Annotated in this window: 45 protein-coding genes (1 of these 45 cut by a window edge); 13 read left to right on the top strand and 32 right to left on the bottom strand. The window is 58.7% G+C overall.

All coding sequences use genetic code 11. The annotated features are described in order from the left end of the window. The 6 genes from nuoL to OKC42_RS15285 all read left to right on the top strand — a co-directional run. A protein-coding gene (gene nuoL / locus OKC42_RS15260; protein ID WP_270803734.1) for an NADH-quinone oxidoreductase subunit L crosses the window boundary here: on the top strand, nt 1-420 show its final stretch. 1,428 nt of this gene lie to the left of the window's left edge; 420 of the gene's 1,848 nt are visible here — the last part of the coding sequence; its start codon lies beyond the left edge, outside the window; it ends in the stop codon at nt 418-420. A gap of 99 nt (nt 421-519) precedes the next feature. Continuing rightward, a complete protein-coding gene (nuoM, locus tag OKC42_RS15265; RefSeq protein WP_270803735.1) occupies nt 520-2,064 on the top strand; it encodes an NADH-quinone oxidoreductase subunit M in 1,545 nt (514 codons plus the stop codon). Continuing rightward, a complete protein-coding gene (nuoN, locus tag OKC42_RS15270) occupies nt 2,061-3,524 on the top strand; it encodes an NADH-quinone oxidoreductase subunit NuoN (protein WP_040067262.1) in 1,464 nt (487 codons plus the stop codon). Before nuoM ends, nuoN begins: the two co-directional genes overlap by 4 nt. A 232-nt stretch (nt 3,525-3,756) precedes the next feature. Continuing rightward, nucleotides 3,757-4,893 carry an FIST C-terminal domain-containing protein gene (locus tag OKC42_RS15275; protein WP_270803736.1) on the top strand — a complete coding sequence of 379 codons (1,137 nt, stop codon included), beginning with the start codon at nt 3,757-3,759 and terminating at the stop codon, nt 4,891-4,893. Beyond that, nucleotides 4,890-6,347 (top strand): HD-GYP domain-containing protein, encoded by a 1,458-nt coding sequence (locus tag OKC42_RS15280; protein ID WP_270803737.1) that lies wholly within the window; start codon nt 4,890-4,892, stop codon nt 6,345-6,347. The genes OKC42_RS15275 and OKC42_RS15280 overlap by 4 nt, the downstream gene beginning before the upstream one ends. Nucleotide 6,348: 1 nt before the next feature. Continuing rightward, entirely contained in the window at nt 6,349-7,893 is a 1,545-nt protein-coding gene (locus OKC42_RS15285; protein WP_270803738.1) for an HD domain-containing phosphohydrolase, read from the top strand. A 64-nt stretch (nt 7,894-7,957) separates the two neighbouring features. Here OKC42_RS15285 and purL read toward each other — a convergent pair whose 3' ends face one another. Further along, nucleotides 7,958-11,881: a phosphoribosylformylglycinamidine synthase gene (gene purL, locus OKC42_RS15290; protein ID WP_270803739.1), complete on the bottom strand. Its 3,924-nt coding sequence runs from the start codon at nt 11,879-11,881 to the stop codon at nt 7,958-7,960. Between the two features lie 149 nt (nt 11,882-12,030). Between purL and mltF the strand changes: the two genes are divergently transcribed. Beyond that, a complete protein-coding gene (mltF, locus tag OKC42_RS15295) occupies nt 12,031-13,515 on the top strand; it encodes a membrane-bound lytic murein transglycosylase MltF (protein WP_005344877.1) in 1,485 nt (494 codons plus the stop codon). 373 nt (nt 13,516-13,888) lie between these two features. Here the strand turns inward: mltF and OKC42_RS15300 are convergent, their stop codons facing one another. The 20 genes from OKC42_RS15300 to trmJ all read right to left on the bottom strand — a co-directional run bounded on the left by OKC42_RS15300 (nt 13,889) and on the right by trmJ (nt 32,867). Continuing rightward, nucleotides 13,889-14,113, bottom strand: coding sequence for a zinc ribbon domain-containing protein (locus tag OKC42_RS15300; protein WP_005333789.1), 225 nt, complete (start codon nt 14,111-14,113; stop codon nt 13,889-13,891). Between the two features lie 124 nt (nt 14,114-14,237). Next, on the bottom strand, nt 14,238-15,734 hold the full coding sequence (gene der / locus OKC42_RS15305; RefSeq protein WP_005333794.1) for a ribosome biogenesis GTPase Der: 1,497 nt from the start codon (nt 15,732-15,734) through the stop codon (nt 14,238-14,240). Between the two features lie 74 nt (nt 15,735-15,808). Beyond that, nucleotides 15,809-16,993, bottom strand: coding sequence for an outer membrane protein assembly factor BamB (gene bamB, locus OKC42_RS15310; RefSeq protein WP_005333796.1), 1,185 nt, complete (start codon nt 16,991-16,993; stop codon nt 15,809-15,811). Beyond that, entirely contained in the window at nt 16,986-17,636 is a 651-nt protein-coding gene (locus OKC42_RS15315) for a YfgM family protein (protein WP_270820195.1), read from the bottom strand. Before OKC42_RS15315 ends, bamB begins: the two co-directional genes overlap by 8 nt. Nucleotides 17,637-17,639: 3 nt before the next feature. After that, entirely contained in the window at nt 17,640-18,917 is a 1,278-nt protein-coding gene (gene hisS, locus OKC42_RS15320; protein WP_005351051.1) for a histidine--tRNA ligase, read from the bottom strand. Between the two features lie 138 nt (nt 18,918-19,055). Further along, on the bottom strand, nt 19,056-20,171 hold the full coding sequence (gene ispG, locus OKC42_RS15325) for a flavodoxin-dependent (E)-4-hydroxy-3-methylbut-2-enyl-diphosphate synthase (protein ID WP_005333801.1): 1,116 nt from the start codon (nt 20,169-20,171) through the stop codon (nt 19,056-19,058). 10 nt (nt 20,172-20,181) lie between these two features. Then, the gene (gene rodZ, locus OKC42_RS15330) at nt 20,182-21,150 is read right to left on the bottom strand and encodes a cytoskeleton protein RodZ (RefSeq protein WP_128815429.1); all 969 of its coding nucleotides are present in this window, start codon (nt 21,148-21,150) and stop codon (nt 20,182-20,184) included. Next, the gene (gene tapF, locus OKC42_RS15335) at nt 21,140-21,931 is read right to left on the bottom strand and encodes a PilW family type IVa pilus biogenesis/stability lipoprotein TapF (RefSeq protein WP_085943024.1); all 792 of its coding nucleotides are present in this window, start codon (nt 21,929-21,931) and stop codon (nt 21,140-21,142) included. The genes rodZ and tapF overlap by 11 nt, the downstream gene beginning before the upstream one ends. Before the next feature lie 11 nt (nt 21,932-21,942). Beyond that, nucleotides 21,943-23,046, bottom strand: a complete 1,104-nt coding sequence (locus tag OKC42_RS15340; RefSeq protein ID WP_005344856.1) for a bifunctional tRNA (adenosine(37)-C2)-methyltransferase TrmG/ribosomal RNA large subunit methyltransferase RlmN — start codon at nt 23,044-23,046, stop codon at nt 21,943-21,945. A gap of 167 nt (nt 23,047-23,213) precedes the next feature. Beyond that, a complete protein-coding gene (ndk, locus tag OKC42_RS15345; RefSeq protein ID WP_005333805.1) occupies nt 23,214-23,642 on the bottom strand; it encodes a nucleoside-diphosphate kinase in 429 nt (142 codons plus the stop codon). A gap of 267 nt (nt 23,643-23,909) precedes the next feature. Beyond that, nucleotides 23,910-25,193 (bottom strand): aminopeptidase PepB, encoded by a 1,284-nt coding sequence (pepB, locus tag OKC42_RS15350; RefSeq protein ID WP_270803741.1) that lies wholly within the window; start codon nt 25,191-25,193, stop codon nt 23,910-23,912. Then, nucleotides 25,190-26,494, bottom strand: coding sequence for an aminopeptidase PepB (pepB, locus tag OKC42_RS15355; protein ID WP_129504226.1), 1,305 nt, complete (start codon nt 26,492-26,494; stop codon nt 25,190-25,192). The genes pepB (OKC42_RS15350) and pepB (OKC42_RS15355) overlap by 4 nt, the downstream gene beginning before the upstream one ends. 173 nt (nt 26,495-26,667) lie before the next feature. Beyond that, nucleotides 26,668-27,006, bottom strand: coding sequence for an ISC system 2Fe-2S type ferredoxin (gene fdx, locus OKC42_RS15360; RefSeq protein ID WP_005333808.1), 339 nt, complete (start codon nt 27,004-27,006; stop codon nt 26,668-26,670). A 1-nt stretch (nt 27,007) separates the two neighbouring features. After that, on the bottom strand, nt 27,008-28,855 hold the full coding sequence (hscA, locus tag OKC42_RS15365; RefSeq protein ID WP_005351033.1) for a Fe-S protein assembly chaperone HscA: 1,848 nt from the start codon (nt 28,853-28,855) through the stop codon (nt 27,008-27,010). A 28-nt stretch (nt 28,856-28,883) separates the two neighbouring features. Continuing rightward, complete coding sequence (hscB, locus tag OKC42_RS15370; protein WP_042013204.1) at nt 28,884-29,402, bottom strand: co-chaperone HscB; 519 nt, start codon at nt 29,400-29,402, stop codon at nt 28,884-28,886. A gap of 118 nt (nt 29,403-29,520) precedes the next feature. Continuing rightward, complete coding sequence (iscA, locus tag OKC42_RS15375; RefSeq protein WP_005333812.1) at nt 29,521-29,844, bottom strand: iron-sulfur cluster assembly protein IscA; 324 nt, start codon at nt 29,842-29,844, stop codon at nt 29,521-29,523. Between the two features lie 15 nt (nt 29,845-29,859). Continuing rightward, nucleotides 29,860-30,243, bottom strand: coding sequence for a Fe-S cluster assembly scaffold IscU (iscU, locus tag OKC42_RS15380; protein ID WP_005333813.1), 384 nt, complete (start codon nt 30,241-30,243; stop codon nt 29,860-29,862). Between the two features lie 37 nt (nt 30,244-30,280). After that, nucleotides 30,281-31,495 (bottom strand): IscS subfamily cysteine desulfurase, encoded by a 1,215-nt coding sequence (locus OKC42_RS15385; protein WP_270803742.1) that lies wholly within the window; start codon nt 31,493-31,495, stop codon nt 30,281-30,283. A gap of 53 nt (nt 31,496-31,548) precedes the next feature. Then, complete coding sequence (gene iscR, locus OKC42_RS15390; RefSeq protein WP_026035025.1) at nt 31,549-32,052, bottom strand: Fe-S cluster assembly transcriptional regulator IscR; 504 nt, start codon at nt 32,050-32,052, stop codon at nt 31,549-31,551. A gap of 92 nt (nt 32,053-32,144) precedes the next feature. After that, nucleotides 32,145-32,867 (bottom strand): tRNA (cytosine(32)/uridine(32)-2'-O)-methyltransferase TrmJ, encoded by a 723-nt coding sequence (trmJ, locus tag OKC42_RS15395; RefSeq protein ID WP_270803743.1) that lies wholly within the window; start codon nt 32,865-32,867, stop codon nt 32,145-32,147. A 186-nt stretch (nt 32,868-33,053) separates the two neighbouring features. Here trmJ and OKC42_RS15400 point away from each other — a divergent pair, with 186 nt between their 5' ends. Then, nucleotides 33,054-33,470 (top strand): hypothetical protein, encoded by a 417-nt coding sequence (locus tag OKC42_RS15400; protein WP_270803744.1) that lies wholly within the window; start codon nt 33,054-33,056, stop codon nt 33,468-33,470. On the opposite strand, the gene ubiT is transcribed toward OKC42_RS15400, so the two are convergent. Then, complete coding sequence (ubiT, locus tag OKC42_RS15405; RefSeq protein ID WP_005344837.1) at nt 33,423-33,956, bottom strand: ubiquinone anaerobic biosynthesis accessory factor UbiT; 534 nt, start codon at nt 33,954-33,956, stop codon at nt 33,423-33,425. The two genes, OKC42_RS15400 and ubiT, sit on opposite strands and share 48 nt — an antisense overlap. 189 nt (nt 33,957-34,145) lie before the next feature. Between ubiT and ubiU the strand changes: the two genes are divergently transcribed. Next, on the top strand, nt 34,146-35,141 hold the full coding sequence (gene ubiU, locus OKC42_RS15410; protein ID WP_042080116.1) for a ubiquinone anaerobic biosynthesis protein UbiU: 996 nt from the start codon (nt 34,146-34,148) through the stop codon (nt 35,139-35,141). 11 nt (nt 35,142-35,152) lie between these two features. Continuing rightward, entirely contained in the window at nt 35,153-36,025 is an 873-nt protein-coding gene (locus tag OKC42_RS15415) for a U32 family peptidase (RefSeq protein ID WP_216948815.1), read from the top strand. 65 nt (nt 36,026-36,090) lie between these two features. Here OKC42_RS15415 and nlpI read toward each other — a convergent pair whose 3' ends face one another. From nlpI to queA, 7 genes are all read right to left on the bottom strand, one after another. Then, on the bottom strand, nt 36,091-37,035 hold the full coding sequence (gene nlpI, locus OKC42_RS15420; protein ID WP_280638861.1) for a lipoprotein NlpI: 945 nt from the start codon (nt 37,033-37,035) through the stop codon (nt 36,091-36,093). A gap of 90 nt (nt 37,036-37,125) precedes the next feature. Further along, on the bottom strand, nt 37,126-37,494 hold the full coding sequence (locus OKC42_RS15425; protein WP_019446086.1) for a rhodanese-like domain-containing protein: 369 nt from the start codon (nt 37,492-37,494) through the stop codon (nt 37,126-37,128). 84 nt (nt 37,495-37,578) lie between these two features. Then, nucleotides 37,579-38,526, bottom strand: coding sequence for a protein translocase subunit SecF (gene secF / locus OKC42_RS15430; protein WP_005337322.1), 948 nt, complete (start codon nt 38,524-38,526; stop codon nt 37,579-37,581). 10 nt (nt 38,527-38,536) lie between these two features. Next, nucleotides 38,537-40,390, bottom strand: coding sequence for a protein translocase subunit SecD (gene secD, locus OKC42_RS15435; protein WP_005337324.1), 1,854 nt, complete (start codon nt 40,388-40,390; stop codon nt 38,537-38,539). Between the two features lie 18 nt (nt 40,391-40,408). Continuing rightward, entirely contained in the window at nt 40,409-40,744 is a 336-nt protein-coding gene (gene yajC / locus OKC42_RS15440; RefSeq protein WP_005337327.1) for a preprotein translocase subunit YajC, read from the bottom strand. Between the two features lie 52 nt (nt 40,745-40,796). Continuing rightward, on the bottom strand, nt 40,797-41,933 hold the full coding sequence (gene tgt, locus OKC42_RS15445; protein WP_005337329.1) for a tRNA guanosine(34) transglycosylase Tgt: 1,137 nt from the start codon (nt 41,931-41,933) through the stop codon (nt 40,797-40,799). 74 nt (nt 41,934-42,007) lie between these two features. Further along, a complete protein-coding gene (queA, locus tag OKC42_RS15450; protein WP_021229691.1) occupies nt 42,008-43,060 on the bottom strand; it encodes a tRNA preQ1(34) S-adenosylmethionine ribosyltransferase-isomerase QueA in 1,053 nt (350 codons plus the stop codon). Between the two features lie 212 nt (nt 43,061-43,272). Between queA and OKC42_RS15455 the strand changes: the two genes are divergently transcribed. The 3 genes from OKC42_RS15455 (at nt 43,273) to ahpF (ending at nt 46,679) form a co-directional block, all read left to right on the top strand. Then, the gene (locus OKC42_RS15455; protein WP_013723842.1) at nt 43,273-43,719 is read left to right on the top strand and encodes a CBS domain-containing protein; all 447 of its coding nucleotides are present in this window, start codon (nt 43,273-43,275) and stop codon (nt 43,717-43,719) included. Nucleotides 43,720-44,408: 689 nt separating this feature from the next. Then, complete coding sequence (ahpC, locus tag OKC42_RS15460; RefSeq protein ID WP_005337335.1) at nt 44,409-44,975, top strand: alkyl hydroperoxide reductase subunit C; 567 nt, start codon at nt 44,409-44,411, stop codon at nt 44,973-44,975. 123 nt (nt 44,976-45,098) lie between these two features. Next, a complete protein-coding gene (gene ahpF / locus OKC42_RS15465) occupies nt 45,099-46,679 on the top strand; it encodes an alkyl hydroperoxide reductase subunit F (protein WP_270820196.1) in 1,581 nt (526 codons plus the stop codon). Between the two features lie 135 nt (nt 46,680-46,814). On the opposite strand, the gene OKC42_RS15470 is transcribed toward ahpF, so the two are convergent. The 3 genes from OKC42_RS15470 to OKC42_RS15480 form a co-directional block, all read right to left on the bottom strand. Continuing rightward, entirely contained in the window at nt 46,815-47,531 is a 717-nt protein-coding gene (locus OKC42_RS15470) for an SIMPL domain-containing protein (RefSeq protein ID WP_181281650.1), read from the bottom strand. A gap of 56 nt (nt 47,532-47,587) precedes the next feature. Continuing rightward, nucleotides 47,588-48,148 carry a hypothetical protein gene (locus OKC42_RS15475; RefSeq protein ID WP_005337339.1) on the bottom strand — a complete coding sequence of 187 codons (561 nt, stop codon included), beginning with the start codon at nt 48,146-48,148 and terminating at the stop codon, nt 47,588-47,590. Between the two features lie 86 nt (nt 48,149-48,234). Continuing rightward, nucleotides 48,235-52,710, bottom strand: coding sequence for a DUF5801 repeats-in-toxin domain-containing protein (locus OKC42_RS15480; protein ID WP_270820197.1), 4,476 nt, complete (start codon nt 52,708-52,710; stop codon nt 48,235-48,237). Between the last annotated feature and the right edge of the window lie 12 nt (nt 52,711-52,722).

Here is a 52,722-nt window from a genome sequence, read left to right on the forward strand (position 1 = left end):
CTGGCAGGTGTACTACCCGCAGGCCCGGGGGACCATATCGAAGAGGGTCGCCATGCGCTGGAGGTAGCCTCTGGCATCATCGCCATCGCTGGCATTGTGCTGGCTGCGTTTCTGTTCCTTGGTGAGCGCCGTCTGGCCACCGCCATTGCCAACAGCGCGCCAGGCCGGCTGCTCAGCACCCTCTGGTTCAACGCCTGGGGCTTTGACTGGCTCTACGACCAGCTGTGGGTCAAACCCTATCTGCTGGCGACCCGTCTGCTGGCCCGAGACCCGCTGGACTGGATGATGGGCCTGCCCGCCTGGTTTGCCCTGCGGGGCAACCAGCTGCTGGCCTGGACAGTCACCGGCAAGTTGCGCTGGTATGCCGCCTCCATGGGGATCGGCGCCGTGCTGGTGCTGGCGCTGTTGCTGTTGGGGTAACGCGATGAACAACACGAAGACCGAAACAGCCGGGCTGTTTGCTCTCCCTGATGGAACAGGGAGCGCAATCTCATATGAACTTGAACGAGAGCTGATACCGTGACCTTACTCTGGATCTTGCTAATTCCTTTTATCGGCGGCTTGCTCTGCTGGCAGATGGAGCGTCTCGGCGGGCAGTTTGTCCGCTGGGTTGCCCTGCTCTCCATGAGCGCCAGCCTGCTGCTCTCCTGTGCCATCTGGCTAAGTGGTGATTTCTCCCTTGCCACCACGGGTCTCGACAGCGCGGGCGTCACCGGTGCTGCCTCCGCCTGGGCCGCCGAGTGGCACCTGCCGTGGATCCCCCGCTTTGGCATCTCTTTGCATCTGGCGGTGGATGGCCTGTCGCTCTTGATGGTGATCCTCACCTGCTTTATCGGGGTACTGGCCATCCTCTGTTCGTGGAAAGAGATCGTGCAACGCATCGGCTTCTTCCATCTGAACCTGCTCTGGATCCTGGGTGGCGTGCTCGGCGTCTTTATGGCGCTGGATCTGTTCCTCTTCTTCTTCTTCTGGGAGATGATGCTGGTTCCCATGTACTTCCTGATTGCACTCTGGGGCCATTCGGTCACTGACGGCAAATCACGGATCAACGCCGCGACCAAGTTCTTCATCTACACCCAGGTGAGCGGCCTTATCATGCTGGTGGCCATCATCGGGCTGGTGCTGACCCACCAGCATGCCACCGGAGTCTTCACCTTCAACTATCTGGAGCTGCTCAATACCCCGATGAGCAAGGGAGTTCAGTGGCTGCTGATGCTGGGCTTCTTTATCGCCTTCGCGGTCAAGATGCCGCTGGTACCGCTGCACGGCTGGCTGCCGGATGCCCACAGTCAGGCGCCGACCGCAGGCTCGGTGGATTTGGCAGGTATTTTGCTCAAAACCGCCGCCTACGGTCTGCTGCGCTTTGCCTTGCCGCTCTTCCCCGAAGCATCCGCCGAGTTTGCTCCCTACGCCATGGTGCTTGGCCTGATCGGTATCGTCTACGGTGCCATCGTGGCCTTTGCCCAGACCGACATCAAACGGCTGGTAGCCTACACCAGCATCTCCCACATGGGTTTTGTGATGATCGCCATCTACTCGGGTAGCGAGCTGGCCCTGCAGGGCGCCGTGGTGCAGATGATCGCCCACGGTCTCTCGGCTGCCGGCCTCTTTATCCTCTGCGGTCAGCTCTACGAGCGGTTGCACACCCGGGATCTGCGCCAGATGGGCGGCCTGTGGGGACGCCTGCGCTATCTGCCCGGCGTGATGCTCTTCTTCTCGGTCGCCTCTCTGGGCATGCCGGGCACCGGCAACTTTGTCGGCGAGTTCCTGATCCTGGTCGGCAGCTTCCAGGTTGCCCCTGTCATCACGGCGGTCGCCACCTTCGGTCTGGTACTGGCCTCGGTCTACTCTCTCATCATGTTGCAGCGTGCCTGCTTTGGCCCCGCCAAGGATGAGAGCATGCTCAAGGGGCTGGATCGCCGCGAGCTGACCATGATGATGGTGATCGCGGGCCTGCTGGTTCTGCTTGGCCTCTATCCCCAACCCGTGATTGACACCGCCAGCAGCAGCCTTATCAACGTGCTGCACTGGTATCTGCTGCCGACTGCTGGAGCCCTGCAATGACTTTCTCTGCTTCCCAACTGCTGGCACTGCTTCCCCTGCTGTTGACCACCGGGGCCATGGCAGCCCTGATGCTGGCCATCGCCTGGCGCCGCTGTGTCACCACCGCCTTTACCGTGACCATTGTTGGCCTCAACCTTGCTCTGTTCTCGCTGCCCATCGTGATGGCGCAAGGGGATCAGGGGGTCACCCCGCTGCTGCAAGTGGACAGTTACGCCGTCTTTTACATGGGACTGGTGCTCATCGGCGCCCTGGCCACCTGCACCTTCGGTCAATCGTGGCTGAAAGCCTACCCGGACAACCGGGAGGAGTTCTTCCTGCTGCTGCTGATCGCCACCGCTGGTGGTCTGGTGCTGGCCTGCTCCCGTCACCTCGCCTCCCTCTTTATCGGGATTGAGATGCTGACCCTGCCGATGTTCGGTCTGGTGGGTTACGCCTACCGCGAGCGCCACTCGCTGGAAGCCGCGGTGAAATACATGGTGCTCTCTGCCGCCGCCACCGCCTTCCTGCTGTTTGGCATGGCGCTGCTCTATGCACAGGCTGGCAGCCTGAGCTTTGCAGCCCTGGGGCAGACCCTGGCCGAGAGCCCGGCTCACCATCCGCTGCTGATGGGCGGTTTGGGGTTAATGCTGGTCGGCTTTGCCTTTAAACTCTCCTTGGCCCCCTTCCACCTCTGGACCCCGGATGTCTACGAAGGTGCCCCGGCACCGGTCGCCACCTTCCTCGCCACCGTAAGTAAGGTGGCGGTCTTTGCCGTGCTGCTGCGCTTCTATCTGGCGGTACCGGCGGCGAGCGATCCCATGATCCACTGGCTGCTGGCAGCCATGGCGGTCATCTCCATCCTGGTCGGCAACCTGCTGGCCCTGGTGCAGACCAACGTCAAACGGATGCTGGGTTACTCCTCCATCTCCCACTTCGGTTACCTGCTGGCGGTGATCGTGGCGAGCCGATTCGGCCAGATGCCGGTGGAAGCAGCCGGGGTCTACCTGCTGATGTATCTGTTCACCAGCCTGGGAGCCTTTGGCGTGGTGAGCATGATGTCGAGCCCCTATCGTGGCAAGGATGCAGACTCCCTGCACAGCTATCGCGGTCTGTTCTGGAAGCGTCCTTACCTCACAGCCGTGCTGACGGTGATGATGCTCTCTCTGGCGGGCATCCCGATGACCCTCGGCTTTATCGGCAAGTTCTACCTCATCGGCGTCACCGTCGAGGCGCAGCTCTGGTGGCTATCCGGTGCCATCGTGCTCGGCAGCGCACTGGGTCTCTACTACTACCTCAAGGTGATGGTGACCCTCTATCTGCGCGAACCGGGTATGCAGCAGCGCGATGCCAGCGCAGACTGGGCGCTCTCCTCCGGTGGAGTGGTAGTGCTGCTCTCTGCAGCGCTGGTGGTGTTGCTGGGGCTCTATCCCCAGCCGGTCATCAGCCTGGTACAAGGGTTCCAGCACGCGGTCTTGCAGTAACCTTTACCGTCGCTACCCCTCATTACCCGCAAAACCGGCAGCCTTGGCTGCCGGTTTTCTATTTGCGTAACAACAGCATCGCGCACTCCACAGGCCAGCAAATGACAGATCAGTCAGCGAGGGTGATACCCATCATGGTTTTTGCCATACAACCAGAACCGGGCGAGATCCTCATACCCTCTTGAATTCCTTATTGATATATTGGTTATATTCTGGAATGGAGTTCAGATTGATGAAGCAACACTACGTTTGCCAATTTAACCCGACAGAACTGGCCGCCACGCTGGCACCCTTGCAAGGAGGCAAGCTGACCATACTGCTGGCCGAACAGGATTGCGCACAGGTTCCCCTGTTGCAGCAGTTGTGCCGCGACTTCAACATCGCCCTGGATGGCGCCATTTTCCCCCAGCTGATCGGTGCGCAAGGATTGTTGCCGCAAGGGGCCTGGCTACTGCCCAGAGCCAACCCCTATCACGCCACACTGCTGCCCCTGACACCGCAGGCCAGCGCAGTATCCCTTGCCCACCGGATTGCGGAACAGGTGGAGAACATGCTGGCCACCTGGCCAACCCCTTCGCCGCCACCAACCCTGTTTCTGACCTTCGACAACCTCATTCCCAATATCGCCTCCATTCTGGATGCGCTTTATCTGCAACTGGCCAATCGCGTCAACTATGCCGGCGCCAACGCAGGCAGCGGCAGCTTCACCCCCCTTGCCTGCCTGTTCGACAATCAACGGCAACTTGCCTACGGGGTCAACTGCACACTGCTGCCCAGCAACAGCTTTCCCTTTCTGGAACATGGTTACCAACTCTCGGCCCAACCGATGCTGGCCACCAGCAGTGAAGCGAACAAGATTGCCTACATCGATTGGCAACCGGCCTTTCAAAAATATCAGGGGCTGATCCGCCAGCAATTCCAGCACACTATGGTGCGCAAGGAGCTCTACCGTTTCGTGGTGCACATGCCACTGGGCCTGCTGCGGGCCAACGGGGATGTGATTGTCAGGATCCCCGTCGAGGCAAACGATGACGGCGCCCTGCTCTGCGCCGGCGAGGTCGCGGAGCACAGCATCCTCACTCTGCTGAAGGCGCCAGAGAGTGCCACCGAACATGCCTGCTTACTGGCCAGGCGCCTCAACCAGCAACAAACCCTCACCCGGGCACAGTTGCTGGAGGTCTACTACTGCGCAGGACGCCAGCTGCACTTCGACCAGCAGACAGTGACCGAGCTGCACACCCTGCTGACTCACTCGGGGGCCGGCGATCTGGCAGGAGCCCTCTCCCTTGGCGAAATTGGCAGCGTGCGCCACGGGGATTACCCCCAATTTCATAACGGCGCCATTCTCTGTAACGGGGCATTGATATGAACAACGACCACGCCATGGCCATCGTCTGCGATCTGGCGCTCTGCATCGGGCGTGAAGTGACGCTGGATGCGCTGCTCACCAAGGTACTGCAACGTTTTATGCATCACTGCGCCACGCCGGTTGGTGCGGTATTGCAGCAACAACGGGAGGAATACAAGCTGCTCAAGGTGATCGGCGACGAGCAGCTTCGCCAGCACACCGGCACCACCCTGGCCCTGCCTGGGTGGGTCAGCGAGGAGGAGCACTGCCTGCTGCAACAGACGCTCCCCCTGCCGGGCAGCCGCCCCTACCAGTTTGCCTATCGGCTCAAGGTTGAAGGGGGTTATCTCATCTTGCTGCTCGCCCCCCAGCCACATCAGCAGATCGTACCGGTCTGCCATCTGTTCAGCCCGGTGCTTGGCAACCTGGCCCGCGCCATTTCCCTCTGCAAGGACAGCGAGCTGCTCGCCCTGCGTCAGCAGGCCGAACTGAAGGATCTGAAACACTTCAACGAATCCCTGCTCAAGGCCATCCCGATCCCTGTGTTCTACAAAGATATCGAGGGGCGATTTCTGGGCTGCAACCAGGCCTTCAATCAGGTGATCGGCATCGGCAAGGAGGCGCTGCTGGGTCGACGGGTCGAGGAGCTGCTGCCAGTCGGGCTTGCCGAGGCCTACAGCATGCGGGAAGCCGAGTTGCTGCGAAGTCGCCAGCCCCAGTGCATCGAACAGCAGTTGCATGACCGCAATGGCATGCGCTATCAGGTCATCTGTTTCAAGGATCTCTTCTATGACCATCAGGGGATGGTTGCCGGCATCATCGGCACCCTGGTCGACATCACCCGCCTCAAGGAGAGCGAGCGCCACCAGCGTGAGCTGCTGTTCCAGACCATCAGTGCCCTCGCCAGCGCCATCAGCCACAAGGATCGCAACAGTGCGGGCCATGAGCTGAGGGTACGCGATTTGGCACTGGCCATCGGGCAGGCCATGCAGCTGCGGCAAGAGCGGCTGGATGCGCTGGGACTGGCGGCCATGGTGCACAATATTGGCCTGCTGCAGATCCCTACCGAGATCATCACTCGCCCCCGTGAATTGCGGCCGGTGGAGTTCGAACTGATCAAGCAGCACCCCCAGGCCGGCCACGATATTCTCAAACAGATCGACTTCCCCTGGCCCATCGCCACCATAGTGCTGCAGCACCACGAAAACCTCGATGGCAGCGGCTATCCGCAGGGGCTGGCGGGCAACGCCATTTCCCTGGAGGCGCGCATTATCCGGGTGGCCGACTCGCTGATCGCCATGACCTCCCATCGCCCGTTCCGCCGGGCCATGCCCCTGAGTGACGCCTTTGCCGAACTGACCCGCTATGCCGGGATCCATTACGATGAAAAAGTGGTCAACAGCTGTATCGTGCTCTGGCAGACCGGCTACCACTTCGGCCCTCCCATCAGTCAACTTGCAGACAAGGCGGGATAAGATGTCCGAACTCCTCACCTCCTGTGCACTCCCCCACCCACTGACCGATGCTCTCCCCTCCTCGGCGCTGTTGCTGACCCAGGTGATGGATCAGCTTCCCTATCGGGTGCTGCTCAAAGACACCCGATTCAGCTACATTGCGGGCAACCGCCTGCTGGCGGCGGATCTCGCCCTCTCCCCAGAGGCACTGGTGGGCAAGAATGACTGCGACTTTTTTCCCCCCGAACTGGTACAGCGCTATCGGGAGGATGACGCCCGAGTCATGCGCGAGGGGATACACCAGCACATCGAAGAGCCCTATCTGAAGGGGGGAGAAGCCCGCTGGCTCAGCACCACCAAATTTCCCCTGCGTGATGAGGCGGGGGTCATCGTGGGGGTCGGCGTCTTCTTCGAAGACATTACCGAGCAGAAGTGGCAGCAGGAGAAACTGCAACAGTACACCTGGACCCAGCAGGCGATCAGCCGCGCCCACCACGCCCTGCTCAAACCGGGCGATGAGCCACAACTGCTGCAGGATATCTGCGATGCCATCGCCGTCGATGACCGTTTTCCGCTGGTCGCAGTGCTGCAAGGCCAGCCCGAACTCGCCCAACCGCCGAGGATCGTGGCGCAGGCAGGCAGTGCCGATGCCTCGGAACAAACGCTGTGGTTGAACGATGAGGCCCTCACCCAAGCCATCCTCCACCAGCGGCGTCTCAATCAGGTGATCTTCCACGAGCGGCCCCATACCGGCCACCACCCGTTGCGCTCCCGCCTGCTGATCCCCTTGCCACTGCAGGAGGATCTGGCTGGTGCGCTGATCATTCACAGCGACCAGCCACGGTTGTTCAGCCAGGAGGAGGAGCAGCTCTTCATCCAGCTGACCGACTACCTCACCTATGGCCTGCAGGCGCGCCATACCCAGCAGGCTTATCTGCGCTCGCAACAGGAGAAGATCTTTCATGCCCGCCAGCTGGAGCTGGCACTGGAAGATGCGCTGGGTGCCATCGCTGCCGTGCTGGAGCAGCGCGATCCCTATACCGCTGGCCATCAGAAACATGTGGCCAAGCTGGCCCAAGCCATCGGCCGGGAGCTCAGGCTGGAAGAGAAGCGGCTGCGGGGGATCTATCTGGGCGCCATGGTGCACGATATCGGCAAGATCCAGGTACCGGCCGAAATTCTCACCAAACCGGAGCGCCTCACGCCGCTGGAGTTCGAGCTGGTCAAGGAACACCCCGCCATCGGCTATCTGGTGCTCAAGGATATCGACTTCCCCTGGCCCATCGCCCGGATGATCCACCAGCACCACGAGTATCTCGATGGCTCCGGCTATCCGCTGGGACTCAAGAGGGATGAGATCCTGCTGGAGGCCCGCATCCTCACCGTCGCCGATATCGTCGAATCCATGTCCTCGGATCGCCCCTATCGCGCCGCCCTCGGCATTCCCCAGGCCAGGGAGCAGATCATCCAGATGCGCGGCCATCAGCTCGATGCGGATGTGGTGGATGCCTGTCTGCGGATCCTCGACCGGGGAGACTTTATCCCCCAACCGCTCGGCAAGCCGTAACGACACGGATTAAAAAACCGGCCAATTGGCCGGTTTCTGTTTTTATGCGCTGGTGCTGTCTCTATTAACCCAGACGAACCCGGGCGTTGCGGAACATCCGCATCCAAGCGCCGTCCTCGCCCCAGTTGTCGGGGTGCCAGGAGTTGGCCACGGTGCGGAACACCCGCTCCGGGTGCGGCATCATGATGGTGGCGCGACCGTCGGTGGTGGTCACGGCGGTGATACCATCCGGCGAGCCATTCGGGTTGGCCGGGTACTGCTCGGTCACGCTGCCGCGGTTGTCGACAAAACGCAGCCCTACCAGACCGCTCTGCTGCAGTGCGCTCAGGTGAGCGGCATCGCGCACCTCGACACGCCCTTCCCCGTGGGAAACGGCAATGGGCATCACCGAGCCTGCCATGCCGGCGAAGAAGGCCGATGGGGACTCCTGCACCTCAACCAGACTGAAGCGGGCCTCGAAGCGCTCGGAGCGGTTGCGCACAAAGCGCGGCCAGAGATCGGCACCCGGGATGAGTTCTCGCAGGTTGGACATCATCTGGCAACCGTTGCAGACACCCAGAGAGAGGGTATCGCCGCGCTCGAAGAAGCGCTGGAACTGCTCGCGGGCGTTGTCATTGAACAGGATGGACTTGGCCCAGCCTTCCCCCGCCCCCAGCACGTCACCGTAGGAGAAACCGCCACAGGCCACCAGGGTCTGGAACTCCTCCAGCTTGATGCGACCGGAGAGAATGTCGCTCATGTGCACGTCCACTGCCGTGAAACCGGCACGATCGAACGCCGCCGCCATCTCCACATGGGAGTTGACCCCCTGCTCGCGCAGCACCGCCAGACGGGGGGAGACCCCGCGGGCAATGTAAGGGGCTGCCACATCCTCGGACGGGTTGTAAGTCAGCTTGGCATGCAGACCCGGATCGGTGGCGTCCTGACGGGCCGCGTGCTCACTGTCGGCGCACTCGGGATTGTCGCGCAGGCGCTGCATCTGCCAGCTGGTCTCACCCCAGATGGTGCGAAGTGCGGTACGGCTGGCACGATAGACCTCCTGACCGCCCCGCTGCAGGGTGATGAGGTCCCCTTCGCGCACGGTACCGAGCACATGGGAGCAGGCCGCCAGACCGTGACCGGCCAGCAGGGTCATCACCGTCTCTTTGTCTTCACGACGCACCTGAATGACGGCGCCCAGCTCTTCGTTGAACAGCGCCGGCAGCAGCTCGCCGCCGATGCGATCAAGCTGGATGTCGAGGCCGCAGTGGCCGGCAAACGCCATTTCGGTCAGGGTGACGAACAGGCCGCCGTCGGAGCGGTCGTGGTAGGCGATCAGTTTGCGATCGGCCACCAGCGCCTGAATGGCGTTGAAGAAGCCCTTGAGCTGGACCGGATTGTCGAGATCCGGCGCCTTGTCACCCAGCTGGCGATAGACCTGCGCCAGCGCCGAGGCGCCGAGGCGCTGCTTGCCATTGCCAAGGTCGATGAGGATAAGGTCGGTTTCACCGAGATCGGTACGCAGCTGCGGAGTAACCGTGTTGCGCACATCCTCGACCCGGGCAAAGGCGGAGATGAGCAGGGAGAGCGGCGAGGTGACGCTGTGCTCCTTGCCATCCTGCTGCCAGCGGGTCTTCATGGACATGGAGTCCTTGCCCACCGGAATGGTGATGCCCAAGGCCGGGCAGAGCTCCTCACCTACCGCTTTGACCGCCTCATAGAGACCGGCATCTTCACCCGGATGACCGGCAGCGGCCATCCAGTTGGCGGAGAGCTTGACCCGCTTCAGCGACCCGATATGAGCCGGCGCCAGGTTGGTGAGCGCTTCCGCCACCGCCATACGAGCGGAGGCGGCGTGGGAGAGCAGCGCCACCGGGGTACGCTCGCCCATGGACATGGCTTCGCCGTGATAGCTGTCATAGGTGGCAGCGGTGACGGCGCAATCGGCCACCGGGATCTGCCAGGGGCCAACCATCTGGTCGCGATTGACCAAGCCAGTCACGCTGCGATCGCCGATGGTGATAAGGAAGGACTTCTCCGCCACGGTCGGCAGGCGCAGTACCCGCTCGGCCGCGTCACTCAAAGTGATGCCATCAAGCTGGAGCGCTTTGCCTTGGGCAGGCAGGGTCACCACGTCGCGGTGCATCTTGGGCGCCTTGCCCAGCAGCACGTCCAGCGGCAGATCGATGGGCTGATTGTCAAAGTGGCTGTCAGAGAGGGTCAGATGCTTCTCTTCGGTCGCGGTACCGATGACGGCATAGGGTGCGCGCTCGCGCTCGCACAGCGCCTTGAACAGCGGCAGCTTGTCCTGCGCTACCGCCAGCACGTAACGCTCCTGGGATTCGTTGCACCAGATCTCCAGCGGGCTCATGCCCGGCTCGTCGCTCTGGATGGCGCGCAGATCGAAACGACCGCCACGCTCACCGTCGTTGACCAGCTCCGGCATGGCGTTGGAGAGACCACCCGCCCCCACGTCGTGGATAAAGACGATAGGGTTGTCGTCACCCAGCTGCCAGCAGCGATCGATCACCTCCTGGCAACGGCGCTCCATCTCGGGGTTATCACGCTGCACCGAGGCAAAGTCGAGATCTTCGGCTGACTGGCCGGAGGCCATGGAGGATGCGGCACCACCGCCCAGACCGATGTTCATCGCCGGGCCGCCCAGCACGATCAGCGCCGCGCCAACCGGGATATCCCCTTTCTGGACATGCTCGGTGCGGATGTTGCCGATGCCGCCCGCCAGCATGATGGGCTTGTGGTAGCCACGCACCTCGACGCCGTTGTGGCTCGGCACCTCCTCTTCGAAGGTACGGAAGTAGCCGAGAATGGCCGGACGGCCGAACTCGTTGTTAAACGCGGCGCCGCCGAGCGGCCCCTCCTGCATGATGTCGAAGGCACTGACGATACGGCTCGGCTTGCCGAAATCCTGCTCCCAGGGCTGCTCGAAGCCGGGAATGCGCAGGTTGGAGACGGAGAAACCGACCAGACCCGCCTTGGGCTTGGCACCGCGACCGGTGGCTCCCTCGTCGCGGATTTCGCCGCCGGAGCCGGTGGCTGCGCCCGGGAACGGGGAGATCGCGGTCGGGTGGTTGTGGGTCTCCACCTTCATCAGGATGTCGACCTGTTCCTGGTGATACTGGTATTCGCCGTTGGCCGGGCTCGGGAAGAAGCGGCCCCCCTGGCTCCCTTCCATCACGGCGGCGTTGTCTTTATAGGCAGAGAGGACATGATCCGGCGTCTGCTCAAAGGTGTTCTTGATCATCTTGAACAGCGACTTGGGCTGCTGTTCGCCATCAATGGTCCAGTCGGCATTGAAGATCTTGTGACGGCAGTGTTCGGAGTTCGCCTGGGCGAACATGTAGAGCTCGATGTCGTTGGGGTTGCGACCCAACTTGGTGAAATTCTCCACCAGATAGTCGATTTCGTCGTCGGCCAGCGCCAGACCGAGCGCCACGTTGGCTTCGGCCAGGGCTGCGCGACCACCGCCCAGCACATCCACCTGGGTGAAGGGGCGCGGTTCGTGGTGGGCAAACAGGGCGCTCGCCGCTTCCATGTCGGCAAACACCGTCTCCATCATGCGATCGTGCAGCACGGCCGCCACATCGGCGCGCTGGGCGGCACTCAGCTCACCCGGCCCCTTGATGGTCAAGTAATAGGCAATACCACGCTCCAGCCGCTTGACCTGTTTCAGGCCGCAGTTGTGGGCGATGTCGGTTGCTTTGGAAGACCAGGGGGAGATAGTGCCGGGGCGGGGGGTAACAAGAAACAGCTGACCGCTGGGGGTGTGTTCGGGGATGGTCGGGCCGTAGCGCAAGAGCTGGCCCAAGGTCGCTCGCTCGGGGGGAGAGAGGGGGCTTGTCAGCTCGGCAAAGTGCACATACTCGGCATAGACATCCTCTATCTCTACTCCGCTCTCTACTCCACTCTCGTTTCTCATCTGTGCGAAGCGTTGCAGCAGTTTTTGGACACGAAAATCAGACAGTGCTGGGGCACCACGCAAGATATCCATATGACCTTTCTCACCAAGTTTTAAAGTGGGGGGGAATTGAGACGCGCGTATTATAGGGATCTGGCTCACAGCGGACAAACGTTTTTCTCACTTCGTGCAGTGTGACTCTGCGCACACTCTCTGGTATAAAGGTGCCTCTTTTTTGACAAATGCCGATTTTTTCAACAAAGGTACTCACCTACTTGCGCTGCATTTTTCGACTGTTTATCGGGCTGTTGTTGACGCTGACACTGGTTGGCTGCGACTTCTATAGCCCCTCCAGCCAGCTGGAGCAGATCCGCCAGCGAGGCGAGATCCGGGTTGGCACCATCTATGGTCCCACCTCCTATTACCAGCGTGACGACCTCGCCCAGGGGTTCGATTACGAGCTGGCGCAAAATTATGCCGACTGGTTGGGGGTGAAACTCACCATCATCCCGGTCGACACCACTGACCAACTGGTCACCCTGCTGAAAAAGGGCAAACTCGATCTGGCGGCTGCCGCCATCATGGTCACCCCCGAACGGCGCGAGCTGTTTCGCTTCGGCCCGGGCTTCTATCAGGTCTCTCCCAAACTGGTCTACCGCAACGGCAAACCCAAGCCGGCCTCATTGAACGATATCAAGGGCAAGCTGGTGGTGGCCGCCGGCTCCACCGGTGAAGATCTGCTCAAAGAGATGAGCAAAGAGAATCCGAAACTAGCCTGGAGCACCAGCGACAACGCCGATGTGGAGGAGCTGCTCAAGCAGGTGGTGGATGGCAAGATTGACTACACGGTGGTGCAGGATACCGTGCTGGCCCGTACCCAGCGCTACTACCCGGAGCTCACCGAGGGGCTGACCCTGGCCCAGAAGCAGACCGTTGCCTGGGCCATGAGCAAGCTGCCCGATGACAGCCTCTATGCCAGCGTGATCGACTTCTTCGGTCAGCGCTTTATGGATGGTGCCATCGCCAAGCTGGACGAGAAGTACTTCGGCCACGTGCAGAACTTCGACTTTGTCGATACCCGTACCTTTCTCAAACGCGCCAAGAGCCTGCTGCCCAAGTACCAGCCGCTGTTCCAGACTCACGCCAAGAATATCGACTGGCGTCTGCTCGCCGCCATCAGCTATCAGGAGTCCCACTGGGACCCGCAGGCCCGCTCCTACACCGGCGTGCGCGGCATGATGATGCTGACCGAGCCCACAGCCAAGGCGATGGGAGTCAACGACCGGCTTCATCCGGAAGAGAGCATCAAAGGTGGCTCCCTCTATCTGCAACAGATGATGGAGAAGGTGCCGGATTCGGTGCCCGATGACGAGAAGGTGTGGTTTGCCCTCACCGCCTACAACATCGGTTACGGCCACATGATGGACGCCCGCCGCCTGACCAAAGAGCTCGGCAAGAATCCTGACGCCTGGAGCGACGTGAAAGAGGTGCTGCCGCTGCTGCAGCAAGCGCGCTGGCACCGCAAGGTACGTTACGGCTATGCCCGTGGCAGCGAGGCGCGCAACTATGTCAACAACGTGCGCCAGTATTACCAGAGTCTGCTCTGGCTCGACAACGAGCAGCAGAAGGCACATCAGCGGGAGAGTCTCGACAACGACAGCGAGCCCGAGCTGGCCGAGCGCCCCACCGCCATCGCCGAAGTGGTCAATCAAATCACCATGCGCTAACCAGCCATTATTCGGCTGTTTTCACGCAAACTTCTCTGTTACCATCGATTCACATCGGAGCCTATCCGAAATCGCATTGTTTTCATTATGTTGAGAGATTAAATAACAGCAATTTCGGATGGGCTCCATCAATGACCCAAGGCCGGGATGGCCACCTGAGTTGGGAGGAGACCAAGATGCAAAAACGTAGAAAAATCAGTCTGGTCAGAAAAGCGAAGTGCAGCTGGAGCCCCAGACGCAAACTCAAGCTTAATGACATCAAGCGCAACCTGTGGCGCAGAAATCGATCCTATACCCTGCTTATTGCAGAGCACACAGCATAAACCCGGCATTCGCCGGGTTTTTTTATCTTCTTTCTCACCTGAATGCTGTTTTACACCAGTGCCGCCTTGAACTGTACCGACCGCTTGGAGATCAGCGAGTTGCAGTGGTTGCAGAAGTAATCCACCGCGCCGCACGCCTTGAGACGCTCCAGCTCCTGCTGGCAGGTGGGGCAGATGGCAGTAACCCGAACAGGGGCCTGGCACTGGCCACAGGTTTGCTCCTTGCTGCGGGTATCCAGTTCAGCCTGGCATGATGGACAAAGCAGGGCTTCCATAATCAACTCCTCGAAAAGTGGATCTGCCATGGTCTTGTTCCATGGCAGATCCCCCTCACCTTATTCCTCACCTTAACATGGCGAGGATAACAAAGCGGCTGCCGGTGAGGGCAGCCGCAAGGACTTATTTCTTCTTCATTTTCAGCAGGCGTTTGCGCTGACGTTCCTGACTCAGGGTCATGGTGTTTTTCTTGCCTTCAAACGGGTTGACCGACTCCTGGAACTCGACCCGGATCGGCGAGCCCATGATCTTGAGGGACTTGCGGAAGTAGTTGATCAGATACCGCTTGTAGGAGTCCGGCAAGTCGTTCAGCTGGTTGCCGTGGATCACGATGCGCGGTGGGTTGTAGCCACCGGCGTGGGCATACTTGAGCTTGACGCGGCGACCATTGACCATCGGCGGCTGGTGATCTTCCTGCGCCATCTGCATGATGCGGGTCAGCATGGCCGTGCTGGTACGACGGGTGGCGGACTGGTAAGCCTCCTGAATGGATTCAAACAGATGGCCGACACCGCTGCCGTGCAGGGCGGAGATGAAGTGGACGCGAGCGAAGTCGATGAAGCCCAAGCGACGATCCAGCTCGTTCTTCACATCCTCTTTCACCTTCTGATCCAGACCATCCCACTTGTTCACCACCAGCACCACGGAGCGACCGGCGTGGAGCACATAGCCAAGGATGCTCAAGTCCTGATCGGTGATGGTCTCCTGGGCGTCGATCACCAGCAGGCAGACGTTGGCATCTTCGATGGCTTTCAGGGTCTTGATAACGGAGAACTTCTCAACCGTCTCGTGCACCTTGCCACGACGACGCACACCGGCTGTGTCGATAACCACATACTTCTGCTCGTCACGCTCCATCGGAATGTAAACGGAGTCACGGGTGGTGCCGGGCATGTCATAGACGATGACCCGATCTTCACCCAGCATACGGTTGGTCAGGGTAGATTTACCGACGTTGGGACGACCAACGATGGCGAACTTGATGGGCAGGTCAGCGAACGGGGTCTCCTTGGTGTCCTCTTTGGTATCGAGTTCACCGGCAGCCACCATGCGCAGCAGGGCTTCTTCGTCGAAGTCCTCCTCTTCCTCATCCTGCGCATCTTCATCGGTAGCGGAGTCGACCAGGGTCTCCAGATGGGGAGCCAGGGCCAGTTCCAGCAGGCTCAGCACGCCACGACCGTGTGCGGCCGCGATCTGGTAGACCTCGCCCAGCGCCAGACCGTAGAACTCGGAGACAGCGGAATCACCGTCGATACCGTCGGTCTTGTTGGCCACCAGAAATACCTTCTTGTGGGCCTTGCGCAGGTGCTCGGCAATGGCTTGATCCGCCGCGGTCAGACCGGCACGGGCATCCACCATGAACAGCACGACGTCCGCTTCTTCGATGGCCAGCAGGGATTGCTCGGCCATCTTCAGCTCGATCCCCTCTTCGGTGCCATCGATACCGCCGGTATCGACCACGATAAATTCCAGCTCGCCCAACTTCGCCTGACCGTATTTACGGTCCCGGGTCAGACCGGGAAAATCGGCAACCAGGGCATCCCGAGTACGGGTCAAGCGGTTAAACAGGGTGGATTTCCCCACGTTGGGGCGGCCCACCAGGGCTACTACAGGAGTCATAAAAGCCTCATTCTCAAGACGACAAAGGCTCCGGGTCCGAAGACCAGGAGCCGGATATTCACATTATCGGACGATCAAGGACGCTTGAGGGCGTACAACTTGCCGTCACGGCTCTGCACATACAGGGTCTCGCCATCCACCAGCGGGGCGGCATAGAGACCACTGCTATCGAGCTGCTGCATCGCCTTGATGGTACCGTCGGTACGATCAAGCCAATACAGGTATCCTTCCACATCACCCACCACCACATAGTCACCGAAGATGACAGGTGCAGTGACGGTACGATTTTCCAGCTGGGTGTTGGACCACAGCTCCAGACCGTTGCGACGGTCGATGGCAAACAGGTGGCTGCGACTGTCGGTCAGCACGATGGCATTACCGGTCATCGCCAGATCGCGATAGCCGGAATACTTGCGCTTCCACACTTCATCGCCGGTCATCAGCTTGCGCGCCATCAGCTGACCGTTGTAGGCGATGGCGTAGAGCTCATCACCGGCAATCAGCGGGCTGGCATCGACGTCAACCATACGGTCCAGCTCGGTGGCACCGCGCGGATCAGCCACCTTGGACTGGCGCACCGGCTGGCCGTTGCTCAGCAGGGCGATGCCCACCTTGCCATCGGCACGACCGTAAATCACGGCGCCGTTGGTGATCACCGGTGCACCGGCACTGCGCAGGGTCAGCGGCGGCTGCTCTTCGGAGAGCGACCACTGCATCTTGCCTTCATCAGTGTCGAGGGCGATCAGGCGACCGGAGGTGGTCAACACCACCACGCGGCCATCTTCCACCGCGGGGCTTGCCACCACTTCGCCGGGCACATTGGTCTGCCACAGCACTTCACCGTTCTCTTCGTTCAGGGCGTAGACCACCCCGTTCTCGGAGCCGAGGAACAGCTTGCCGTAACGGGAAACCAGGCCACCGGAGAGACGAGCGCTACGCTTGTCGGCGTTGACCGGCAGATCGGCCAGATCGACGGTCCAGAGGCGATCGCCACTGGCACGGTCAAAGGCGCTTACATCGCCGTCGCGGGCAGCCGCGTAGATGCGATCCTCTTCCACCACCGGCTTGAGCTGGGAGTAGAAGTCACCGATGCCATCACCCACAGTAGATGACCATGCGGTGTCGGCAGTGAAGGCAGATTCAACCTTGGGCAGCGGCGCCATCGGATTGAGATCCTCTTCGGAACTGAACAGGGAGCAACCCTGCAGAGCGAAGGAGACCGCAGCCCCCAGCGCCACCATCTTGAATAAATTACGCATCCGGTGCCTCACCAGTCGCTACGGCCGGCAGGGCCAGATCGTCCATTTTCAGCTTGAGCTCAGCGCTACCCTGCAGGCCGCCGGAATCGGCCGCTGCCTGATAGGCATCACGAGCCTCTTCGGTCTTGCCCTGCTTTTGCAGCACATCACCACGGGCTTCGGCTACCTGCGCCTTGAAGGCCTCATTCTGGATGGTTGCCAGCTTGGCCAGCGCTTCATCTGCCTTGCCCTGATCATTCAGCACCCGGGCCAGACGCAGCGCCGCGATGGGACGAATGCTCTCGTCACCCGTGGTCGCCACCAGCTCCAGCTGCTCGGCAGCCAGATCCAGCTTGCCCGCCTTGACGGCAGCGGCAGCCAGTTGCAACGCGGCCAGTTCACCGTAGGAGTCACCCTTGTTGGCGGTAACAAACTGCTGTGCCTGCTCGAAACCGGCGGCATCGCCCTTGGCCAGCTGCTCAATCACCTGGTTGTAAGAGTGGGAGGAGGCCTCCATGGTCTCTTGCTGGTGCTGGTTGTAATAGCGCCAGCCGAACAGACCGACCAGACCGATCACGGTCCCGGCAATCACCGAGTTTCCGTTCTCTTTCCACCACTCCTTGATAACCTCAACCTGTTGTTCTTCGGTGGTATAGACTTCCACAGCTTACTCTCCTTTGGCTGCCAGCAGGGCAATGGCGGCGTCAACCTTGACGGTCTGTTGCTCGGCCTGACCACGCAGATATTTGATAGTGATCTCCCCGTTTTGCACCTCGGTCTCACCAAGGATCAGGGCGATTGCCGCGCCGCTCTTGTCGGCACGTTTGAGTTGTTTCTTGAAGTTGCCACCACCGCAGTGGCTCATCAGGCGCAGGTCCGGCAGGGCATCGCGCAGACGCTCGGCCAGCTGGAAGCCAGCCTGTTCGGTCCCCTCGCCCACCATCGCCAGATAGACATCCACCGCCGGGCGGATATCGGCGTTGAGCTCGAGAGTTTCCAGCATCAGCACCAGACGCTCCATGCCCATGGCAAAGCCCACGGCCGGGGTCGGTTGACCGCCCAGCTGCTCTACCAGACCATCGTAGCGGCCACCGGCACAGACGGTGCCCTGGGCACCCAGACTGCTGGTGACCCACTCGAACACGGTCAGGTTGTAGTAGTCAAGACCACGCACCAGACGCTCGTTCACTTCGTATTTGATACCGGCAGACTCGAGCAGGCGCTTGAGCCCCTCGAAGTGGGCCAGGCTCTCTTCGCCCAGATGGTCGAACAGACGCGGGGCACCCGCCAAAATGGCCTGCACCTTTTCATCCTTGGAGTCGAGCACCCGCAGCGGGTTGCTGTACATGCGGCGCTGGCTCTCTTCGTCCAGCTGCTCCTTGTACTGCTCCAGATAGGCCACCAGCGCATCGCGGTAAGCGGCACGCTCGGCGCTCTGACCCAGGGTGTTGAGCTGCAGGGTGACATGCTCGCTGATGCCAAACAGACGCCACAGACGGTGGGTCAGCATGATCAGCTCAGCGTCAATGTCCGGCCCGTTGATGCCAAACAGCTCGACACCGAACTGGTGGAACTGGCGATAACGGCCCTTCTGGGGACGCTCGTGACGGAACATGGGGCCCATGTACCACATCCGGCGTTCCTGGTTGTAGAGCAGACCGTGTTCGATACCGGCACGGACGCAGCTGGCGGTCCCTTCCGGACGCAGGCTCAGGCTGTCGCCGTTACGGTCTTCAAAGGTGTACATCTCTTTTTCGACCACGTCGGTCACTTCACCGATGGCGCGCTTGAACAGATGAGTCTGCTCGACAATCGGCATGCGCACTTCGCTGTAGCCATAGCTTGCAACGACCTGGCGCAGGATCTGTTCAACCTTCTGCCATACCGGGCTCTGCTCCGGCAGGCAATCATTCATACCGCGAATAGCTTGGATCTGTTTTGCCACGTTGATACTCGAGAAAAAGAGGTAAAATTTGGCCGCATTATAGGGATTTTCCCCCCCAAGGTAAAATCAGGGAATCCGGATGCGGGATTTAAAATCAGTCACCTGGAAAAAGGGCCACCCAATGTGGCCCTGTTTCGCTCACTCCTTGTCCATCGGGATCCGGTTGGCGGGATCCAGCATGGCGGCGCGGGCGCGAATGCGGCGCTCCAGAGTTGGAATGAGATCCTTGTTGTCGAGCCGATCGACCCGCTGGCCTCCCTCATAGAAGGCACTCTTGTTGGCGGCACCCGCCAGACCAAGGTCGGAGACCAGCGCTTCGCCCGGGCCATTGACCACACAGCCGATGATGGAAACATCCATCGGGGTGATGATGTCTTCGAGCCGCTCTTCCAGCGCGTTGACAGTGGCGATCACATCGAACTCCTGCCGTGAGCAGGATGGGCAAGCGATAAAGTTGATGCCACGGGAGCGAATACGGAGGGATTTGAGGATATCGAAACCGACCTTTACCTCCTCCACCGGATCCGCCGCCAGCGAGATACGCAGGGTATCGCCGATGCCGTCGGTAAGCAGCATCCCCAGACCGATGGCAGACTTCACCGCGCCGGCACGGAAACCGCCCGCTTCGGTGATGCCAAGGTGCAGCGGCTGTTCAATCTGCTTGGCCAGCAGGCGATAGGCACCGACTGCCAGGAACACATCGGAGGCCTTGACGCTCACCTTGAAGTCCTGGAAATCGAGACGATCGAGATAGTCCACGTGACGCATGGCGGACTCCACCAGCGCCTCTGGGGTCGGCTCGCCGTACTTCTCCTGGATATCTTTCTCCAGCGACCCGCCATTGACCCCGATACGGATCGGGATATTGAGGTCGCGTGCACAATCGACCACCGAGCGCACCCGCTGCTCGTTGCCGATGTTGCCCGGGTTGATACGCAGGCAGTCGGCACCGTACTCGGCCACTTTCAGGGCGATGCGATAGTCAAAATGGATATCGGCAACGATGGGGATGCGGGTTTGCTGTTTGATGAGCCGGAAGGCTTCCGCCGCTTCCATGGTGGGCACGGAGACACGGACGATATCGGCACCGACCCGCTCGATCCGCTGGATCTGCTCGATGGTGGCGGCGACATCTGTGGTCTTGGTGTTGGTCATGGTCTGCACGGTAATGGGGGCATCGCCCCCAACCGGTACATTACCAACCATGATCTGTCTGGATTTACGACGAATGATGGGTGATTCGTGAGAAGACATGGGAAACAGATTACTCCTGCGGCAGTGAGAAGCGGGCTGTACGGCCGTTGTTGTAACGGCTCATATCAAACGACTGACCCTTGTAGTCAAGCTTGACGGCCATGGGCGCGCCAATGATGAACTTCAGGGGCTCGGCGCCTTCCAGCACCAGCTCGTCGTTGGCCTTCTTCAGACCACTGAACAGGGTCTTGCCGTTGGCATCCTTCACATCCAGCCAGCAATCGGCGGTGAAGCTCATCTTCAGTTGCGGCGCCGTCGCCGGATCAACGACAGCCTCTTCAGATTCGGTGCCATTGGCGCCGGATACCGCTGCATCGGTCGCAGTGCCGACAGCCGCGCTGACATCGGTCGGGGCAACAGCCGCAGAAGCAGGCGCCAGGGTAGCCGTCGCATCGGAGACCACCGCAGGGGCAGCCACGTCCGTGGCGGCCGGTGCGATGGCAGCGCCTTCGGCCGGAGCTGTGTTGATCGCATCGGGCGGCGTGATAGCAGGTTCAGCCGGAGTCGAACCGGTTGCACTCATCTCGGTGGCTGCCAGCGCTTCATCACCGGCGGAGCGACGGGAAGTACTCTGCCACCACCAGGCGACCGAGAGCGCAATCAACACCAGGATCACCAGCCAGGTCACCACCTTGAGCCGACTGTCGTTGGCTTGCTGGCGGGAGCGACGGGAGAAGCTCTGCATGTCGATATTGTCGGGAGGAGTCAGACCCAGCTTGTCGTAAGCAGCCAGAATGGTCTCGTCGGGGATCCCGACCAGCTTGGCATAGGTACGCAGATAGCCCCGAATAAAGGTATGGGAGGTGTGCTTGTCGTAGGTATCCGATTCGATAGCGGCGATCAGGGTCAGACGAAGGTGAATGCGGGACGCAACCTGTTCTCGTGTCCAGCCAAGCTGTTCACGGGCGTTGCGCAGCAATTGGCCTGGGCCTACTGCCTGGGAGTCGTCTTGGAAATCGTGTTGCTGTTCAATAGTCATTGGCTAAATAACGCTTGGCTTGTTGCGAAGTGGGATATTGCCTTACCAGCTCAGTCCCGAATTGGTGAAGTAATGCCGGCTTGTCCATCGCCTGTGCCAGCCGAAGTCTCAACCAGAGACTCTCCTCGTTCTCGTCTGACACATCGGCAAAACGGGCGAGGTAGGACTGCACATCAGGCAGCTTGCCATCTTTCATGGAAAGCTCGGCCAAGTCCAGCAATAACCCTGGATTGCGGGGATTATACCCCAAGGCCAGGCGATAGTACTCGCCTGCTTTATCATTTCTGCGATTTTGCAGCGCACAAAGTGCCGCATTTTCATAGGTATCGGCAATTTTTACGTAACCTGGCTGAATAACAGCCTGGTTGAACGCCTGATCTGCCTCGGCATACCTGCCGCGATCACAGAGGAAGGCACCATAGTTGTTCATTGCGTCAGCATTGGACGGATCCATGGCAAGGGCGTTCTTGTAATGGGTCTCGGCTGCCTTGAAATCTCCTACCTTCTGGTAGAAGTAGGCAAAACCGATCTGGATCTGGGGGTTGGAGGGGTCATACTGGAGGGCGCGGTCAAGATTGAACTTGGCCTGCTCGGCATTGCCCTGACGCAGGTACTGGATACCCAGGTCTAGGCGGGTTTGGGCAGCCGCCTTGAGGTCAGGACCCACTTCACGCTGGGTCGAGTTCTGGCCAGCGTAAGTGGTCTCGGTCACACAGCCTGGCAGCGCGCAGAGCGCTGCCACTACGATCAATGTACGTGTATCCATTCCCTGTCTATACAATGGCTTAGCATTTAAACCATTTTGACGGAAATCCCATCCTGTTGCATCCGATTTTTGATAGTTCGCTTGGTACGGTCAATCACGTCACCCACCAGCTGACCACAGGCGGCATCGATGTCATCACCACGGGTCTTGCGGACAATCACGGTGAAACCGTACTCCATCAGCACCTTGGAGAAGCGATCGATACGGCTGTTGCTCGGCTTGCCGTAAGGGTTGCCCGGGAAGGGGTTGAACGGGATCAGGTTGATCTTGCTCGGCGTGTCCTTGAGCACCTTGGCCAGCTCGTGCGCATGCTGCATATCGTCATTGATATGATCGAGCAGCACATACTCGACGGTCACCCGACCACCGTTGGCATTGGATTTGGCCAGGTAACGACGGACACCGGCGAGGAACTCCTCGATGTTGTACTTGTCGTTGATCGGCATGATCTCTGAACGCAGCTTGTCGTTCGGGGCGTGCAGGGAGATAGCCAGCGCCACGTCGATCTGGTCACCCAGCTTGTCCAGCGCAGGTACCACGCCAGAGGTGGAGATGGTCACCCGGCGCTTGGAGATGCCAAAGCCGTAGTCATCCATCATCAGACGCATGGCGGGCACCACATTGGCGAGGTTAAGCAGCGGCTCGCCCATCCCCATCATCACCACGTTGGTGATGGGACGCTTGCCACCGACCACGCGGGCCGCACGCCACACCTGACCGATGATCTCGGAGACTTTCAGATTGCGGTTGAAGCCTTGTTGAGCCGTGGAGCAGAACTTGCACTCCAGCGCACAGCCAACTTGAGAGGAGACGCAGAGGGTCGCGCGGTCATCTTCCGGGATGTAGACGGTCTCGACCTCCTGATCGCCCACCTGCAAGGCCCACTTGATGGTGCCATCGGCAGAGCGCTGCTCGCGGCTGATCTCGGGCGCCTTGATCTCGGCGATTGCCTTGAGGCGCTCTTTGAGCACCTTGTTGACGTTGGTCATCTGATCGAAATCATCACACCCAAAGTGATAGATCCACTTCATGACCTGATCTGCCCGGAATGGCTTCTCGCCCAGTTCGACGAAAAAGGCACGCATGGCATCCCGATCAAGATCCAGCAGGTTGATTTTTGTTTCGCTCATCAATGGCCTCAGTTCAAACACTTCATCAATTATTGGCTGACGACGTCAGGGGGCGGCATTGTACAAATAATGGGTCTGGCTTTCCACCTGGAGAATAGAGGGATATTGCGTAAACGGCGAAAACAACAAAGGGAGCCGAGGCTCCCTTGGGTCATCATCCACAAAAATCAGCCGCGCGGGCAGATCTCGTTGTCAGAGAAGAAGTAGGCAATTTCGCGGGCAGCGGATGCAGGTGCATCAGAGCCATGCACTGCGTTGCGATCGATGCTCTCGGCATAACAGGCACGCAAAGTACCAGCCAGCGCCTCTTTCGGGTTGGTAGCCCCCATGATCTCGCGATTGCGACGGATGGCGTCTTCCCCTTCCAGCACCTGCACCATGACAGGGCCAGAGGTCATGAAGCTGACCAGATTGTCATAAAAAGGCTTGCCCTGATGCTCGGCATAGAAACCGGCAGCCTGTTCACTGCTCATGTGCAGCATTTTGGATGCCACCACTTTCAAGCCTGCGCTTTCGAAACGGCTATAGATGGCACCGATCAGGTTCTTGCTGACAGCATCCGGTTTGACGATAGAGAAGGTACGTTCGATGGCCATTGATATCTTTCCTTAACTACAGAGTTTTATTGTTAGAATCCATGTTCGCTGGCGATTATACGTAAACAAAAACCGGAAAAACACACAAACAAGCAACTTTTTATTAAACATCACTCCCTTGCAATCAACATCCACACTCATCTTGACCGAGCAGAGCCGGAAAATATGTGCGCTTGCGCACGATAGTTACCTTAAGCCGCCAAAACCCCATCTTTTGTTCACAATTCGAACAGCATGAAAAAGGCACCCTAAGGTGCCTTGTCTCGCCTATTTGGCTTCCGCCAGCAGGGCCCGCGCTATGGTGCGCATCCCCAGAGTATTAGCTCCCGGCGCCCAGAGGGCATCGCCGTTGTCACTGAAGCAGGCGGCCAGATCGATATGCAACCAGCCCATCCCTTCGTTGGCAACGAAACGGGAGAGGAAACCCGCAGCGTTGGAGGCGCCACCCGGCCCGCCCCCCTTCACCGGACGGCTGTTGGCCGTGTCGGCGTAATGGGAAGGGCACTGCTGGCGGTGCCAGGGCTCCAGCGGCAGCGGCCAGGCAGGCTCATGCTCAGCATCGGCATAGGTCATTGCGCGGCTTACCAACCCTTTGTCGAGGCCGAACAGAGCATTGTAGCGCCCACCCAGCGCCATCACGGCTGCGCCGGTCAGGGTCGCGGCATCGATGATCAGCGGTGCGCCGGACTCGCTCGCCAGTTGCAGGCCGTCGGCCAGCACCAGCCGCCCCTCGGCATCGGTATTCACAATCTCGACCGTGGTGCCGTTCTTGTAGGTGAGGATGTCGCCCAGCTTGTAGGCGTTGCCGGAGACCAGGTTCTCAGCGCAGCAGAGGATCAGCTTCACCCGCTTATCGAGCCCGCGCAGCATAGCCAGCGCCAGCGCACCGGTGACAATCGCCGCACCACCCATGTCGCACTTCATGGTGAGCATCCCCTCGGAGCTCTTCATGGAGTAGCCGCCGGAGTCAAAGGTGATCCCCTTGCCCACCAGCGCTGCCGCTACCGGCGCCTTGGGGTCACGCCCCGGGTTGAAGTCGAGCTCCAGCAATACCGGTTCGCGCGCACTGCCGCGGCCCACCTGATAGAGGCCGACCCAGCCCGCCTGTTGCAGCGCTTCGCCTTTCAAAATGCGATGACTCACCTTGTCCGGCGCCACCTCGGTAATAAAGGAGGCAGCTTCCACCGCCAGCTCCAGCGGGCCCAACTGCTCCGGGGTGGCATTGGTCATCTCGCGCACCCAGCGGCCGCAGAGCCAACGCGCTTCCAGCTCCTCTCTGTCCTCTTCCGAGGACATGGCCCACTGCAGTTGCACCTCCGCCTTGGGGGTTTGCAGCCCTTGGGCAAAAGCCCACTGCTGTTCACGCTCCCAGTGACCAGCCAGGGTCACTTTCTGGATCCCTTGCTGGCAGAGGCGACGGGCCGCCTGCTGGATATCGAGCAGTGGATTGGCCGTCACCAGATGGATCACCATGCCGTCGGCACGGTGAGAGAGCAGCGCCCCCTCCCCCCACTCGGCCGGTGCAAATTCACGACTTAACCAGACATTCATGCGGTCACCTCCTGCAGCCAGCGTGCGATGGTGCGCAGACCGTGCCCTTTGGCGCCGGTCGCCCAGAGATCGTTGCCCGATTTCTGATAGGAGGCCGCCAGATCCAGGTGCACCCAGCCCTTGCCCTCATCGCGCACGAAGCGGGAGAGAAACGCAGCAGCCGTGGTGGCACCGGCTGTGCCCTCTGCCGAGGCGACGTTGCCCAGATCGGCAAAGGCCGAGGTGAGCTGGCTGGCATGCCAGGGCTCCAGCGGCAGCGCCCACGCCTGCTCGTTTTCCACCTTGGCGGCGGCCAGCGCACGCTGCTGTTCGGTCTCATCGAGGGCAAACACCGCATTATAATCGCGCCCCAGCGCCATCTTGGCGGCGCCGGTCAGGGTGGCTGCGTCAAGGATATAAGCCGCACCACTGTCGGAGGCCGCCATCAGGCCATCGGCCAGCACCAGACGACCTTCCGCATCGGTGTTCTGGATCTCGACCGAAACCCCATTCTTGTAAGTGAGGATGTCGCCCAGCTTGAAGGCGTGGCCGGAGACCAGGTTCTCGGCGCAGCAGAGAATGAGCTTCACCCGCTGGTTCAGACCGCGGCTGATAGCAAGCGCCAACGCGCCGGTCACCATGGCGGCACCGCCCATATCGGACTTCATCGGCAGCATGTTGTCAGAGGACTTCATGGAGTAGCCACCGGAATCGAAAGTGATCCCCTTGCCCACCAGCGCCGCCACCACGGGTGCATTGCGATCACCGGTCGGGTTGTAGTCAAGCTCCAGCAGCACAGGCTCGCGCTCGCTGCCACGGCCAACCGACCAGATCCCGATATGGCCGGACTCGCGCAGCGCTTCACCGGCGGTGATGCGAGCTGTAACCTGATCCCCGGCCAGACCACGAATGAGCAACAGGGCCGATTCCGCCAGACTCATGGGGTAGATCTCTTCCGGACAGCCATTGGTGATGTCACGTACCCAGCGAGCCGCCTTGAGCAGCGCATCCAGTTCACGGGCTTCCGCGTCGCTCTGCTGGCCGAAATCCAGTTCACGCGCACCCTTGGCGGCGTAGAAACCCTGGGCGAACGCGTAGCGACGCTCCAGATCCCAGCCTTCACCGACCAGCATCACCCGCTTGATCCCGCTCGATTCGAGGCGACGGGCGGCGCGCTGAACGGTGCGCAGAACATCCTTCTCCTGACCCGCGGCACCAAGATGGATCAGTGCCTCGTCGCCATTGAAACTGAGCTGGGCGCCCTCGCCCCAATAGGCGGCCGCAGCCTGGGTGGATAACGCTACCTTCATCATGTCAGCCATCGTGTTTGCTTCCTTTTTACTGGCACTATGTATAAGCACTCTTTATGGGAAAGAGCTTATTGGCAAAGAGAGAATAACGAATACAAAAAAGGCCGTGCCCCCTAGGGTCACGGCCTTCCACCATATCACTGAAGCACCACAGGATGCTGCACGTGCAATTCACTCATGTGTAATTAATGGCGTTCAGAGGCAAGGTTCAGGGTGTACTTGGGCAGTTCCACCACCAGATCCTCGTCTGCCAGTTTTGCCTGGCAGCTGAGGCGCGATTCCGGCTCCAACCCCCACGCCTTGTCCAGCATGTCGTCTTCCAGCTCGTCACTTGGCTCGAGCGAGTCAAAGCCCTCGCGCACCACGCAGTGGCAGGTGGTGCAGGCACAGGATTTCTCGCAGGCATGCTCGATTTCGATACCGTTGCGCAGCGCCACATCCAGAATGGTCTCGCCGCTTTGCCCCTCGAGGGCGGCGCCATCCGGACAGAGTACGGGATGAGGAAGAATGATCAGTTTTGGCATATTACACCTTGTTGACGTTTTGTCCGGTCAGCACCTTGCGGATGGAGGCGTCCATCCGGCGGGCTGCAAACTCGCCACTGACAGCGTCGGCTGCCTCAATGGCTTCTTTGATTTGATGGGTTGCGCCGCTGTTGCGCATGGTCAGCAGATGGGCGATGGCGGCATCAATCTCGGCACGCTCGGCAGCATTGAGCAGGGCATCGCCATCGGCGGCCAGCGCCGCATTGAGACTCTCGACCACCCGGTCGGCTTCAACCTGCTGCTCGGCCAGCATGCGGGCATCCATATCCTGCTGGGCATTCTCGATGGAGGCACTCAGCATGTTGAGGATATCCTGCTCCGCCAGCCCGTAAGAGGGCTTGACCTGGATCTCGGCCTGCACGCCGGAGGATTTCTCCATGGCGCTGACCGAGAGCAGACCATCCGCATCCACCTGGAAGGTGACGCGAATATGGGCGGCGCCGGCTGCCATCGGCGGAATACCAGTCAGGGTAAAGCGGGCCAGGGAGCGGCAATCGGCCACCAACTCGCGCTCACCCTGTACCACGTGAATGGCCATGGCGGTCTGACCATCCTTGAAGGTGGTGAACTCCTGGGCGCGGGCAACCGGAATGGTAGTGTTGCGCGGGATCACTTTCTCGGCGAGACCACCCATGGTCTCCAGACCCAGCGATAGCGGGATAACGTCCAGCAGCAGCATCTCGGCATCGGGCTTGTTGCCCACCAGAATATCGGCCTGGATGGCGGCGCCAATGGCGACCACCTTGTCAGGATCGATGCTGGTCAGCGGCGTACGCTGGAAGAACTCGCCCACCAGTTCACGCACCAGCGGCACCCGGGTGGAGCCACCGACCATTACCACTTCCAGCACTTCCACCTGCTCGAGACCGGCATCGCGCAGGGCGCGGCGACAAGCCAGCAAGGTCCGTTTCACCAGCGGGGTGATGAGTTCATCAAACTGGCTACGGCTCACTGAACCCTGCCAGCCAGCAAAGGTGCACGCCACCTGCTCGGCATCGGTCAGACCGTGTTTGACGGCCGCGGCCACATCCAGCAGCTCGCGCTGCAGATGGGCATCCAGCTCGCCGGAGAGGCCCGCCTGCTCCTTGATCCAGTCCGCCAGCAGGTGATCAAAATCATCGCCGCCGAGGGCGGAATCGCCGCCGGTCGCCATTACTTCAAACACACCGCGATGCAGACGCAGGATAGAGATATCGAAGGTACCGCCCCCCAGATCGTAAACCGCGATCACCCCTTCCTGACCGGAGTCAAGGCCATAGGCAATCGCGGCCGCGGTCGGCTCGTTGAGCAGACGCAGTACGTGCAGACCGGCCAGACGGGCCGCATCCTTGGTCCCCTGACGCTGGGCATCATCGAAATAGGCGGGCACGGTAATGACCACGCCATCTAGATCGCCCCCGAGTGTCTGGGCGCCACGCTCGGCCAGCTTTTTGAGAATTTCGGCCGATACCTGCACCGGATTGACCAGCCCCTGACGGGTTTGCAGTTGCGGCATGCCATTGTCGGCGGCAACAAACTGGTAAGGCTGCTGGCGGGTATCGATATCGGCCAGCGCCTTGCCCATCATCCGTTTGACCGAGACGATGGTGTTGTGAGGATCGAGCGCCGCTTCGCGCTTGGCATCAATTCCGACTCGAATGGCGTCGCTTTGATAGTGCACCACTGACGGGAGCAGGTCGCGCCCTTGCTCATCGCAAAGGGTATCGGCGTGACCACTGCGAACCGCAGCGACGAGAGAGTTGGTGGTGCCGAGATCGATGCCGACGGCACGTTTGTGCTGATGAGGAACAGCGCTCTGGCCGGGTTCGGCGATTTGCAGTAATGCCATGGGTAATGAAACTTCCAGCGTTAAAGGATCAAGACTCGAGAAGCGAGTCTTCGAATCGTTCCAGCTCTTCGAGGAGCTTGTCGACAAACTTGAGTTTGCGAACGCAATCAGCGGCAACGAGATCTTTGCCGGCGGCAAGAGACTCGGTCAGCTGCTGCATCAACATCTGGTGATCATGCCTGATCTCGCTGCGAAAATCCTTGATGGCGCGCTCAGGGTCGGCGTCATCTTTCAAGTCGGCCAGACGCTCGCGCCACTCCAGCTGCTGCATCAGAAATGCGGTATCTTGCAGGGTCTGCTGTTCACCACGGATATCAGTGCCACGCAGGGAGAGCAGATATTCTGCACGGCGCAGCGGCGCCTTGAGGGTGGTGAATGCTTCGTTGATCTGGGCGGCACGTTGCACAGCAGCCAGCTGCTCCCGTTCGGGGGCGGTGGCAAAACGATCAGGATGGAATTGGGTTTGCAGCTGGCGGTAGGTATCAGCCAACTGACGGGTATCGAGCTCAAAGCCTTCAACCAGCCCAAACAGCTCGAAATGATTCATGCAAACCTCTTGGAAACGTTCGCCACTACCTCACTCGCCCCTGGCAAATGAGATGTGGTTGAACGGGTCATGGACAACCCGCTCAACCACAGACGAAGGATCATTGACGTCAAACAGCTCAGACACTGAAGCTTTCGCCGCAACCACACTCGCCTTTGGCATTGGGATTGTTGAACTGGAAGCCCTCGTTGAGGCCCTCCTTGACGAAATCCAGCTCGGTGCCATCCAGATGGATCAGGCTCTTGGCATCGACAATAATCTTGACGCCCTGCTGCTCGAACACCTGATCCTCATCGGTCAGTTCATCAACGAACTCAAGCACGTAGGCCAGACCGGAGCAGCCGGTGGTTTTGACGCCGAGGCGCAGGCCAATGCCCTTGCCCCGGTTAGCCAGAAAAGAGGAAACCCGTGCCGCGGCGGCATCTGTCATGGTAATAGCCATACTGCTCTCCGGCGCTTAGAGACCTTTCTTCTGCTTGTAATCGGCGATGGCGGCCTTGATGGCGTCCTCGGCCAGAATGGAGCAGTGGATCTTCACCGGTGGCAGGGCCAGCTCTTCGGCGATATCTGTGTTCTTGATGCCAGCCGCTTCGTCCAGGGTCTTGCCCTTGACCCATTCGGTCACCAGGGAGCTGGAGGCGATGGCAGAACCGCAGCCGTAGGTCTTGAACTTGGCATCTTCGATGATGCCTTCGTCGCTGATCTTCAGTTGCAGCTTCATCACGTCGCCACAAGCGGGCGCACCGACCATGCCGGTTGCAACGCTGGGATCATTCTTGTCGAAACCACCGACGTTGCGAGGATTCTCGTAGTGGTCGATTACTTTTTCACTGTAAGCCATATCTCACTCCTGCTAATTCTGTTGCTCACTGAAGTAATCAGTGATGAGCCCATTCGACCGTGTTCAGATCGACGCCGTCTTTGTACATCTCCCACAGGGGGGACATCTCGCGCAGACGACCGATGGAGTCACGAATAAGCTTGACCGCGTAGTCAATCTCTTCCTCGGTGGTGAAGCGACCCATGCTGAAACGGATGGAGCTGTGTGCCAGCTCGTCGTTCAGACCCAGTGCGCGCAGCACATAGGAAGGTTCCAGGCTGGCGGAGGTGCAGGCCGAACCGGAAGAGACCGCCAAATCTTTCAGCGCCATGATGAGGGATTCCCCTTCCACATAGGCAAAGCTGACGTTGAGGTTACCCGGAACACGCTGATCCAGATCGCCATTGATGTAGACGGCTTCAATATCCTTGATGCCATTCCACAGACGCTGGCGCAGAGCCAAGATGCGCTCGCCTTCACTCACCATCTCTTCTTTGGCGATGCGGAAAGCTTCGCCCATCCCGACGATCTGGTGGGTAGGCAGAGTACCGGAACGCATGCCGCGCTCGTGGCCGCCACCGTGCATCTGGGCTTCCAGACGAACGCGGGGTTTGCGGCGAACAAACAGTGCACCGATCCCTTTCGGACCATACACCTTGTGCGCTGAGACGGAGAGCAGGTCCACTTTCAGTGCTTCCACATCTACCGGGATCTTGCCCACACTCTGAACGGCATCCACGTGCAGCAGGATCTTGCGGGAACGGCACAACTCGCCGATGGCGGCAATGTTCTGAACCACGCCGATTTCGTTGTTCACATGCATGATGCTGACCAGGATGGTGTCATCACGCATGGCATTCTCGATCATCTCGATAGTGAACAGGCCGTTTGGCATCGGCTCAAGATAGGTCACCTCGAACCCTTCACGCTCCAGCTGGCGACAGGTATCGAGCACCGCCTTGTGTTCGGTCTTGGAGGTGATGATGTGCTTGCCCTTGCTGGCATAGAAGTGGGCAACACCCTTGATGGCCAGGTTATTGGATTCGGTCGCACCGGAAGTGAAGACGATCTCGCGGGGATCGGCACCGATCAGCTCTGCCACTTGATTACGGGCCAGATCCACCGCCTCTTCGGCTTGCCAGCCAAAGCGGTGAGAACGGGAAGCCGGATTGCCGAACAGGCCATCCATGGTGAGACACTGCATCATTTTTTCTGCGACACGCGGGTCCACCGGACAGGTTGCCGAATAATCAAGGTAAATAGGCAGTTTCATGTTTTTCTCCGTCACAGTCCGGGTCATACAGAGTCCCGCTGTGGAAAGCACGTTTATAGTTGGACTTTCAAGCTCACATCGCCGTGTTCTGCCCGATCAACCAGGGACAACACGGTCTTCATTTGTTCATCTTGCTTGCCGGCAATGCGGCGCACATCGGCCTGCCGTACCAGCTCGGCCAAGGTGATATCCCCGAGGAAACTGGAGATCCGCTCACTCAGGTCGCGCCACAGGGAGTGCGTCAGACACTGGGTACCACCGTGGCAGCCGCCCTTGCCGAGACACTTGGTGGCATCGACCGACTCATCGACCGCGGTGATCACCTGACCAACCGAAATCTCGCCTGGGGCCAACCCGAGGCGATAACCACCACCCGGGCCACGCACGCTGCTCACCAGACCATGTTTGCGCAGGCGGGCAAAGAGCTGCTCGAGATAGGACAACGAGATGCCCTGGCGCTCGGAAATATCGGCAAGGGGGACGGGCCCCTGCTCTGCATGCAGCGCCACGTCTAGCATGGCGGTTACAGCGTAACGTCCTTTTGAAGTCAGTCTCATGTGCCTTACCGTCTTGCGAAGCAATTTAATGGGGCACATGGTCACATACCCGACCAAAACAGTCAAGTATATGGTTGAGTAAATCAGTCGGATTAATCCGGTACGCGCGCTTTCTGTACCGAGGTCAGAATTCCGCGCAGAATGTTGAGCTCTGCCGCTTCCGGCCGAGCCCGATTGAACAGGCGACGCAGCTTGCTCATCACATGACCCGGATGGTCATCGGCAATAAAACCGGTCTTCATCAGGGTTTGTTCCAGGTGCTGATAGAACCCTTCCAGCTGGGCGGCACTCGGATAGACCATCTCATCTTCAGGCTCGGCGGCCTGCCCCTGCAGCCAGCGCATCCGCACTTCGTAGCAGAGAGTCTGCACCGCCATGGCCAGATTGAGGGAGCTGTAATCGGGATTGGCCGGAATGGCCACGTGGTAGTGGCACTTTTGCAATTCGTCGTTGGTGAGACCGGTGCGCTCACGACCAAACACCAACGCGACCGGGTGCAGCATCCCCTCAACCACCGACTTTTCGCCGGCTTCACGGGGATCGAGCATGGGCCAGCTCAGGGTTCGAGAGCGGGCGCTGGTGCCAATGACCAGACCACAATCGGCGATCGCGTCGTCCAGTGTCGGGACGATACGGGCATTGGCAAGCACATCGCTGGCACCAGCCGCCAGGGCGAAGGCATTGTCATCCGGCAAGGCTTGCGGATCAACCAATACCAGCTGGGTCAACCCCATGGTCTTCATGGCGCGTGCCGCAGACCCCATGTTGCCGGTATGAGAGGTGTTTACCAAAACGATACGAATCTGATCCAACATGCCCAGTCAATCTTCAGTCAAAAATGGCGCGCAATTGTAACATAAGAGAACACCATGTTGGCACCGTAAAAGCCGAGCCATTTCAGAACAAAACTACCCGTTTGTATAACAAACCAGCATGAGGGAAGTGAGAGGGGGGGCTAAACTTGATGGATATCCGATAAACGGCACAGGAGACACCACGCCATGCTTCCTCCCTTTATCTATGAGAGATTGCCCAGCCTCTACCTGCTGGCAGCCATTGCCATTATTACGTTGAGTGAACGGCCCCTGCTCTGGTTTGCAGGCACCTTGCTGTTTATCGCCGGAGCGGTGACCTGGATGATGCGCTCCAGCTACCGACGTACCGATCTGATTATCTTTCCGAGCAAACGCTGGCTACAGCCGGAGTGGCTGTATGAAGCGCAACCCTTTATCTGGCTGGCTGCGGGGCTGGCCATGTCACAGCTGCCCGCCCCTGCGGCACTCATCGCCTTGGTGCCCTGTCTGTGGGCCTGTCGCTGCCTCTGGGCACGGCACCATTATCGTCGCCATGCCCATGGGGTGATTGTCCACTTAAGACGGGATCCCGCCCGGCGCCGTCTGCACCGGAGCCTGCGCTGACTCTGTGCGGGCGCGTTCGATAAACGTCGCCAGATCCATCAGGGGATACTTCATCAGGCTTGGCAAGCCATCGAGATCCAGACTGTCCATCAGGTTTTTCACCTCAAGGCCCAGTTCGGTATCCCCTTCTATCTTCAGCTTGCGCTGGAAAAAGAGCGAGTCCGGATCCTCTTTGCGACCGGCAATCAGGATCAGGTCGTTGGCCGTACCGCTGAAGCAGACATCGGCCTTGTCACACTCGCGAGCTACCACCAGCTGGCCATTCTGCTCACTGATAAACCAGCACAGCTCCAGATCAGAGACTTCGACTTTCAGCCACTTGTCTGCCAGAAACTCGAAATCGCCATCTTCGATAGCCTCTTTGAAAACCCGGGCCAGCAAACTCTCCATCAGCTGCTTTTGCAGATTGAACGGAACCAGCTTGAGGGGATGGCGCAAGAAGCGCGGAGCCTGTTCGACCAGGCGGCGTTGCAGTTGTTGAAACACGATAGACTCCCTTTTTTGCGCATTCAAACACAGGGAGAGTGGCAAGATCATGTTGGAAATCAAACTTGTGCAGGGTTACCTCAAGAAGGGTAAAGCCACACAAAGCTGCCTCAGGTCAAAAAGCGGGAGTGCATGGCTGCATACAATCAGGGCTCGTTTGCCCTTCATATGCACTCTCGGAGCGTACCAATGGAATTACTCTGTCCGGCAGGCAGTTTGCCGGCACTGAAAACCGCCGTGGATAACGGGGCCGATGCCGTTTATATCGGTTTCAAGGATGACACCAATGCCCGCCACTTTGCCGGTCTCAACTTTACCGACAGCAAACTGGAGAAGGCGGTGGATTATGTGCATCAACATGGTCGCAAGCTGCATATTGCTATCAATACCTTTGCGCATCCCGGGGCCGATACTCGATGGAAACAGGCGGTTGATCGCGGAGTGGCCCTCGGCGCCGATGCGTTAATCATCGCCGATCTCGCCGTGCTGGAATATGCCAGCCGCCACTACCCCGAGATGGAACTCCATGTCTCGGTGCAGGCCAGCGCCACCAATGCCGCCGCCATTCGCTTCTATCAGCAGCAATTCAATGTCACACGGGTGGTGCTGCCCCGGGTGCTCTCCATGCATCAGGTCAAGCAACTGGCCCGCGAAACCGATGTTGGCCTTGAGGTATTCGCCTTTGGCAGCCTCTGCATCATGGCCGAGGGGCGCTGCTATCTCTCCTCCTACATGACTGGCGAGAGTCCCAACACCGTCGGCGCCTGCTCACCGGCCAAGTTCGTCCGTTGGGAAGAGACCCCGAATGGTCTCGAGTCGCGGCTCAACGAGGTGCTGATCGACCGCTATGGCCCGGGCGAAAATGCTGGCTATCCGACCCTGTGCAAGGGGCGTTTCGACGTGGATGGCCAGACCTACCACGCGCTGGAAGAGCCCACCAGTCTCAATACCCTGGGTCTCCTGCCAGAGCTGTTCAAGACTGGGATCCAGTCGGTCAAGATTGAAGGGCGCCAGCGCAGCCCCGCTTATGTGGAGCAAGTGACCCGGGTCTGGCGTGCAGCCATCGATGCCTATCAGGCCAATCCCGAGGCCTATCAGGTTAAAGCTGAGTGGGATGCCCAGCTAGCCCGCGTCTCCGAAGGTAGCCAAACTACCCTCGGCGCCTACCATCGTCAGTGGCAATAAGGAGTCCACCTATGCAATTTTCTCTCGGGCCTCTGCTCTTCTACTGGCCCAAAGCCGATACCGAATCCTTTTACCATGCCGCTGCCGACAGTCAGGCCGACATCATCTATCTGGGCGAGACGGTGTGCAGCAAGCGGCGCGAACTCAAAGTCGATGACTGGATTGCGCTGGCCCGTCAGGTCGCCAACTCCGGCAAGCAGGCGGTGCTCTCGACCCTCGCCCTTATCTCCGCCCCTTCCGAGCTCAAGGAGGTGAAGCGGCTGGTCGACAATGGCGATCTTATGGTCGAAGCCAACGATCTCGGTACGGTGCAACTCGCCTGGGAGGCTGGGATCCCCTTCGTCTGTGGCCCCGCCATCAACGCCTATAACGCCGATGTGCTGCGCATGCTGCTCAAACAGGGGATGAAACGCTGGGTCATGCCGGTGGAGCTCTCCCGTGACTGGCTGATCCAGCTCAATCAGGATCTGGGCTCCCTGCGCGACCAATTTGAGGTGGAGGTGTTTGCCTACGGCCATCTGCCGCTCGCCTACTCGGCGCGCTGCTTCACCGCCCGCTCCCTCGACAAACCGAAAGACAACTGCGAGCTCGCCTGCATCAACTACCCCACCGGACGACTGGCCAACAGCCGCGAGGGACAACGGGTGTTCAATCTCAACGGGATCCAGACCCAGTCCGGTTACTGCTACAACTTGGGTAACGAGCTGGCTGGTATGGAAGGTCTGGTGGATGTGGTCAGACTTTCACCGCAAGGGATGGAGACGCTGGAGATGGTGGCCCGCTTCAAAGCCAATCGGCAGGGCCAGGCTCCCCTCCCCTTGCAGCAAGGAAGCGACTGTAACGGCTACTGGCGCCAGATCCCCGGCATGAGCCTGGTGGAGTAAACCCGCCATTCGCCCAACAAAAAGGCCTCATCGCGAGGCCTTTTTTACCACTATCTGGCAGTGGATCAGGAGGGCTGATCACTCTTGTTACGAGCGCTCTGGGCACCTGGCGGCAAGGGTTTGCGCGCCATCAACTCCAGCTCCAACAGCGCATAGCGGTGCTCAATGAAGTCATAGACGTTGTTGGATAAGGCCAGCTTGAAGTAGCTGATGGCTTCCTTGCGGTTGCCTTTGCCCAGCTCGAACTTGCCCAGATAGAAGTAGGTTTCACACAGGCGCTCGGCAAGCTCCCGGTTATCCTTCACTCCTTTCACCACGTTGCCCATCAGCTGGGAAGCGTTGATCTCGCCGGTATAGAGGCGAACCAGATCCCAGTTCCAGGCATCGTCATCGTACTTGTTGAGACGCTCGCGCATCCGGCTCATGGCGGCCGAAGGGTCGAGTTTCTGCTCGGCCAGATAGAGCCAGATCACCCGATAGGGGTCTTCCGGCTGCGCCTCGTAGAAACGCTTCATATCGGCCGCGGCCAGCTCGGGACGGTTACCGTAATAGAGGGCGATGCCACGGTTGAGATAGGCATAGTCATAGTCCGGCGCCAGTTCGAGGGCGGAATCGAACGCATCATAGGCTTCGTCGTAATTCTGCTGCTGTACCAGATAGACGCCGATGAAGTTGTAGGCTTCGGCGAAATCCGGTTTCTCCCGCAGGGCACGGTTGAAATCGAGCCGCGCGAGGGAACGCAGACCAACCCGATCAAACACCACGGCACGCTCATAGAACAACTCTGCCCGTTGCTCGGTGGTCAGTTCCATTTCACTGAGCATCTGCCCGAGTCGGGCGAGCGCCAGCTCACTCTGGTAGGAGACCTGCAGGGGGGTCGCCAACACCAGTGAAGCAGGCTGCGGCTTGGGAACCTTGGGGGTGTTAACCTGACTGCTACTGCTGCAACCCCACATGGGAAGCAACAACAGGATACCGAGGAGGTATCCAATCCCTTTCCTGACGTTCAATGAACACTCCGACGCTTACGCTTGACCCCGCATATGGTAAAGGTCAACTGCCGCTTTGTCATGTAGCTGTGCCCCTCTACCTCAAATAAATCAGGATTCGACAGGGTATCCGGCATCGCACCAACCGCGAAAGCCGCCGTCGACGCTGATCACCTTGCGATAACCCATCTGTTGCAGGTTGTCCGCCGCCAGAATTGAGCGAAAACCACCACCACAATAGAGGTAGAGCTCGGTCTCAAGATCCGGGAACTGGGTCTCGATATCCCGCTCAATCACGCCACGACCCAGATATCGGGCACCGGGCAGATGGCCTTTGGCCCACTCGCTCTCTTCCCGCACGTCGATTAGGTGAAACGTGCGCCCTTCATCCTGCCAGCGCTTGATCTGGTGAACATCGGTTTCGGTGATGCGGGAGCGGATCCCGTCAACCAGCGCCAAAAAACGGGGATTGTGATGCATGACAAACTCCTGTTGTTTAAATCATGTGCGTCAGCAAACGACACGCAGAGATAAGAAAAGAGCGCCATGAGGCGCTCTTCACTGTTACGGCAGGATTTCCTGTTGGTCCGCACCCTCTTTCTCTACCTGGGTTGGCAGCATGTGCTCGCGCTTGACGCCGAGGAACATGGCAAACGCACTCGCCACATAGATGGAGGAGTAGGTACCGAACGCCACACCGATCACCATGGCCACGGCAAAACCGTGGATCAGCGCACCGCCCTTGAGCAGCAGCGCCAGCACCACGATAAAGGTAAGGCCGGAGGTGATGATGGTACGACTCAGGGTCTCGGTCATGGAGAGATCCAGAATGTACTCGGTATCCCCTTTACGCACCTTGCGGAAGTTCTCCCGCAAGCGGTCGAACACCACGATGGTATCGTTAAGGGAGTAACCCACCAGGGTCATCAGCGCCGCCAGTACGGTCAGGTCGAACTCGTACTGGAAGTAGGCAAAGACACCTAGCGTGATCACCACGTCGTGCACCAGGGAGAGAATGCCCCCCAGCGCCAGACGCCATTCGAAACGCACTGCCACGTAGGCCAGGATACAGAGGATGGAGGCCAGCATGGCCAGCGCACCGTCTGTCGCCAGTTCATCACCCACGGAAGGGCCGACGAACTCAACGCGTTTGAGCACTGCGCCCTCGTCGAGCTGCTTGGCCGCCGCCAGCACTTCGTTACCCTGTTGTTCTACCTTGACCCCCTCTTTCGGGGTCAGGCGGAACAGCACGTCACGGCTGGAGCCAAAGTGTTGCAGGGTTGCCCCTTCAATCTTCTGCTCTTCCAGAGCGTCGTGGATCTTGTCCAGGCTCACCGACTGCTGGAACCCCACCTCGATGGTGGTACCACCGGTAAAGTCCAGACCCCAGTTCAGACCCCGATCAAACAGGAAGAACAGGGCTACCACCATCAGCACGGAAGAGAAAACCACACCCGGCTTGGCATAGCGCATAAACGGGATCGGTTTTTCAAAATGTAGAATCTGAAACATCTCTCTATCCTCAGATGGGCAGCTTGTCGATACGCCGTCCACCCCAAGCCAGGTTGATAATGGCACGGGAAACTGTGATGGCAGTAAACATGGAGGCGGTCAGACCAATGCCCAGCGTCAGAGCAAAGCCCTTGATGGCGCCAGTACCGATACCGAACAGGATCACACAGGTGATCAGCGAGGTCACGTTGGAGTCGGCGATGGTGGAGAATGCCCGATCAAAGCCCAGATGGATGGCTTGCTGAACACCGCGACCGTTGCGGATCTCTTCACGAATACGCTCGTAGATCAGCACGTTGGCATCCACCGCCATACCCAGCGTCAGGACGATACCGGCGATACCCGGCAGGGTCATGGTGGCACCAGGGATCATCGACATGATGCCGACAATCAACACCAGGTTCATACAGAGCGCCAGGTTGGCAACCCAGCCGAACGCGCGGTAGTAGATCCCCATGAACAGCACGATCACCAGCATGGCCCAGCCGATGGCTTCCATACCGCTGTCGATGTTCTGTTGACCCAGGCTCGGGCCAATGGTGCGCTCTTCCACGATCTGGATCGGGGCGATCAGGGCACCGGCACGCAGCAGCAGCGCCAGGTTGTGGGCTTCGTTGGCGTTGTCGATACCTGTGATACGGAACTGGCTGCCAAGACGCGACTGGATGGTGGCGACGTTGATCACCTCCTCCTGCTTGCGGAACTTGCGCTTGCCATCCGGACCCGGTTGACCGACCGGCTTGTACTCGATGAAGACGGTCGCCATCCCTTTACCGACGTTATCCTTGGTAAAGTTGGCCATCTTGTTGCCACCCTGGCCATCCAGCTTGATGTTGACCTGGGGACGGCTGTACTCGTCGAAACCGGACTGGGCACCCACGATGTGGTCACCGGTCAGGATCACCCGCTTTTGCAGCACCACGGGACGACCATTGCGATCGTTGTAGACCTTGGAGCTGGGCGGGACACGGCCATCGGCCGCAGCCTGGATGTCGGCAGTCTCATCGACCATGTGGAATTCCAGGGTCGCGGTTGCACCCAGGATCTCCTTGGCGCGGGCGGTATCCTGAATACCGGGCAGTTCAACGACAATGCGCTCGGCGCCTTGCTGTTGTACCAGCGGCTCGGCCACGCCCAGTTCGTTGACCCGGTTACGGATGATGGTGATGTTCTGCTCGAGGGCGTACTTCTTCACTTCCTTTATCTTGGCTTCGCTCAGACCAGCCAGCAGGATGAACTCATCCCCTTTCTGCTCGGTAGTGAAGGTCAAATCAGGGTTCTGACGACGCAGATGAGAAACGGCGCGTTCCTGATCGGCTTCGTCACGGAAGATCACCTGCACCTGATCACCGACCCGGCGCACGCCGGAGTAACGGATCTTCTGGGTGCGCAGCTCGGAGCGGAAATCCTGCACCATCTGCTCTTGCTGCTTGGTCAGTGCTTCGGCCATGTCCACTTCCATCAGGAAGTGCACACCACCGCGCAGATCAAGACCCAGCTTCAGAGGCGCCGCACCGATGGCTTCGAGCCAGGCGGGAGTGGAAGGTGCCAGGTTGAGTGCGGTAATGAAGTTGTCGCCCAGCTTGTTGGCAACGATATCGCGCGCCTTCAGCTGGTCTTCGGTGTTCTTGAAACGGATCAGGATAAAACCGTGCTCGAATGCAGCATGTTTGACCGGGATCTTGGCCGCTTCAAGGGTCTCTTTCACCAGATCAAGAGTATCTAGCTTGACTTCGGCACCACGGCTGGCAGAAACCTGCAAAGCCGGATCTTCGCCGTAAAGATTGGGGGCTGCATATAGAAAACCGATGGCGATCACCAGGATCACCATCAGGTATTTCCACAGCGGATAGCGATTCAACACGCTGTGCTCCTTGGGAGATTAAAGGGACTGGATAGAACCCTTGGGCAGAACGGCAGAGACGAAGTCCTTTTTGATGGTGACTTGAGTCTGGTCGTTCAGGGCGATCACCAGGTAATCGCTGTCTGCAGCCACTTTGGCAATTTTGCCAACCAGGCCACCGGAAGTGAGCACTTCATCACCCTTTGACAAGGAGCTCATCAGATTGCGGTGATCCTTGGCACGTTTGGCCTGGGGACGATAGATCATGAAGTAGAAGATCAGGCCGAATACGGCCAGCATGATGATCATTTCCATACCACCACCCTGTGCACCCGGTGCTGCGCCTTCTGCATACGCCTTGGAGATAATGCTCATTTAACAACCTCTTATTGATGTAGATTTAAAAAAACAAAATTATATGTTGTTGTTATTTAACGTCATTTTCAGCTAACGGAGGCACAGGCTTCCCTTGCCGACGGTAAAACTCTGTTACAAAGTCGTCTAATTTACCCTGCTCGATCGCGTCCCGCAAACCCTGCATCACACGCTGGTAGTAACGCAGGTTATGAATCGTATTCAGACGGGCACCGAGGATCTCGTTGCACTTGTCCAGATGGTGCAGGTAGCTACGGCTGTAGTTCTTGCAGGTGTAGCAATCGCATTCGGCATCCAGGGTGCTGGTGTCGTTGCGGTGCTGGGCATTGCGGATCTTCACCACGCCATCGGTGGTGAACAGGTGGCCGTTGCGGGCGTTGCGGGTCGGCATGACGCAGTCGAACATGTCGATACCACGGCGCACCCCTTCCACCAGATCTTCCGGCTTGCCGACCCCCATCAGGTAGCGCGGCTTGTCGGCCGGAATTTTCGGGCAGACGTGCTCGAGGATGCGATGCATGTCCTCTTTGGGTTCGCCCACGGCCAGACCACCGACCGCATAACCGTCGAAACCGATCTCCAGCAGCCCCTTGAGGGAGACATCCCGCAGATCTTCGTAGACCGAGCCCTGAATGATGCCGAACAGGGCGTTCTTGTTGCCCAGCGCATCAAACTTGTCGCGGGAGCGCTTGCCCCAGCGCAGGGACATCTCCATGGACTTGCGCGCTTCTTCATAAGTGGCCGGGTACGGGGTGCACTCGTCGAAGATCATCACGATGTCGGAGCCCAGATCGTACTGGATCTCCATGGACTTCTCGGGGTCGAGGAAGATCTTCTCGCCATTGATTGGGTGACGGAAGTGGACGCCCGCTTCGGTGATCTTGCGAATATGGCCCAGGCTGAACACCTGGAAACCACCGGAGTCGGTCAGGATCGGGCCCTGCCAGTTCATGAAGTCATGCAGATCGCCGTGGGCACGCATCACTTCCTGACCCGGACGCAGCCAGAGGTGGAAGGTGTTACCCAGCAGGATCTGGGCGCCGGTTTCACGCACTTCTTCCGGGGTCATCCCCTTGACGGTGCCGTAAGTCCCGACCGGCATAAAGGCCGGCGTTTGTACCACACCACGTTCAAAGACCAGTTGACCGCGACGGGCACGGCCGTCGGTGGTTTTCAGTTCAAATTTCATTGCTACCTCGGCTGCGTCAGATAAACAGTCTGACAATAGGAGGGCCGCGCACGGCCCGGTAAATAAGCTGAAGCTTATGCTTCAACCTGGCGACGGGTGACGAACATGGCGTCCCCGTAGCTGAAGAAACGGTACTGCCCGGCCACGGCTGCCTGATAGGCCGCCATCACGTTGTCATAACCGGCAAAGGCGCTGACCAGCATGATCAGGGTCGACTCCGGCAGATGGAAGTTGGTGACCATGGCATCGACAATCTGGAACTTGTAACCGGGGAAGATGAAGATATCGGTGTCACTAAAGAAGGGCGCCAGCGGTTTGCCCTGCGCCAGGGTGACCTTGGCCGCGCTCTCCAGCGAACGGACCGAGGTGGTGCCAACGGCAATCACCCGACCACCACGGGCACGGGTGGCCGCGATGGCATCTACCACCTCTTGCGGCACTTCCGCATACTCGGAGTGCATGTGGTGATCTTCAATCTTCTCAACCCGCACCGGCTGGAAGGTCCCCGCCCCTACATGCAGGGTGACGAAGGCCGTTTCAACCCCTTTGGCCCGAATTTTCTCAAGCAGCGGCTCATCAAAGTGCAGGCCGGCGGTCGGCGCGGCGACGGCGCCCGGCTTTTGATTGTAAACGGTCTGGTAGCGCTCCTTGTCGGCATCCTCGTCGGGACGGTCGATATAGGGGGGCAGCGGCATGTGGCCAATGGCCTCCAAAATCTCCAGCACCGGACGCGGGTCGAGGAAGTGGATCTCGAACAGGGCGTCGTGGCGGGCACGCATCTCTGCCTCCACACCACCATCCATGATCATCCGGGTGCCGGGCTTGGGCGCCTTGGAGGCACGGACATGGGCCAGCACGCTGTGCTCGTCCAGAATGCGCTCGACCAGTACCTCCAGCTTGCCGCCGCTGGCCTTCTGGCCAAACATGCGCGCCGGAATGACACGGGTGTTATTGAATACCAGCAGGTCACCCGGATTGAGCTGATCCAGCACATCCACAAATTGACCGTGGCGCAGGGCGCCAGTTTGACCATCGAGCTGCAACAGGCGGCTGGCGGTACGCTCTGCCATCGGATAGCGGGCAATCAGCTCGTCTGGCAGATCAAAATGAAAATCGGATACTTGCATCTTTCACCTCGGGGGGAATCGGCGGCTAGTCTAGTTATCCCCATCTTCCAAGGCAACCCAAAAGACCAAAAACCCAAGAGAGACAAGGGGTAGCGAGCAATATTGAGACACACCTCCGGTTAATGATTCTTTAATGTTCTGTATTGACCCTGATCATGTTTTGCCAATGGGCGCTGGGCTAGGGTGAAAGCAGATACACAAGGAGGCCCACCATGATGACCCTATCCGAAATCATGACCGAACACCCCTTCACTCTGGGTCCGTCAAACAGTGTCAAACAAGCGATGGACCTGATGCAGCAGGAGCGGATCCGCCACATTCCCATCGTCGACGAGCAGCACCACCTGCTGGGGCTGGTGACCCTCACCGATATCCTGGCCACCCGGGAATCCAAGCTGCTGCTCATCAGCCCGGAGCGGGAAGCCGAATTTACCGACAGCGTGCAACTCGACGAGATCATGACACGGCAAGTGGCGAGCGTAGATCCTCACGCCGGCATCAAGGAGGCGGCACTTTACCTGCAGCGACACAGATATGGCTGCCTGCCGGTACTCAAAGGACGCAAGCTGATCGGCATTGTCACCGAGTCGGACTTCATTGCCGTGGCCATCAACCTGCTGGAATTGATGGAAGAGCAGGAACCACCTACCGACTTCTGATAGATTTGGTTGTAATTAAATTACAATAAAAGCGTTTTCAGCCGTCAAAACAAGCTGAAATGATGAAACACTTTCATTTTGATTGAAAAATTACACCAAATGCTTGCCTTGTGATCTGCGTCACACTATCATCCTCTCATGCAATAGTTGCCGAGGGGGAGACGAGGGATTGTGCACCCATTATCTTCCTCTCATATGTCTGCAAGTTTGCACACCCCGTAGTTAGTCTTTGCTGTAAAGCATTTGTTTATATAGCCATTCCTTGTTTGATGACCCGGCCCTGTCGTTGCGATAGCGCCGGGATTTTTTTTATCTGCGCCTTTCGGCCTCCCCTTGCCAGCACATCCCCATCGCTGCGACCAACGGCCTCAACCTCCTCGCCACCTGTTTGCACCACCGTTTATCTCATCGCGTCATCGTGGCTCTGCACACCCCTTCTTATGCCTTGAAAAGGCGATGCAGCGCACAGACATTGAACCACGACAAGGAGTTATCTCAGTAGGTCAGAGATATTCATGTTAGGTACAGCCATAGTGAGCTATCTAATAAGTAGATTTAAGCGATTCAAAATTGCGGCTTTTATCGATTAACGGAAGCCCCTATGATGAATCCATCGAAAGTTAAGCGCCTCGTCTGGCAAGACTCTTCAACACCAGACCGGCATATGTACATCACCAAGGAGCAATTACATGTCTACCTACATCAACACTGAAATCAAGCCGTTCAATGCTACCGCCTACCACAATGGCAAATTCGTTCAGGTGTCTGACGCTGACCTGAAAGGCAAGTGGTCCGTGGTCTTCTTCTACCCGGCTGACTTCACCTTCGTTTGCCCGACCGAGCTGGGCGACCTGGCTGACAACTACGCTGAATTCCAGAAGCTGGGCGTCGAGATCTACTCTGTCTCTACCGATACCCACTTCACTCACAAAGCATGGCACGACACTTCTGACACCATTCAGAAGATCCAGTACCCGATGATTGGTGACCCGACTGGTACCATCACCCGCAACTTCGGCGTGATGATCGAAGAAGCTGGTCTGGCTGACCGCGGTACCTTCGTAATTGACCCGCAGGGCATCATCCAGATCGTCGAGATCAACGCCGGCGGCATCGGCCGTGACGCACTGGAACTGCTGCGCAAAGTCAAAGCAGCCCAGTACGTTGCCTCCCACCCGGGTGAAGTGTGCCCGGCTAAATGGAAAGAAGGCGAAGCCACTCTGGCCCCGTCCCTGGATCTGGTAGGCAAGATCTAAGCCTCCCGCTTCCAAGACCGGCCCGCATAAGGGCCGGTCTGCTTTCCGGCATTGCCAAATAGGCCTGAAAGCAGACCGACTCACATTTAATGCCAACTCGCCATTACAAGAAGGAATTCGACCATGTTGGATACCAACCTCAAACAACAGCTGAACACCTATCTGCAGTACATCGTCAATCCCATCGAGATCAGCGTGTCCGGCAACGACAGCGACAAATCTGCAGAGCTGCTGGCACTGGCCAGCGAGATCGCCGAGATGTCCCCCAAGATCACCCAGACCTCTGGCACTGCCGCTCGCAAGCCTTCCATGAGTGTCGCGCCGCAGGGCCAAGCCCCGCGCGTTCACTTTGCCGGCATCCCCATGGGTCATGAATTTACCTCTCTGGTGCTCGCCCTGCTGCAAAGCGGCGGCCACCCCTCCAAGGCCGATGCGGCCGTGCAGGAGCAGATCCGCAATCTCAAGGGTGAGTTCCACTTCGAGACCTATATCTCCCTCTCCTGCCACAACTGCCCGGACGTAGTACAGGCCCTCAACCTGATGGCGACCCTGAACCCCGGCATCACTCACACCATGATCGACGGCGCCCTGTTCCAGGAAGAGGTCAATGAGCGTCAAATCATGGCGGTACCGAATGTCTACCTGAACGGCCAACCGTTCAGCCAAGGGCGGATCTCGCTGGAAGAGATCGTCGCCAAACTTGACACAGGTGCTGCCGAGCGCAAGGCAGCCGAGCTGAATGAGAAAGATCCCTACGATGTGCTGGTCGTGGGCGGTGGCCCGGCTGGCGCCGCAGCGGCCATCTATGCCGCTCGTAAAGGCATTCGCACCGCCATCGTTGCCGAACGTTTCGGTGGTCAGGTGATGGACACCGTCGGCATCGAGAACTTTATCTCAGTGCCCTACACCGAAGGCCCCAAGCTGGCCGCCAGCCTGGAGCAGCACGTCAAAGAGTACGGCGTGGAAGTGATCACCGAACAGCGCGCCGCCGCCATCAGCAAAGATGGATATGTGAACGTGGATCTCGCCTCTGGTGCCACCTTGAAGAGCCGCGCCGTGATCCTGGCTACCGGTGCCCGCTGGCGCGATCTGAACGTACCGGGCGAGCTTGAGTACCGCACCAAGGGCGTGGCCTACTGCCCGCACTGCGATGGTCCCTTCTTCAAGGGCAAGCGAGTAGCTGTGATCGGTGGCGGTAACTCCGGTATCGAGGCGGCCATCGATCTGGCTGGCATCGTCGAGCATGTGACTGTGGTGGAGTTCGCCGACACCCTGCGTGCCGATGAAGTGCTGCAGAAGAAGGCTCGCTCCATGGGCAATATCGACATCATCATGAGCGCGCGCACCACCGAAGTGATCGGTGATGGCACCAAGGTGGTCGGTATGGACTACGAAGATCGCACCACAGGTGAGATCAAACACCTGGCGGTGGCGGGTATCTTCGTCCAGATCGGCCTGGTACCGAACACCGAGTTCCTGAAAGGGAGCGAGATTGCCCTGACCCGCTTTGGCGAGATCGAGATCGATACCAAGGGCGCGACCTCCCTGCCCGGCGTCTACGCCGCAGGGGATGCCACCACGGTACCGTTCAAGCAGATCATCATCTCCATGGGCGCTGGCGCCACCGCCGCACTGGGTGCATTTGATTACCTCATCCGCAACCCTGCTCCTGAATCGACCAAGGCTGATGCTGTAACCGCCTGATAAACCCCGCCAACAAAAAGCCGACGCGCGATTAAGTAAACACGAGCGTCGGCTTTTTTATATCTGCATCGATGTGCAATAAAAACCCCGCAGCAAATGGCGGGGTTGTTCATGACTGGACTTAAACGACGGGCATCACTCCAGCAAGAAAACAGCCTCGATATTATCACTTACCGTGATCTGCTGTTGTTGATAGCTGTTGTCCGCCATATCCGGCGCGGGAGCAGCCATCGCCATGGCCTGCACCACCTTCAGGTTGCGGCTGTAGGCGGTAATGGGCGAAGCATTGCGGTACTCCACACTGTAGACCTTGCCAAGCTTCATACCGAACGCCTTGGCCAGAGATTCAGCCTTGGTTTTGGCATCCTCAACTGCTTTCAAACGGGCCTGCTCCTTGATGACCTGCGGCGACTTCAACCCGTACTCAATCTGGGATACAGACTCCAGCCCGGCTTTGAGGGCGGTATCCATCAGGGGGCTCAATTTATCCAGTTGATAGAGTTTGACCGCCAATTGCCGTTGGGCACGATACCCCAACAATACCGGCTTCTTGTTCTCGCCATACTGATATTCCGGAGAGACCATCAGGTTGCCAGCCTCAACATCGCTGCGCTTGATCCCCAACCCTTCCAGTTGGCTGAAAAAGGCTGCGACCTTGGTATCGACCTGCTGCTTGGCCTTGAGGCCCTGCTTATCCAGTGCACTCACCGCCACATTGAGGGTGAGCATATCGGGTTCGGTCTTCTGCTCGGCATAACCGCTCACCACCAGATGGGGCGCTTGCGGCACTTCAATCGCCAGCAGCGGAGCACTGACAACCAGAGCGGAAAGAGTAAGAAGGGGACGCCACATAGAAAAAAACCTCAATCGGAAAGATTGAGGCCATTATGCCCGTGCAGCTGCGGGATTCATATATCGTGCAAGGGGGGGAGCTGATCCAGTATCTGATTGGTCAGATCGAGACTAATGGTGACCATGCTGCCGGGATCCTGGCTCTGGTTTGCCATATCCAGCGCAGGAGCCGCGCCACAGACCAACACCTCATCATCGAAATGGAACGAGTCCCACGACAGAACGTGTCCTTGCACCGCCTGTCCGATATTGGTGCCACCACTATCCTCCTCCATCGCAGACCAAGGGATGGTATCAGATGGTCCTAGCAAATCTTGCAACAACGGAGAGTGAAAACTGGCCAGCGGATATTCCTGCTGCCCCTGATGATGGCCAACCAGAATCATGTTATGGGCAGACTCGGTATCCATGACCGGCACATAAGTGATAGAGGCAGTAGCGAAGTCAACATAGAGCGAGCCCGCTACATCACCGGCCTCATTCTCAATCTCCATCCCATCCAGCCGATCCCCCGCGATCGAGGCCTGATAGCCAAACTGGCCTGCGCAGGTAATGTTCCCCTGCCCATCCCAGCTATAACGGATGCCATCAATGTCGACCCAGTTGAATGACTGCATGATTAACCCTCTCCTCTACTGCCGCTATCTTATCCATCCCCTTGAGGAAAAAACAGGGGCCAGGCAAGCCCGGCCCCAAGACAAGGTTACGGATCAACCTTCAAGTTACCGTCATCCAGCAACTTCTGAATAATCTGCAAGTCACTGTTACCCAGGGTCGTCAAGTCAATACTGTCAAATTTTATGACGTGGGTGGTTCCTCCATTCGTACCATCCAAATCAATAGTCAATGTTGATTTGTTTGTGCCTGGCCCATCACTACTGAAATTGAGGTACGCATCAAGCGAACCAGAGTTGGCATGTTCGCCAGTGAGCAACTCGCTTATATCCAGTACATCTCCGCCAGTGCCGGTGGTGAAGTCTTTGATGACATCCACACCACCGATATCACCCGCCCCCCACTTAAAGGTGTCTTTACCGCCTCCACCTGTCAGGGTGTCGCCATCAGCACCACCAAGGAGCAAGTCATCGCCGCCACCACCGCTCAAGATGTCGCTTCCAACCAAACCGCTCAGTACGTTGGCATTGCCATCCCCCGTCAGACTGTCGTTGAACATGGAACCCACCAGATTTTCCATATTGCTCAGACTGTCAGTACCCGCACCACCGGTCGCCTGATTATTACCATTGACCTTAACAGTGACACCGGCCGTACTATCGATGTAACTGGCCGTGTCGTTGCCAGCACCACCGTTCAAGGTATCGTTGCCTGCACCGCCAACAAGAATGTCGTTACCCTCGCCACCATTCAAAGCGTCGTTACCGGCACCGCCCAGCAGAATATCATTTCCAGCATTGCCGTTGAGCGTATCCGCCCCCGTCCCGCCGATGAGGATCTCGTCCAGATATCCTCCTGTGAGCGTTGCCCCGCTTTGAACATCCACGAAGACCTTGGCCGTATCTGTGGTCGAGCTATTGGTGTAGTTGAATGACCCTTCGTAGCTACTGGGGGTTGCGCTGCCAGAGGTATCATCGAACGTCACCGAACCCGCGTTATCTGTCACTGTCCCACCAACGGCCCCAGAGACGCCCGTAATAATCTGGGTCGCAGCCAGCGGCCCGGTATCATTGACAAGCAACGCCCAATCCGGAACGGTTGCAGGGTCCTGGTTGGTGATGATGAAATCATCGCGTACCACCGTCGGACCAACCGCTGGCTTGATCACGATGGCCAGAGTGCTGGACGCTGTGTCCCCGTCCTTATCGGTAATGCCATAGCCCACGACCTGGTTTATGCCCCCTGCCGGTATAGAAGACGGCGGAGTATAGGTATACGCCCCGTTGTCCATATCTACCTTGAGGGTGCCGCCAGCCAGCGCAATAGTCCATTCGTTTGTTGATTGGTTAAAGGTCCCAACCGACGTACCGCCAGAAACACCCGATGTATCCGTGTTCTGGTTGTAGGTATAGGTTACCCCCCCCACAGTAATGGAGCTGAGCCAGCCACCATCCGCCCCGGCACTGGCCACTATGCCGTTGATCATTTGACCCGCCAGCGGTGGCGCAATAACAGTACTCAAAAGCGTAGCGGCCAATTGGCTGAAATCAGTCACAACCACAGCGGTTGTATTCGCCGGGCTGGCGCCACTGACGCCATTGTAAGCGATGGGGTCAAGTGCAGACTGTGTAGAGCCTGAGCCCATCCCTAGCGCAAACGAGTTGATATTGTTTGCTGTAAGGAAATCAGCCCAATCTTTGGTTTCTCCACTCAGTGTTGGGCCGTCACCATCTATGCCATTACCACCACCAAGGGCGTTATTGCCATCCGGGACAGAAGCGGCTGAGCCACTCAATGCATTCGCAGTGGGCTGACCATCTGACATGAAATAGGAGACATTTTGTGCATTAGTCTGCCTGCCTGTATCGCCAAAGGCCTTGATCGCCTCATTTAGAGCATCGTCATAGTTAGTACCACCTGATGGTTGCAGCCCCAATATGGTCGACTTGGCCACATCCACATTGACCCAGATACTGGTTGGGTTAGTAGCAGAGGATGCAAATGTGATGATATTGACCATAACGGTGCCATAGGCACTGTACTTGTCGAGCAACTCCAAGGCAGATTTTTGCATCACCTGCATCCGGGTCATGCCTTGATAGCCCGATGGATCACCCATACTGCCGGAAATATCGAGGATCAACATCAGGTTGGTATTTTGCACCTGAGTGGCCTGACCCGAGTTGGTTACTGCATTCGCCGTCGGGATGTCGTCATCGACGTTGATGGTCAGGCTGCCATCCACGCTGTCTTTGTCGGCATCGGTAACACGGTAGTTCAGCGTGAAGGTGGCGTTATTCTCGTCATTACCGTCGGCATGCTTGATCGGCGCATTCTGCGTCACGCTGTAGGCACCCGTGGCGCTGTTCAGCGTCACCGTCAGCACGGTCACGCCAGCCTGTTTGACCAGCAGTGAACCACCAGACCCCGCTTCATAGGTGTAACCGCCCGGTGCGCCACTGGTCAGCCACTGGATGCTGCCAGCGCCGTCGGCACCGAAGCTGTGGCCCAGAATTCCGCTGACGTTGACCGCGTTCGGGTCGTCGCCCGTGCCGCCAGCTATGCCGCCCGCCAGGGCATCATCGTCCAGTTGCACTGCTGCGTTAGCGCTGACCGTCGGGATGTCGTCGTCGACGTTGATGGTCAGGCTGCCATCCACGCTGTCTTTGTCGGCATCGGTAACACGGTAGTTCAGCGTGAAGGTGGCGTTATTCTCGTCATTACCGTCGGCATGCTTGATCGGCGCATTCTGCGTCACGCTGTAGGCACCCGTGGCGCTGTTCAGCGTCACCGTCAGCACGGTCACGCCAGCCTGTTTGACCAGCAGTGAACCACCAGACCCCGCTTCATAGGTGTAACCGCCCGGTGCGCCACTGGTCAGCCACTGGATGCTGCCAGCGCCGTCGGCACCGAAGCTGTGGCCCAGAATTCCGCTGACGTTGACCGCGTTCGGGTCGTCGCCCGTGCCGCCAGCTATGCCGCCCGCTAGGGCATCATCGTCCAGTTGCACTACTGCGTTGGCGCTGATACTCGGGCCATCGTCTTTGAAGCTGATAACTTTACCGATATCTAGTCGACCGCTAGTGTGGTCACCATCCTTATCGGTAACGGTCAGTGTCAAACTTATATGGCCAGAGCCGAGGAATTTGACTTCATCGGGATCAGAAGTCGGATGTTCAATAGCTCGTAATTGATCAAGAGTTACTTTACCGCTGCCGTCAACGCTAAGGTTAAACACCAACTGACCGGTGGTTATAGTACGCCCTTCAATCGTTGAGCCATTCATAACTAGTCTGATCTGTTCACCTGTTGTTGTATCAATCAAGCCTGAATTTACATTTTGTATGCTCAAGCTGTAGCTCTTGGATCCCAGACCATCTGCCCCCGGCTGTACGTTGAACACACCACTAAAGTCAGCTGTTGCATCATGATTGAGGTTGGACTCATCGACCTGCAACTGCACAGCACCGCCCCAAGTCACAGTGGTACTGACATCGTTGTAGTCATAATCCGAGTTGAGGGTCATATCCTCCCAATTTTGGTTGCCTGCGCTACCAGTATCCTGCAAATGTGAACCGCCAGGGTTGAGGCTCGCATCGCTGAACACGATGTTGGCACCATCGGCCCCACTCAACGCAGTGCTGCCAACGAATGCCTGCCACTTGCCATTAATAAACTGGAATGTGACGGCGGCACCATCGCCAAGACCGGGATTGGCACCTCCATTGGGGATAACAAAGAATCCGGTATGAGCAGGATCCAACGAACTGATATCTGTCTGGCTTCCCACACTCTGACTGTGAACATTTGCCCAGATGACTTTGCCGGACAACGGGGTGCCATCATCACCTTTGATGTAATAGCCATAGCTATTTGAATAACCGGCGTTGCTACCCAGGAAAGTGACTGAAGAAGTCAGGGACAGCTCACCCACCTGGATTGTCGGCGTATCATCGTTAATTGTGACTGCAAGTACGCCACTGGCACTATCCCCGTCACCATCTGTCACCTTGTAGCCCACATTGAGGGTGAGAGTGTCTTCGGTATCAACCCCTGTGTGCATCAATGGCTGCAGAAGTTTCACCGAGTAGGCACCAGTGCTCGGGTCGGTAATGGTGACCGTCATCAAGACACCACGAGTGGAACTGATAGACAAGGTTCCACTTTGGGCATCCCACGTTGAGGTCACACTTTCACTTCCCAACGCATTAGGCCCGGAGAGTTCAAGCGATTTGAGGCCATCAGCCCCGGCCTGATAAACCAGATTGCCCGTGACGCTGGTGTTGGCCCCTGCCACATCACCAGAACCACCATTGATCCCGCCAACAAGGCCTTCATCGTCAAGTACCAAGGCAGCCTGGACATTGTTTGCTTTGGGACCGTCATCCTCGAAGCGGAACACACCGTTGGCGCCCAGGTCCACAGACGCGCTGGCGCTATCGCCGTCGGCATCGGTCACGGTCTGCACCAGGGTCAGCACACCCTGACCCAGCGTCAGCGCCACGCTGTCATCCGCATTGGTGGTGTCGCCGTGCCAGACGTTGTCCAGCAGGGCCAGGGTCACTTCGCCGGTGGT

This window comes from Aeromonas sp. Y311-2, assembly GCF_027706025.1.
GTDB lineage: Bacteria > Pseudomonadota > Gammaproteobacteria > Enterobacterales > Aeromonadaceae > Aeromonas > Aeromonas veronii.

Coding starts and splice junctions, on each gene's coding strand:
- nuoN (WP_040067262.1), top strand. CDS start 2,061: ATGACTTTCTCTGCTTCCCAACTGCTGGCACTGCTTCCCCTGCTGTTG.
- OKC42_RS15275 (WP_270803736.1), top strand. CDS start 3,757: ATGAAGCAACACTACGTTTGCCAATTTAACCCGACAGAACTGGCCGCC.
- OKC42_RS15280 (WP_270803737.1), top strand. CDS start 4,890: ATGAACAACGACCACGCCATGGCCATCGTCTGCGATCTGGCGCTCTGC.
- OKC42_RS15285 (WP_270803738.1), top strand. CDS start 6,349: ATGTCCGAACTCCTCACCTCCTGTGCACTCCCCCACCCACTGACCGAT.
- purL (WP_270803739.1), bottom strand. CDS start 11,881: ATGGATATCTTGCGTGGTGCCCCAGCACTGTCTGATTTTCGTGTCCAA.
- mltF (WP_005344877.1), top strand. CDS start 12,031: ATGCCGATTTTTTCAACAAAGGTACTCACCTACTTGCGCTGCATTTTT.
- OKC42_RS15300 (WP_005333789.1), bottom strand. CDS start 14,113: ATGGAAGCCCTGCTTTGTCCATCATGCCAGGCTGAACTGGATACCCGC.
- der (WP_005333794.1), bottom strand. CDS start 15,734: ATGACTCCTGTAGTAGCCCTGGTGGGCCGCCCCAACGTGGGGAAATCC.
- bamB (WP_005333796.1), bottom strand. CDS start 16,993: ATGCGTAATTTATTCAAGATGGTGGCGCTGGGGGCTGCGGTCTCCTTC.
- ispG (WP_005333801.1), bottom strand. CDS start 20,171: ATGTCTTCTCACGAATCACCCATCATTCGTCGTAAATCCAGACAGATC.
- rodZ (WP_128815429.1), bottom strand. CDS start 21,150: ATGACTATTGAACAGCAACACGATTTCCAAGACGACTCCCAGGCAGTA.
- OKC42_RS15340 (WP_005344856.1), bottom strand. CDS start 23,046: ATGAGCGAAACAAAAATCAACCTGCTGGATCTTGATCGGGATGCCATG.
- ndk (WP_005333805.1), bottom strand. CDS start 23,642: ATGGCCATCGAACGTACCTTCTCTATCGTCAAACCGGATGCTGTCAGC.
- pepB (WP_270803741.1), bottom strand. CDS start 25,193: ATGAATGTCTGGTTAAGTCGTGAATTTGCACCGGCCGAGTGGGGGGAG.
- pepB (WP_129504226.1), bottom strand. CDS start 26,494: ATGGCTGACATGATGAAGGTAGCGTTATCCACCCAGGCTGCGGCCGCC.
- fdx (WP_005333808.1), bottom strand. CDS start 27,006: ATGCCAAAACTGATCATTCTTCCTCATCCCGTACTCTGTCCGGATGGC.
- hscA (WP_005351033.1), bottom strand. CDS start 28,855: ATGGCATTACTGCAAATCGCCGAACCCGGCCAGAGCGCTGTTCCTCAT.
- hscB (WP_042013204.1), bottom strand. CDS start 29,402: ATGAATCATTTCGAGCTGTTTGGGCTGGTTGAAGGCTTTGAGCTCGAT.
- iscA (WP_005333812.1), bottom strand. CDS start 29,844: ATGGCTATTACCATGACAGATGCCGCCGCGGCACGGGTTTCCTCTTTT.
- iscU (WP_005333813.1), bottom strand. CDS start 30,243: ATGGCTTACAGTGAAAAAGTAATCGACCACTACGAGAATCCTCGCAAC.
- OKC42_RS15385 (WP_270803742.1), bottom strand. CDS start 31,495: ATGAAACTGCCTATTTACCTTGATTATTCGGCAACCTGTCCGGTGGAC.
- iscR (WP_026035025.1), bottom strand. CDS start 32,052: ATGAGACTGACTTCAAAAGGACGTTACGCTGTAACCGCCATGCTAGAC.
- trmJ (WP_270803743.1), bottom strand. CDS start 32,867: ATGTTGGATCAGATTCGTATCGTTTTGGTAAACACCTCTCATACCGGC.
- OKC42_RS15400 (WP_270803744.1), top strand. CDS start 33,054: ATGCTTCCTCCCTTTATCTATGAGAGATTGCCCAGCCTCTACCTGCTG.
- ubiU (WP_042080116.1), top strand. CDS start 34,146: ATGGAATTACTCTGTCCGGCAGGCAGTTTGCCGGCACTGAAAACCGCC.
- OKC42_RS15415 (WP_216948815.1), top strand. CDS start 35,153: ATGCAATTTTCTCTCGGGCCTCTGCTCTTCTACTGGCCCAAAGCCGAT.
- OKC42_RS15425 (WP_019446086.1), bottom strand. CDS start 37,494: ATGCATCACAATCCCCGTTTTTTGGCGCTGGTTGACGGGATCCGCTCC.
- secF (WP_005337322.1), bottom strand. CDS start 38,526: ATGTTTCAGATTCTACATTTTGAAAAACCGATCCCGTTTATGCGCTAT.
- yajC (WP_005337327.1), bottom strand. CDS start 40,744: ATGAGCATTATCTCCAAGGCGTATGCAGAAGGCGCAGCACCGGGTGCA.
- tgt (WP_005337329.1), bottom strand. CDS start 41,933: ATGAAATTTGAACTGAAAACCACCGACGGCCGTGCCCGTCGCGGTCAA.
- queA (WP_021229691.1), bottom strand. CDS start 43,060: ATGCAAGTATCCGATTTTCATTTTGATCTGCCAGACGAGCTGATTGCC.
- OKC42_RS15455 (WP_013723842.1), top strand. CDS start 43,273: ATGATGACCCTATCCGAAATCATGACCGAACACCCCTTCACTCTGGGT.
- ahpC (WP_005337335.1), top strand. CDS start 44,409: ATGTCTACCTACATCAACACTGAAATCAAGCCGTTCAATGCTACCGCC.
- ahpF (WP_270820196.1), top strand. CDS start 45,099: ATGTTGGATACCAACCTCAAACAACAGCTGAACACCTATCTGCAGTAC.
- OKC42_RS15470 (WP_181281650.1), bottom strand. CDS start 47,531: ATGTGGCGTCCCCTTCTTACTCTTTCCGCTCTGGTTGTCAGTGCTCCG.
- OKC42_RS15475 (WP_005337339.1), bottom strand. CDS start 48,148: ATGCAGTCATTCAACTGGGTCGACATTGATGGCATCCGTTATAGCTGG.